This is a genomic window from Kitasatospora sp. NBC_00070, assembly GCF_045041205.1.
Classification (GTDB): domain Bacteria; phylum Actinomycetota; class Actinomycetes; order Streptomycetales; family Streptomycetaceae; genus Kitasatospora.
Genome location: NZ_CP108247.1, coordinates 6,037,114 through 6,091,369 on the forward strand (window position 1 = coordinate 6,037,114; position 54,256 = coordinate 6,091,369).

Annotated in this window: 59 protein-coding genes (2 of these 59 running past the window's edge); 27 read left to right on the top strand and 32 right to left on the bottom strand. The window is 73.2% G+C overall.

Features of this window, described 5'->3' with window-relative positions:
• Positions 1 to 992 carry the 3' portion of an amidase gene (locus OHV05_RS27410; protein ID WP_405020023.1) on the top strand. The gene continues 412 nt to the left of window position 1, outside the view, so only the last 992 of its 1,404 coding nucleotides appear in the window; the start codon falls outside the window, past its left edge; the stop codon is at positions 990 to 992.
• Positions 993 to 1,001: 9 nt separating this feature from the next.
• On the opposite strand, the gene OHV05_RS27415 is transcribed toward OHV05_RS27410, so the two are convergent.
• Positions 1,002 to 1,898 carry an NAD(P)-dependent oxidoreductase gene (locus OHV05_RS27415; protein WP_405020024.1) on the bottom strand — a complete coding sequence of 299 codons (897 nt, stop codon included), beginning with the start codon at positions 1,896 to 1,898 and terminating at the stop codon, positions 1,002 to 1,004.
• Between the two features lie 98 nt (positions 1,899 to 1,996).
• Here OHV05_RS27415 and OHV05_RS27420 point away from each other — a divergent pair, with 98 nt between their 5' ends.
• On the top strand, positions 1,997 to 2,338 hold the full coding sequence (locus OHV05_RS27420; RefSeq protein ID WP_405020025.1) for a winged helix-turn-helix transcriptional regulator: 342 nt from the start codon (positions 1,997 to 1,999) through the stop codon (positions 2,336 to 2,338).
• Between the two features lie 24 nt (positions 2,339 to 2,362).
• Here OHV05_RS27420 and OHV05_RS27425 read toward each other — a convergent pair whose 3' ends face one another.
• The 3 genes from OHV05_RS27425 to OHV05_RS27435 form a co-directional block, all read right to left on the bottom strand.
• The gene (locus OHV05_RS27425; protein WP_405020026.1) at positions 2,363 to 3,139 is read right to left on the bottom strand and encodes an enoyl-CoA hydratase; all 777 of its coding nucleotides are present in this window, start codon (positions 3,137 to 3,139) and stop codon (positions 2,363 to 2,365) included.
• Between the two features lie 94 nt (positions 3,140 to 3,233).
• The gene (locus tag OHV05_RS27430; protein WP_405020027.1) at positions 3,234 to 4,073 is read right to left on the bottom strand and encodes a hypothetical protein; all 840 of its coding nucleotides are present in this window, start codon (positions 4,071 to 4,073) and stop codon (positions 3,234 to 3,236) included.
• A 93-nt stretch (positions 4,074 to 4,166) separates the two neighbouring features.
• Positions 4,167 to 4,736, bottom strand: coding sequence for a TetR/AcrR family transcriptional regulator (locus tag OHV05_RS27435; RefSeq protein ID WP_405020028.1), 570 nt, complete (start codon positions 4,734 to 4,736; stop codon positions 4,167 to 4,169).
• Positions 4,737 to 4,806: 70 nt separating this feature from the next.
• Between OHV05_RS27435 and OHV05_RS27440 the strand changes: the two genes are divergently transcribed.
• Positions 4,807 to 5,298: an FBP domain-containing protein gene (locus OHV05_RS27440; protein WP_405020029.1), complete on the top strand. Its 492-nt coding sequence runs from the start codon at positions 4,807 to 4,809 to the stop codon at positions 5,296 to 5,298.
• 13 nt (positions 5,299 to 5,311) lie between these two features.
• Here the strand turns inward: OHV05_RS27440 and OHV05_RS27445 are convergent, their stop codons facing one another.
• Positions 5,312 to 6,349: an enoyl-CoA hydratase/isomerase family protein gene (locus tag OHV05_RS27445; protein ID WP_405020030.1), complete on the bottom strand. Its 1,038-nt coding sequence runs from the start codon at positions 6,347 to 6,349 to the stop codon at positions 5,312 to 5,314.
• 72 nt (positions 6,350 to 6,421) lie between these two features.
• Complete coding sequence (locus tag OHV05_RS27450) at positions 6,422 to 9,187, bottom strand: discoidin domain-containing protein (RefSeq protein WP_405020031.1); 2,766 nt, start codon at positions 9,185 to 9,187, stop codon at positions 6,422 to 6,424.
• Positions 9,188 to 9,349: 162 nt separating this feature from the next.
• On the opposite strand from OHV05_RS27450, the gene OHV05_RS27455 reads away from it, so the two are divergent.
• Positions 9,350 to 11,080, top strand: coding sequence for a P-loop NTPase fold protein (locus OHV05_RS27455; RefSeq protein WP_405020032.1), 1,731 nt, complete (start codon positions 9,350 to 9,352; stop codon positions 11,078 to 11,080).
• Positions 11,081 to 11,143: 63 nt separating this feature from the next.
• On the opposite strand, the gene fahA is transcribed toward OHV05_RS27455, so the two are convergent.
• The 5 genes from fahA to OHV05_RS27480 all read right to left on the bottom strand — a co-directional run bounded on the left by fahA (position 11,144) and on the right by OHV05_RS27480 (position 16,341).
• A complete protein-coding gene (gene fahA, locus OHV05_RS27460) occupies positions 11,144 to 12,358 on the bottom strand; it encodes a fumarylacetoacetase (protein ID WP_405020033.1) in 1,215 nt (404 codons plus the stop codon).
• On the bottom strand, positions 12,355 to 13,128 hold the full coding sequence (locus OHV05_RS27465; RefSeq protein WP_405020034.1) for a hypothetical protein: 774 nt from the start codon (positions 13,126 to 13,128) through the stop codon (positions 12,355 to 12,357). Before OHV05_RS27465 ends, fahA begins: the two co-directional genes overlap by 4 nt.
• Positions 13,125 to 14,321 carry a homogentisate 1,2-dioxygenase gene (locus OHV05_RS27470; RefSeq protein ID WP_405020035.1) on the bottom strand — a complete coding sequence of 399 codons (1,197 nt, stop codon included), beginning with the start codon at positions 14,319 to 14,321 and terminating at the stop codon, positions 13,125 to 13,127. The genes OHV05_RS27465 and OHV05_RS27470 overlap by 4 nt, the downstream gene beginning before the upstream one ends.
• A 24-nt stretch (positions 14,322 to 14,345) precedes the next feature.
• Positions 14,346 to 15,482, bottom strand: coding sequence for a 4-hydroxyphenylpyruvate dioxygenase (gene hppD / locus OHV05_RS27475; RefSeq protein WP_369824411.1), 1,137 nt, complete (start codon positions 15,480 to 15,482; stop codon positions 14,346 to 14,348).
• 238 nt (positions 15,483 to 15,720) lie between these two features.
• Positions 15,721 to 16,341 (bottom strand): phosphoribosyltransferase, encoded by a 621-nt coding sequence (locus OHV05_RS27480; protein ID WP_405020036.1) that lies wholly within the window; start codon positions 16,339 to 16,341, stop codon positions 15,721 to 15,723.
• A gap of 155 nt (positions 16,342 to 16,496) precedes the next feature.
• Between OHV05_RS27480 and OHV05_RS27485 the strand changes: the two genes are divergently transcribed.
• The 10 genes from OHV05_RS27485 to OHV05_RS27530 all read left to right on the top strand — a co-directional run bounded on the left by OHV05_RS27485 (position 16,497) and on the right by OHV05_RS27530 (position 24,399).
• Entirely contained in the window at positions 16,497 to 17,669 is a 1,173-nt protein-coding gene (locus OHV05_RS27485; RefSeq protein ID WP_405020037.1) for a sedoheptulose 7-phosphate cyclase, read from the top strand.
• Positions 17,654 to 18,370 carry a cupin domain-containing protein gene (locus OHV05_RS27490; RefSeq protein WP_405020038.1) on the top strand — a complete coding sequence of 239 codons (717 nt, stop codon included), beginning with the start codon at positions 17,654 to 17,656 and terminating at the stop codon, positions 18,368 to 18,370. The genes OHV05_RS27485 and OHV05_RS27490 overlap by 16 nt, the downstream gene beginning before the upstream one ends.
• Complete coding sequence (locus OHV05_RS27495) at positions 18,367 to 18,783, top strand: hypothetical protein (protein WP_405020039.1); 417 nt, start codon at positions 18,367 to 18,369, stop codon at positions 18,781 to 18,783. Before OHV05_RS27490 ends, OHV05_RS27495 begins: the two co-directional genes overlap by 4 nt.
• Positions 18,784 to 18,862: 79 nt before the next feature.
• Positions 18,863 to 19,183, top strand: a complete 321-nt coding sequence (locus OHV05_RS27500) for a hypothetical protein (RefSeq protein ID WP_405020040.1) — start codon at positions 18,863 to 18,865, stop codon at positions 19,181 to 19,183.
• Positions 19,180 to 19,572, top strand: a complete 393-nt coding sequence (locus tag OHV05_RS27505; RefSeq protein WP_405020041.1) for a hypothetical protein — start codon at positions 19,180 to 19,182, stop codon at positions 19,570 to 19,572. The genes OHV05_RS27500 and OHV05_RS27505 overlap by 4 nt, the downstream gene beginning before the upstream one ends.
• Before the next feature lie 10 nt (positions 19,573 to 19,582).
• Complete coding sequence (locus OHV05_RS27510) at positions 19,583 to 20,119, top strand: VOC family protein (protein WP_405020042.1); 537 nt, start codon at positions 19,583 to 19,585, stop codon at positions 20,117 to 20,119.
• Between the two features lie 4 nt (positions 20,120 to 20,123).
• Complete coding sequence (locus tag OHV05_RS27515; protein ID WP_405020043.1) at positions 20,124 to 21,236, top strand: NAD(P)-dependent alcohol dehydrogenase; 1,113 nt, start codon at positions 20,124 to 20,126, stop codon at positions 21,234 to 21,236.
• 63 nt (positions 21,237 to 21,299) lie between these two features.
• Positions 21,300 to 21,971 carry a response regulator gene (locus OHV05_RS27520; RefSeq protein ID WP_405020044.1) on the top strand — a complete coding sequence of 224 codons (672 nt, stop codon included), beginning with the start codon at positions 21,300 to 21,302 and terminating at the stop codon, positions 21,969 to 21,971.
• A 130-nt stretch (positions 21,972 to 22,101) separates the two neighbouring features.
• On the top strand, positions 22,102 to 24,117 hold the full coding sequence (locus OHV05_RS27525; RefSeq protein WP_405020045.1) for a histidine kinase: 2,016 nt from the start codon (positions 22,102 to 22,104) through the stop codon (positions 24,115 to 24,117).
• A gap of 108 nt (positions 24,118 to 24,225) precedes the next feature.
• Entirely contained in the window at positions 24,226 to 24,399 is a 174-nt protein-coding gene (locus OHV05_RS27530) for a hypothetical protein (protein WP_405020046.1), read from the top strand.
• 72 nt (positions 24,400 to 24,471) lie between these two features.
• Here the strand turns inward: OHV05_RS27530 and OHV05_RS27535 are convergent, their stop codons facing one another.
• Positions 24,472 to 26,250 carry a multicopper oxidase family protein gene (locus OHV05_RS27535; protein ID WP_405020047.1) on the bottom strand — a complete coding sequence of 593 codons (1,779 nt, stop codon included), beginning with the start codon at positions 26,248 to 26,250 and terminating at the stop codon, positions 24,472 to 24,474.
• Positions 26,251 to 26,528: 278 nt separating this feature from the next.
• On the opposite strand from OHV05_RS27535, the gene OHV05_RS27540 reads away from it, so the two are divergent.
• Complete coding sequence (locus OHV05_RS27540; protein ID WP_405020048.1) at positions 26,529 to 27,842, top strand: M28 family metallopeptidase; 1,314 nt, start codon at positions 26,529 to 26,531, stop codon at positions 27,840 to 27,842.
• Between the two features lie 52 nt (positions 27,843 to 27,894).
• Here OHV05_RS27540 and OHV05_RS27545 read toward each other — a convergent pair whose 3' ends face one another.
• The 4 genes from OHV05_RS27545 to OHV05_RS27560 all read right to left on the bottom strand — a co-directional run bounded on the left by OHV05_RS27545 (position 27,895) and on the right by OHV05_RS27560 (position 32,238).
• On the bottom strand, positions 27,895 to 29,595 hold the full coding sequence (locus OHV05_RS27545) for an acyl-CoA dehydrogenase family protein (protein ID WP_405020049.1): 1,701 nt from the start codon (positions 29,593 to 29,595) through the stop codon (positions 27,895 to 27,897).
• A gap of 23 nt (positions 29,596 to 29,618) precedes the next feature.
• Positions 29,619 to 30,161: a PadR family transcriptional regulator gene (locus OHV05_RS27550; protein ID WP_405020050.1), complete on the bottom strand. Its 543-nt coding sequence runs from the start codon at positions 30,159 to 30,161 to the stop codon at positions 29,619 to 29,621.
• Between the two features lie 64 nt (positions 30,162 to 30,225).
• Positions 30,226 to 30,894, bottom strand: coding sequence for a PQQ-binding-like beta-propeller repeat protein (locus OHV05_RS27555; RefSeq protein WP_405020051.1), 669 nt, complete (start codon positions 30,892 to 30,894; stop codon positions 30,226 to 30,228).
• A gap of 99 nt (positions 30,895 to 30,993) precedes the next feature.
• Complete coding sequence (locus OHV05_RS27560) at positions 30,994 to 32,238, bottom strand: PQQ-binding-like beta-propeller repeat protein (RefSeq protein ID WP_405020052.1); 1,245 nt, start codon at positions 32,236 to 32,238, stop codon at positions 30,994 to 30,996.
• Positions 32,239 to 32,373: 135 nt separating this feature from the next.
• On the opposite strand from OHV05_RS27560, the gene OHV05_RS27565 reads away from it, so the two are divergent.
• Complete coding sequence (locus tag OHV05_RS27565; RefSeq protein WP_405020053.1) at positions 32,374 to 33,300, top strand: winged helix DNA-binding domain-containing protein; 927 nt, start codon at positions 32,374 to 32,376, stop codon at positions 33,298 to 33,300.
• A gap of 104 nt (positions 33,301 to 33,404) precedes the next feature.
• Positions 33,405 to 33,854 carry an SPW repeat protein gene (locus OHV05_RS27570; protein ID WP_405021559.1) on the top strand — a complete coding sequence of 150 codons (450 nt, stop codon included), beginning with the start codon at positions 33,405 to 33,407 and terminating at the stop codon, positions 33,852 to 33,854.
• Positions 33,855 to 33,923: 69 nt separating this feature from the next.
• Here OHV05_RS27570 and OHV05_RS27575 read toward each other — a convergent pair whose 3' ends face one another.
• The 5 genes from OHV05_RS27575 to OHV05_RS27595 form a co-directional block, all read right to left on the bottom strand.
• Positions 33,924 to 35,309, bottom strand: coding sequence for a class II fumarate hydratase (locus OHV05_RS27575; protein WP_405020054.1), 1,386 nt, complete (start codon positions 35,307 to 35,309; stop codon positions 33,924 to 33,926).
• A 59-nt stretch (positions 35,310 to 35,368) separates the two neighbouring features.
• Positions 35,369 to 35,551 carry a hypothetical protein gene (locus OHV05_RS27580; protein ID WP_403039506.1) on the bottom strand — a complete coding sequence of 61 codons (183 nt, stop codon included), beginning with the start codon at positions 35,549 to 35,551 and terminating at the stop codon, positions 35,369 to 35,371.
• A gap of 69 nt (positions 35,552 to 35,620) precedes the next feature.
• Positions 35,621 to 36,121: a SigE family RNA polymerase sigma factor gene (locus OHV05_RS27585; protein ID WP_405020055.1), complete on the bottom strand. Its 501-nt coding sequence runs from the start codon at positions 36,119 to 36,121 to the stop codon at positions 35,621 to 35,623.
• 75 nt (positions 36,122 to 36,196) lie between these two features.
• Positions 36,197 to 37,054, bottom strand: coding sequence for a hypothetical protein (locus tag OHV05_RS27590; RefSeq protein WP_405020056.1), 858 nt, complete (start codon positions 37,052 to 37,054; stop codon positions 36,197 to 36,199).
• A gap of 65 nt (positions 37,055 to 37,119) precedes the next feature.
• Positions 37,120 to 37,536: a DUF2809 domain-containing protein gene (locus OHV05_RS27595; RefSeq protein WP_405020057.1), complete on the bottom strand. Its 417-nt coding sequence runs from the start codon at positions 37,534 to 37,536 to the stop codon at positions 37,120 to 37,122.
• 167 nt (positions 37,537 to 37,703) lie between these two features.
• On the opposite strand from OHV05_RS27595, the gene OHV05_RS27600 reads away from it, so the two are divergent.
• The 4 genes from OHV05_RS27600 to OHV05_RS27615 all read left to right on the top strand — a co-directional run bounded on the left by OHV05_RS27600 (position 37,704) and on the right by OHV05_RS27615 (position 41,275).
• On the top strand, positions 37,704 to 38,879 hold the full coding sequence (locus tag OHV05_RS27600) for an acyl-CoA dehydrogenase family protein (RefSeq protein WP_405020058.1): 1,176 nt from the start codon (positions 37,704 to 37,706) through the stop codon (positions 38,877 to 38,879).
• Positions 38,880 to 38,991: 112 nt separating this feature from the next.
• Positions 38,992 to 39,339 (top strand): hypothetical protein, encoded by a 348-nt coding sequence (locus OHV05_RS27605; protein WP_405020059.1) that lies wholly within the window; start codon positions 38,992 to 38,994, stop codon positions 39,337 to 39,339.
• Positions 39,340 to 39,418: 79 nt separating this feature from the next.
• A complete protein-coding gene (locus OHV05_RS27610; RefSeq protein ID WP_405020060.1) occupies positions 39,419 to 39,916 on the top strand; it encodes a hypothetical protein in 498 nt (165 codons plus the stop codon).
• 75 nt (positions 39,917 to 39,991) lie between these two features.
• On the top strand, positions 39,992 to 41,275 hold the full coding sequence (locus tag OHV05_RS27615; RefSeq protein ID WP_405020061.1) for a multidrug effflux MFS transporter: 1,284 nt from the start codon (positions 39,992 to 39,994) through the stop codon (positions 41,273 to 41,275).
• A 7-nt stretch (positions 41,276 to 41,282) separates the two neighbouring features.
• Here OHV05_RS27615 and yidD read toward each other — a convergent pair whose 3' ends face one another.
• Positions 41,283 to 41,795, bottom strand: a complete 513-nt coding sequence (yidD, locus tag OHV05_RS27620; RefSeq protein WP_405020062.1) for a membrane protein insertion efficiency factor YidD — start codon at positions 41,793 to 41,795, stop codon at positions 41,283 to 41,285.
• A gap of 424 nt (positions 41,796 to 42,219) precedes the next feature.
• Here yidD and OHV05_RS27625 point away from each other — a divergent pair, with 424 nt between their 5' ends.
• On the top strand, positions 42,220 to 42,837 hold the full coding sequence (locus OHV05_RS27625) for a transglycosylase SLT domain-containing protein (RefSeq protein ID WP_405020063.1): 618 nt from the start codon (positions 42,220 to 42,222) through the stop codon (positions 42,835 to 42,837).
• Between the two features lie 87 nt (positions 42,838 to 42,924).
• Here the strand turns inward: OHV05_RS27625 and OHV05_RS27630 are convergent, their stop codons facing one another.
• From OHV05_RS27630 to OHV05_RS27655, 6 genes are all read right to left on the bottom strand, one after another.
• Positions 42,925 to 43,836, bottom strand: a complete 912-nt coding sequence (locus OHV05_RS27630) for an ABC transporter substrate-binding protein (protein WP_405020064.1) — start codon at positions 43,834 to 43,836, stop codon at positions 42,925 to 42,927.
• Between the two features lie 47 nt (positions 43,837 to 43,883).
• Positions 43,884 to 44,561, bottom strand: coding sequence for an ABC transporter permease (locus tag OHV05_RS27635; protein ID WP_405020065.1), 678 nt, complete (start codon positions 44,559 to 44,561; stop codon positions 43,884 to 43,886).
• Complete coding sequence (locus OHV05_RS27640; RefSeq protein ID WP_405020066.1) at positions 44,558 to 45,229, bottom strand: ABC transporter permease; 672 nt, start codon at positions 45,227 to 45,229, stop codon at positions 44,558 to 44,560. The genes OHV05_RS27635 and OHV05_RS27640 overlap by 4 nt, the downstream gene beginning before the upstream one ends.
• Positions 45,222 to 46,289, bottom strand: a complete 1,068-nt coding sequence (locus tag OHV05_RS27645) for an ABC transporter ATP-binding protein (RefSeq protein ID WP_405020067.1) — start codon at positions 46,287 to 46,289, stop codon at positions 45,222 to 45,224. The genes OHV05_RS27640 and OHV05_RS27645 overlap by 8 nt, the downstream gene beginning before the upstream one ends.
• Positions 46,290 to 46,421: 132 nt before the next feature.
• The gene (locus OHV05_RS27650) at positions 46,422 to 46,871 is read right to left on the bottom strand and encodes a rhodanese-like domain-containing protein (protein ID WP_405020068.1); all 450 of its coding nucleotides are present in this window, start codon (positions 46,869 to 46,871) and stop codon (positions 46,422 to 46,424) included.
• On the bottom strand, positions 46,868 to 47,365 hold the full coding sequence (locus OHV05_RS27655) for a cysteine dioxygenase (protein WP_403039549.1): 498 nt from the start codon (positions 47,363 to 47,365) through the stop codon (positions 46,868 to 46,870). Before OHV05_RS27655 ends, OHV05_RS27650 begins: the two co-directional genes overlap by 4 nt.
• A 379-nt stretch (positions 47,366 to 47,744) precedes the next feature.
• Here OHV05_RS27655 and OHV05_RS27660 point away from each other — a divergent pair, with 379 nt between their 5' ends.
• Complete coding sequence (locus OHV05_RS27660) at positions 47,745 to 48,011, top strand: GlsB/YeaQ/YmgE family stress response membrane protein (RefSeq protein WP_405020069.1); 267 nt, start codon at positions 47,745 to 47,747, stop codon at positions 48,009 to 48,011.
• Positions 48,012 to 48,066: 55 nt separating this feature from the next.
• On the opposite strand, the gene OHV05_RS27665 is transcribed toward OHV05_RS27660, so the two are convergent.
• From OHV05_RS27665 to OHV05_RS27680, 4 genes are all read right to left on the bottom strand, one after another.
• Positions 48,067 to 48,657 (bottom strand): TetR family transcriptional regulator, encoded by a 591-nt coding sequence (locus OHV05_RS27665; RefSeq protein ID WP_405020070.1) that lies wholly within the window; start codon positions 48,655 to 48,657, stop codon positions 48,067 to 48,069.
• A gap of 43 nt (positions 48,658 to 48,700) precedes the next feature.
• Positions 48,701 to 49,636, bottom strand: a complete 936-nt coding sequence (locus tag OHV05_RS27670) for an aldo/keto reductase (RefSeq protein WP_405021560.1) — start codon at positions 49,634 to 49,636, stop codon at positions 48,701 to 48,703.
• Positions 49,637 to 49,780: 144 nt separating this feature from the next.
• Positions 49,781 to 50,176: a (4Fe-4S)-binding protein gene (locus OHV05_RS27675; RefSeq protein ID WP_405020071.1), complete on the bottom strand. Its 396-nt coding sequence runs from the start codon at positions 50,174 to 50,176 to the stop codon at positions 49,781 to 49,783.
• The gene (locus tag OHV05_RS27680; RefSeq protein WP_405020072.1) at positions 50,176 to 50,499 is read right to left on the bottom strand and encodes a GNAT family N-acetyltransferase; all 324 of its coding nucleotides are present in this window, start codon (positions 50,497 to 50,499) and stop codon (positions 50,176 to 50,178) included. The genes OHV05_RS27675 and OHV05_RS27680 overlap by 1 nt, the downstream gene beginning before the upstream one ends.
• Before the next feature lie 594 nt (positions 50,500 to 51,093).
• On the opposite strand from OHV05_RS27680, the gene OHV05_RS27685 reads away from it, so the two are divergent.
• The 4 genes from OHV05_RS27685 to paaC all read left to right on the top strand — a co-directional run.
• A complete protein-coding gene (locus tag OHV05_RS27685) occupies positions 51,094 to 52,365 on the top strand; it encodes a M20 family metallopeptidase (protein WP_405020073.1) in 1,272 nt (423 codons plus the stop codon).
• A 148-nt stretch (positions 52,366 to 52,513) separates the two neighbouring features.
• On the top strand, positions 52,514 to 53,461 hold the full coding sequence (paaA, locus tag OHV05_RS27690; protein ID WP_405020074.1) for a 1,2-phenylacetyl-CoA epoxidase subunit PaaA: 948 nt from the start codon (positions 52,514 to 52,516) through the stop codon (positions 53,459 to 53,461).
• Positions 53,458 to 53,745: a 1,2-phenylacetyl-CoA epoxidase subunit PaaB gene (gene paaB, locus OHV05_RS27695; protein ID WP_403039576.1), complete on the top strand. Its 288-nt coding sequence runs from the start codon at positions 53,458 to 53,460 to the stop codon at positions 53,743 to 53,745. The genes paaA and paaB overlap by 4 nt, the downstream gene beginning before the upstream one ends.
• A 16-nt stretch (positions 53,746 to 53,761) precedes the next feature.
• Positions 53,762 to 54,256: the 5' portion of a 1,2-phenylacetyl-CoA epoxidase subunit PaaC gene (paaC, locus tag OHV05_RS27700; RefSeq protein ID WP_405020075.1), read on the top strand. 387 nt of this gene lie beyond the right edge of the window; only the first 495 of its 882 coding nucleotides appear in the window; it begins with the start codon at positions 53,762 to 53,764; its stop codon lies off the right edge, out of view.

A 54,256-nucleotide genomic window follows, 5' to 3' on the forward strand; every position in this document is an offset into this window, starting at 1 on the left:
CCGACGCCGAGCCGGTGCGCAACCCCTGGCGGCCCTCGCACTCACCGGGCGCCTCCTCCGGCGGCGCGGCCGCGCTGGTGGCCGCCGGGGTGGTGCCGATCGCGCACGCCAACGACGGCGGCGGCTCGATCCGGATCCCGGCGGCCTGCTGCGGACTGGTCGGCCTGAAGCCGACCCGGGGGCGGCTGGTGCTCAACGAGCAGGGCCGCCGGCTGCCGATCGACCTGGTCACCGACGGCGTGCTGACCCGGACGGTCCGGGACACCGCCGCCTTCTTCGGGGCGGCCGAGCAGCACTACCGCAACCCGGCGCTGCCGCCGCTCGGCCTGGTGGCCGGCCCCGGCGACCGGCGGCTGCGGATCGGCCTGGTGCTGGACTCGCCGATCGCGGTCACCGACGGGCAGACCCGGCACGCGGTCGAGCGGACCGCCGCCCGGCTGGAGGCGCTCGGGCACCGGGTCGAGCCGACCGTGCTGCCGTTCGGCGAGCAGTTCGCCCATGACTTCACCCTGTACTGGGGCTACATCGCGTTCCTGATCGCCGCCACCGGCAAGCTGCTGCTGGACCGGGGCTTCCAGGCCCGCCGGTTGGACGGCCTGACCCTGGGCCTGCGGCGCGGCTACCGGCGCGAGTTCCTGCGCACCCCGGGGGTGCTGCGCCGGCTGCGGCAGGCGGAGCGGACGTACGCGGGGATGTTCGGGGCGTACGACCTGATCCTCTGTCCGGTGCTGGCCCATGTCGCGCCGCCGATCGGCCACCTGAGCCCGAACGTGCCGTTCGAGGAGCTGATCGAGCGGCTCCGCCGGTACGTCGCGTTCACCCCGGTGAACAACGTGACCGGCGCGCCCGCCCTCGCGCTGCCGACCGGCGAGACCACCGACGGCCGACCGATCGGGGTGCACCTGCTGGCCCCGCACGGCGGCGAGCGGCTGCTGCTCGAGCTGGCCTTCGAGCTGGAGCAGGACCGGCCCTGGCGGCGGATCCAGGACTGAGCGCAGCCCTTACCGGGGCTGCCTGAGCAGGTCGACCAGGCCGGTCAGGTCCTCCGCGCCGCCGCCTTCCGCGAGCCGACGGCCCATCAGCTCGAAGAAGGGCGACAGGAGTTCCGGGCTGACGCCCTGCTCCTCGGCGGTGCGCAGGAAGGTGGGGGTGCCCGCGACCTGCATGGCGAGGTTGGAGACGACGTCCCTGGTGTAGTCGCCGCTCTCCAGCTGCTCGGCGGTGGTCCGCACCGATCCGGTCATCGCGGTGAGCCAGCCGCTGAGCAGCGGGGCGGCCGCGGTCGGCGGCACGGACCCCGCGCGCAGCAACGCGAAGGCGTGCGTGAGCCCGGCGAACATGCCGTACATCGCGCTCAGCAGCGCGACGTCGTGCAGCGCGGCGGAGCCGGCGTCCGCGCCGACGTAGGCGGTGCCGGCCGGGACGGCGAGGGTCTCACGGTGCTCCTCGAAGAGGTCCGCCGAGCCGCTGTAGAAGACGTACCCGCCGGCCGCCGGGACGCCGATCATCGGCGGGACGGCCATGATGCCGCCGTCCAGGTAGCGGGCGCCGCGCTCGCGGGCCCAGGCGGCGCGGGCCCGGGCCTCGCCGGGGGTGCCGGTGACCAGGTTGACGAGGTCCTTGCCGGACAGGTCGAGGCCGGACAGCGCCTGCTGCATGGAGGCGTCGTCGAGCAGGCAGACCACCACCAGCCGGTTGGCGGCGACCGCCTCGGCCGCGGTGGCGGCGACCACGGCGCCCTGGGCGGCGAGCGGTTCGGTACGTGCGGTGGTGCGGTTCCAGACGGTGGTCGGGTGCCCGGCGGCGAGCCAGGTCCGGGCGAGGGCGGCGCCCATCGCGCCGGTGCCGAGCAGGGTGACGGAGGCGGGGACGGTCGGGTCGGTGCTGTGCTGTGCCATGTCGGTCAGCCTCGCCGCCGGCCTGACAGGTGATCAAGTACGCACTTCGAAGTGGGTGGTTACCCTGGGGTCAGCATCCAGGTCGGAGAGGTGGGGGAATGGCGACCGTACCGAGGCCGGGCCCGTACGTGTGCGGGATCGACGCCGCGATGGACGTCATCGGCGGCAAGTGGAAGGTGCTGATCCTCTGGGCGCTGGACGAGCGCGGGAGCTGCCGGTTCGGCGAGCTGCGCCGGCTGGTGCCCGGCATCACCGAGAAGGTGCTCGCCGCCCACCTGCGCGAGCTGGAGGCGGACGGCGTGGTGCACCGCGAGTCGTACCAGGAGGTGCCGCCGCGGGTGGAGTACTCGCTGACGGCGGCCGGGGCGCGGCTCAACGCCGCGCTGGCCCCGCTGGGGGCCTGGGGCCGGGAGAACGTCCTCCCCGGCGCGCCCCGGTAGCACCGGGGCGCGTCCGACGGTGGGTCAGCGGTTCTCGTAGGACGGCTTGCGCTTCTCGGCGAAGGCGGCCATGCCTTCCTTCTGGTCGGCGGTGGCGAAGAGCGCGTGGAACAGCCGCCGCTCGAACCGGACGCCTTCGGCGAGGGTGGTCTCGAAGACCCGGTTGACGCTCTCCTTCATCATCACGGCCGCCGGGGCGGACATCGCCGCCACCGTCTCGGCGGTCGCCAGTGCCTCGGTGAGCAGGTCGGCGGCGGGGACGATGCGGGAGACGAGTCCGGCGCGTTCGGCCTCCTCGGCGCCCATCGTGCGGCCGGTCAGGCAGAGGTCCATGGCCTTGGCCTTGCCGACGGCGCGGGTCAGTCGCTGCGAGCCGCCGATGCCGGGGATCACCCCGAGCTTGATCTCCGGCTGGCCGAACTTCGCGGTGTCGGCGGCGATCAGGATGTCGCAGAGCATCGCCAACTCACAGCCGCCGCCCAGCGCGTAGCCCGCCACCGCGGCCACCACCGGCTTCCGCAACCGCCCCAACTCGTCCCAGGGGCCGAGCCAGTCGTCCAGGTAGACCTGGGGGAAGGCGTTGCCCTGCATCTCCTTGATGTCGGCCCCGGCCGCGAACGCCTTCTCCGAGCCGGTGATCACCAGCGCACCGGTCCCCGGATCGCGGTCGAAGGCGGTCGCCGCCGCCACCACCTCGCGCATCAGCTGGTTGTTCAGCGCGTTCAGCGCCTCCGGCCGGTTGAGCGTGATCAGCCCGACCCGGCCCCGCTGCTCCACCAGGATCGTCTGGTACTCGGTCATCGCCGTTGACTCCCTCGGTACGTGGGTTCCGTGACGAGGGACACCCTTCCCGACCGACCCGCCTCCGCGCCAGTCTCGGGATCCGAGACGACGATCACGTGTCGGCGCGCAGCAGCGCCGCCAGCGGCCTGGCCCGCACCTGCGGGGCGGGCCGGGAGACGTACAGCTCGGCGTGGAACCAGCCCTCGCTCTCCAGGCCGGCCGGGTCGAGGCCCGCGTCGAGCACCGCGCTCAGCGCCCCGGCCCGCTCCTCGATGCCGGTGAAGCGGCGCTGCCGGAAGGTCCGCGGCAGCCGCTCGGTGACCAGCCCGTACTCGGCCAGCGCCTCGGCGATCGGGCCGTACGGGACGGCGCGCAGCACGAAGGCGGCCACCCAGGGCGGGGAGTCGGCGCAGGCCAGCAGGCGGTCGAAGCTGACGGCGGAGACGTAGCCGACGCCGCCGGTGACGGTGACCAGACCGGCGTCGGCGACCGCGGCCCGCAGGGCGGCGGAGGGGGCGGCGCGCTCCAGGTTCTCGGCGAACCCGGCGGTCAGCAGGCCGGCCCGGCGGGCGTGCTCGACCGGGCCGCTCGCCACGTCCACACCGACCACCGGGACCGCCTCGGGGCGGCGCCGGGCGGCGTAGAACTGCCGGTCGCGGAGCGAGAGTTCGGGTGTGGAGAGGTCGTCCAGGGCCCGGTCGGTGTACCGGTGGTAGAGCTCCGTCAGGGTCACCTGGTGGTTGAGCAGTGCCGCGTTGATCCCGTACGAGCAGCACAGGTCCACCACCGTGCGCGGCTCCCGGGCGGCGGTGAGCTGGCGGAACACCCGCTGGGCGTGGTGTGGGGTGACGTACTCGTACGGGCCCAGGGCGCGGAAGTAGCCGCGCGGGTCGGGCTGCTCGTAGGCCTCGGCGAAGCTGGCCTTGCCCGGGACGGAGTGGCCGCTGGTCATGGTGCACACTCCTCGGTGCGAAGCCGGTGCCGGTGCCCGCGCGGACCGGCACCTTCCAGTCAAACGCTCCGGGGCCCGCCGGGCAACGGCTGGTCAGGCGGCCGGCCAGGCGCGCAGCAAGGAGTCGAGGGCGTCCAGGATCCGGGCCCAGCTCGCCTGCGAGTCGCGGGCGGTGTGGCCGAAGGCGCCGGCCTGCTCCAGCGTGACGTAGCCGTGGAAGGTGCTGCCGAGCAGCCGGATCGCGTCGGTCTCGTCCGGCTCGGCCAGGTCGTAGCCGCGCAGGATGGCCCGGGTCAGCGCGGAGTGCTTGCCGGCCGCGCCGGCCAGCGCGGCTTCCGGGTCTAGCGGGAACTGGGCGGCGGCGTACCGGCCGGGGTGCTCGCGGGCGTAGTCACGGTAGGCGTCGGCGAAGGCGGCCAGCGCGTCCTTGCCGGACCGGCCGGCCAGTGCGGCGGCGACCCGGTCGGCGAGTTCGGCCAGCGCGAGCAGGGCGATCCGGGTCTTCAGGTCCTGGGAGTTCCGGACGTGCGAGTAGAGGCTGGCGTCCTTGACCCCGAACCGGCGGGCGATCGCCGACAGGGTCACCTGGTCGAAGCCGACCTCGTCCGCGAGCTCGGCCCCGGCCAGGGCCAGCACTTCCTTGGTCAGCCCGGCTCTCGCCATGTCGTCCCGCTCTTTCCCTGGGTTGATTATCCATTTGCCTAATACTCCTAGGTATTTTAGCGTACGTCCCATGAAGCCGTTGACCGAGCAAGAGATCCGAGCCGCGTTCCTGAACTGCACCAAGGGCGAGGCCAAGCGTCTGAACGTGCCGCGCGGGCTGCCCGAGCTGCCTTGGGAGGACCTGGACTTCCTGGGCTGGCGGGACCCGCAGGCACCCGAACGGGCCTACCTGGTGGCCGAGTTGGACGGTCGGTTGGCCGCGGTCGCGCTGCGCCTGTCGGCCGGTGGGGCCGGCCAGGCCCGCCGCAGCATGTGCTCGCTGTGCCTGACCACGCACAGCGGGGGCGTCTCGCTGATGGTGGCCCCGCTGGCCGGCAAGGCCGGGCAGCAGGGCAACTCGGTGGGCGCCTACATGTGCACCGACCTGGCCTGCTCGCTGTACGTGCGCGGCAAGCGGGAGGCCGGCGCCGGCGGGCGACTGCACGAGTCGCTCACGCTGGCGGAGAAGAGCGAGCGGACGCTGGCCAACCTGGCGGCCTTCGTCGCGAAGGTGACGGCGTGACGCCTGGGGCTCTTCAGCGGGCCAGACCGAGCTCCTGCTCGCCCAGGTCGGCGAAGAAGCCGGCCACCTGGTCCTCCGTCACCTCGGCCAGGGTGGCGGGGGACCAGTGCGGGTCGCGGTCCTTGTCGACCACCTGCGCCCGGACGCCCTCGACCAGGTCGGGGGCGTCCAGGGCGGCGCAGGAGATCCGGAACTCCTGGTCCAGCGTCTCGGCCAGGGTGCGGTGTGTCCGGGCCCGGCGCAGCGCGGCCAGGGTGACCTTGAGCGAGGTCGGGGACTTGGCCCTGATCTGCTCGGCGGCCTCCTTGGCCTCGGTGATCCCGGCCGCGTCCAGCCGGGTCAGGATCTCCTCCACCGTGTCGGCCGCGTAGCAGGCGTCGATCCACTCCCGCTGCCCCGCGAGCGCGGCCTCCGGCGGCTCGGCGGCGTACCGCCCCAGCGCCTCGGCCGGCGTCGCCTCGGCCAGTGCGGCGGTGAAGCCGGCCAGCGCGGCCACCGGGACGAAGTGGTCGGCGAAGCCGCAGAGCAGCGCGTCGCCCGGGCCCATCGAGGCGGCGGTCAGACCCAGGTGGGTGCCGAGCTCGCCCGGGGCCCGCGCCAGCAGCCGGCTGCCGCCGACGTCCGGCACCAGGCCGATCCTGGTCTCCGGCATCGCCACCGTGGACCGCTCGGTGACCACCCGGACGCTGCCGTGCGCCGACAGGCCGACCCCGCCGCCCATGGTGATCCCGTCCATCAGCGCGACGTACGGCTTCGGGTAACGGGAGATCAGGTGGTTCAGCCGGTACTCGTCCCGGAAGAACCGCCGGGCGCCCGCGCCGCCCAGCTTGGCGTCGTCGTGCAGCGCCCTGATGTCGGCCCCGGCGCACAGCCCGCGCTCCCCGGCGCCGGTCAGCAGCACGGCCCCGACGCCGTCGTCCGTCGCCCAGTCGGTGAGCCGCCGCTCGATCGCCAGCAGCATGTCGTGGGTCAGCGCGTTCAGCGCCCGGGGCCGGTCCAGCGTGATCCGGCCCAGCCGGCCGACCTGCTCCAGCGCCACATCCGTCGTCATCGGGGCCCCACTTCGTCCGGGTACGTCTGTCGGGAGAACCCCGTCACCGTACCCGTCCGGGGTGGCTCCGGGTCAGGGGCTCCAGACCTGGAACTCGGAGAGCTGCCCGGCGGGCCAGCCGGTGTTCGCGGTGACCGTGACCCGGAGGAAGCGCTGGGCGGAGGCGGGGAGGCCGATGGAGACGGTGTTGTCGGTGGCGGGGTCCCAGGTGTAGGCGGCGGTGGCCTTCAGGGTGGTGAAGACGGCACCGTCGGTGGAGCCCTGGACGGTCAGGGTCTGGGTCCGGGCCCCCCAGCCGGCGGGGAGCCGGAGGACCACCCGGCCGACGCTCCGGGCCGACCCCAGGTCGACCTGGGCCCACTGCGGGAAGCTGTTGTCGGCGCTCTCCCAGTAGCTGTTCCGGTTGCCGTCGGTGAGGTTCGAGGCCGGGTAGCCGTTGGTGTGGCTGGACTCGCCGGTGGGCCGGCCCGCGGCCAGGTCGGTCGGGGCGGGGTCGCCGCCCGAGGCGGTGAAGGTGAGCTGGTTGAGGTTCCAACCGCCGCTGTCCTGCTGGATCGTCAGCACCTGGCGGCCGGCCGGCAGCGTGACGTTCGCGGTCACCGTGGTCCAGCTCTGCCAGCCGCCGGTGGCGGGGACGTTCACCGCGCCGCTGAGGTTGGCGCCCGAGGCGTCGGAGAGGTGCAGCGCCCCGGTCACGGCGGCGGGGGCGGCCAGCCGCAGGCTGACGGTGTAGCTGCCGGCGGCGGCGACGTTCACGGTGTGGCGGAACCACTGCCCCGCGCCGGTCCAGCCCAGGTTCCAGCCCCCGCCGGTGTCCGAGGTGGCCTCCAGGTCGACGCCGTCGGAGCGGTAGGCGGTGCCGCTGCCGTTGACGGAGCCGACGTGGTACGCGACGCCCTGGCCGCCGGTGTCGTAGTTCTCCGCCTGCACGGTGCCGGGCACGGCGGCGGGCGTGCCGCCGTACGGGCCGGTCGGGGTGGTGCCGCCCTCCCAGCTGTTGCCGCTGAGCGAGGCCGTGAAGCCGGCGGAGTTGTTGGCGTACGCGGTCGCCCCGGACTTCAGCCCGGTCAGGGTGTTGCCGGTGATGGTGGCCGATCCGGTGGGTGCCGGGTAGAAGGGCGGCGCGATCACGACGCCGTTGCGGCCGGGGGTGCTGACGGTGTTGTTCCGCAGCAGGGTGTTGGTCGAGGCGGAGAAGCCGATCGCGTCGTAGAGCGAGTCGCTGACGGTGTTTCCGGTCACCGTCACCTGGTCGACGATCCCGGTGTTCTGCCCGTCACCGCCGTTGCCGACGTGCAGCGCGGGCTGCCCCTGGCTGTAGGCGTTGCCGCCGGAGCGCAGCACGGTGTTGCCCGTGACGGTCGCGGACCGCAGGTCGTCGCCGTTGACGCCGAACCGGCCGGCCCCCAGGCCGATGTAGCGGGCGGTGTCGCTGACGTGGTTGCCGGTGACCTGGTGGCCGCTGCCCCCGTAGACGGCCACGCCCTTGCCGCCCCACGGCGCGATCGAGGTGTTGTCGCTGACCGTGGCGCCGGTCATCGGGTGGTAGTACGTCCGGGAGCCGTCGCCGTTGGTGTTGTAGGCCACCGAGTTGACCGCGATCGCGTCGTCCCCGGTGCCCCGGACGAAGTTGTCGGTGACGGTCAGGTTGTTCCCGGTGTCGGCGCCGAGTGCGACGTTGTTGACGTTGATGCCGTCCGCCCAGATGGACGTCAGCCGGCTGTTGCGCACCGTGCCGCCGGTGCCCGAGGCCCAGAACCCGGACATGGTGTGCTGGCTCCAGATGCCGCTGGCCGACCAGTTGGTGCCGGTGGTGTCCATCGCGCCGCCGTCACCGCCGATGGTGCTGCGGCTGACCGAGTTGGCGTCGATGTGGAAGTCCCGCACGGTGCAGGAGGTCACCGAGAACAGCGCGGCCAGCGGGGTGGAGTTGGGCACCGGTACGTCCCGGTAGACGGTGCTGTACCACTGCCCGGCGCCGGCGATGGTGATGCCCTGGGCGTGCAGGCCGGCGGTGCCCTTCACGTAGAAGGTGCCCGGCGGGATCCAGAGCACCCGGCCCTGCGCCTGGGCCTGGTCGATGCAGTTCTGGATGGCGGGGCCGCTGTCCGGAGCCTGGGTGGAGCCGGAGCCGTTGGTCGGGGTGTTGTCCGGGACCGCCCCGCAGCTGGTGATGGAGATCGAGTCGGCCGGCTGGGCGAGCGGGGCCGGCGGGTTCTCCGCGTCGATCACGTCGAGGTCGTAGAACGAGGCGCTGTTGGCGGCGTCCTTCTGGAGCGAGAAGGAGGCCCCGGCCGGGATCGGGGTGCCGGTGACGAAGGTGTGCGCCTCGTCCCAGAAGACCCGGGGGTTGCCGTCGGCCGGGTTCTGGTTGTCGCTGGTGTTGTAGTTGTTGTTGCCCTCGTACACCCAGCTCTGCTTGGAGTTGAGGTTCAGCGCCTGCCGGAACGTGCCGTCGACGTACAGGTTCAGGGTGGCCGTGAGGCCGCCGCCGGACGGGGCGTCGGGGATGCTGGCGCGGACGTTCAGGAAGCTGATGGGCCGTCCGGTGGTGTTGGTCCACCGGACCGACTGCCCGGTGGAGCCGAGCCGGACGTGGGCGTGGCCGGAGGCCTCCAGCTCGGGGCTGGAGTACGGGGTGGTCGGCGCCGACGTCACCGAGGTGACGGCCGCGCCGCCGCCGAGGGTGCCGGACTCGGCCTCGTAGCTGGTGAAACCGGTGGCGGCGCCCACCGCCGGGCTCGCGGCGGTGGAACTGACCGCCGGGACGACGGCCAGCAGCGCCAGGCTGGTGACGGCAACGGCCGCGCCACGGAGGGACCTTGGGAACTCCGGCATCTGACACTCCTTCAGCGGGACCGGTGGCGCCGGGCTCCGACCGTACAGAGCGCCCCGGGGGCTTGCAAGGTTCAGATCAAAAGGAGCAAAAATTTCACAGATCGGTGAAAGGTGCGCCGAGCACTAGGATGAGACGGCTGATCACCATGGGGGGTGTGCGCGTTGAACTTCTCGCTGCTCAACGACGAACCGGTGCACGGTGCCGCCGTGGACGAGGACGTACTCGGGACGGCCGAGGCGGCCGGGTCGCTGGCGGCGCTGATCCAGGCCTCGCGGGCGGCGACGCCGTTCACCATCGCGATCGACGCGGACTGGGGCATGGGCAAGAGCAGCCTGATGCACCAGATCGAGGCGGCGCTCAGGACGGACCCCGACACCGAGTGCGTCTGGTTCAACGCCTGGACGGCGGACGGTGCCGACGCCCTGGAAGGGGTCATCAAGTCGGTGCTGCAGCGCTTCGACCGCAACCTGCTGCGCCGGGTCTGGTACCGGACCAGTCGGCACGGCTGGCTGGTCTCGGCGCTGCGGATGACGGTCACCCTGCTGGCGGGGGTGTTCCGGGTGGACCGGATCGTCGACGAGCTCTGGGAGCGGATGGCGGCGGACGCGGCGGCGCGGAACGAGATCCGCCGGCTGATCGCCGACGCGGCCACCGAGTGGGCCGCGGTGCCCGGCAGTTGGCACCAACGGCGGCTGCTGGTGGTCTTCGTGGACGACCTGGACCGCTGTTCGGACGAGACCATCCTGGCGGTCTGCGAGGCGGTCAAGGTCTACCTCGACGTGCCCGGTCTGGCCTTCGTGCTGGGCTGCGACCAGAGCCGGATCGCGGACGTGGCGGAGGCTTCCGGGCGGGCCCTCAGCGCGGACTACCTGCAGAAGATCGTGCAGGTCAACTTCCGTATCCCGCCGATCGACCCGGCCCAGGCGCTCCGGCTGGTCCGGGCGTACGCCGCCCGGTCCGGCACGGTGGGGCTGCTGACGCCGCCGTTGCAGACGCTGGTGGCGGAGCGGACCGGCCGCAACCCCCGGCGGATCAAGCGGCTGATCAACAGTTTCGTGATGGCGCATCAGATCGACGCGCACTGGCACCGGTTCGGCGCGGAGGGGCTGCTCAGGTCGGTGCTGCTCCAGCAGCTCTACCCGGACTTCCACCGGGCCCTGGTCCAGCCCGGCGGTCCGGACCGGGTGGCCGAGTTCGTCACCTACTACGAGCTGCGCGGGCTGGTCCGCCGGGGTGGTTCGGAGCTGGGCGACGAGCTGTCGGCGCGGCTGGTGCCGCTGGCGGACCGGCTGGACCTGCGCCCGTCGGACGACTGGCCGCACTTCCTGGAGCAGTTGGAGCGGGCGCTGCCACCGGAGTACCCGCTGCTGGCGGCCGACCGGGGGTTTGTCCGGCTGGTGCTGGAACTGGCCGAACTGCCGGACTCCGCCGCGCTGCTGAGCCGGCTGCGGCGGAGCGTCGCGCTGGAGCCGCCCGCGCCGCAGGGCGCGCCGCAGACGGTGACCTACCAGGGCGCTCCGCCGCTCGACCTGCGCGGGGCCCGGGTGCTCTGGGTGGACGACAACCCGGGGAACAACGCCAACCTGGTGAGACTGCTGCTGAGTTCGGGCGTCGAGGTCCGGCAGGTGGTGGGCACGGCCGAGGCCCTGGCGGGGCTGGTCTGGCAGCCGCACGTGGTGATCACCGACCTGAAGCGCGACGACAACCCGAGGGCCGGGGTCGACGGGATCAGGGACATCAGGGCGCGGGGCTTCACCGGGCGGGTGATCGTCTACGCGCAGAGCCGCAACACGAACCTGCGGGCCGAGGCGGAGGCGCTGAACGCGGTCTCGGTCCGCTCGGAGACGGACCTGGTGGACCTGATCGAGGAGGCGGTGGCGGCCGCCCGCTGACGCGGGACCGCCGCCCCGCTCGGACGGGAGCGGGTCGGCGGTCGGCGGTGCGTCAGGCCAGGGTCAGGGCACGATCCGCCCGGTGACCTCGCCGAACGAGATCAGCGTGCCGTCCGGGCCCGGTGCGGTGGCCGTGATGGTGACGGTGTCGCCGTCCTCCAGGAAGGTCCGGGTGGTGCCGTCCGGGAGCTTGACCGGGTTCTCGCCGTTCCAGGTCAGCTCGATCAGCGCACCCCGGGTCTCCACCTCCGGGCCGCTGACGGTGCCGGAGGCGTACAGGTCGCCGGGGCGCAGCGAGGCGCCGTTGGCGGTCAGGTGGGCGAGCTGCTGGGCGGCCGTCCAGTACATCGAGGCGAACGGCGGCCGGGAGATCGGGTGGCCGTTCAGCCGGACCGTCAGGGTGAGGTCCAGGCCCCAGGGTTCGCCGCCCCGGTCGTCCAGGTAGGGCAGCGGCTCGACGTCGCGCGGCGGCGGGCTGACCCGGGCCTGCTCCAGGGCGTCCAGCGGGACCACCCAGGGCGACAGCGAGGTGGCGAAGGACTTGCCGAGGAACGGGCCGAGCGGCACGTACTCCCAGGCCTGCAGATCGCGGGCGGACCAGTCGTTGAGCAGGCAGACGCCGAACACGTGCTCGCGGAAGTCGGCCAGCGCGACCGGCTTGCCGAGCTCGCTGCCCGCGCCGACCACGAAGGCCACCTCGGCCTCGATGTCCAGTCGGCGGCTCGGGCCGAACGAGGGGACGGCGTCGGTGGGCGCCTTGCGCTGGCCGTGCGGGCGGACGATCTCGGTGCCGGAGGTGACGATCGTCCCGGCCCGGCCGTGGTACCCGATTGGCAGGTGCTTCCAGTTGGGGGTGAGCGGCTCGGTGCCCGGGCGGAACAGCTTGCCCAGGTTGGTGGCGTGGTGCTCGGAGGCGTAGAAGTCGACGTAGTCGGCCACCTCGAACGGCAGGTGCAGGGTGACCTCGCCGACCGGGTACAGGTGCGGGGAGAGCGCGGCGCGGTGCTGCTCCCCGCTCAGCCAGCCGGTCAGCGCGGCGCGGACCTCGGTCCAGGTCGGCCGGCCCGCCGCCAGCAGCGGGTTGAGGGTGTCGGCGTCCAGCAGCACCGAGGGTGCGCCGACCGCACGGGCGGCGGCGCCCGCGTCCAGCACGAAGTCGCCGACGGCGACGCCGATCCGGCGGCGGTCCGGCTGCTCGGCGGTGGAGAAGACGCCGTACGGCAGGTTGTGCAGGCCGAACGGGGAGTCCTGTGCGGACTCGAGCCAGCTGGTGGTCAACGGTTCTCCTGGGACATGAGGTCGAGTGCGGCCAGGTCGGCGAGCGGCTCCGCGATGCTGCAGGTGCCGAAGGCGGTGAACGAGGCCCGCGCGGTCGCCACCTGAGCATCCGTCAGGGCGCGGACGGCGGCGGCGACCACGGGGCCGGAGCGTTCGGCCAGCGCCTCGGCGGCCCGGCTCGGGTCGGCGGCGGCCAGCAGCACGTTGAGGAAGCCGTGGTGCTCGAAGCCGGTCACCGGGTCGGTGTGCCGCAGGGCGTTGTGCAGGCCCGCCGTGCACTTGTACGGCACCCCGCGCTCGGCGCAGGCGGTCAGCAGGGCGGCGAGCTCCGCCTCGGTCGGGAAGGCGTCGGCGGTCAGCCCGCCGGTGCGGAACTTGGCCCGGTGCGGTGTCCCGGCCAGCCGGTCGAGCCGCTTCACCAGCAGTTCGTCGCGCGGGAGTTCGAGCGAGACGGTGACGCCCTCGGGCAGTCCGGCGGGCACCTCCGTCCCGACCAGTTCGACCCCGACCACGTCCAGCCCGTGCAGGGGGACCGGGCCGGGCCGGTCACTGCCCCCCGGCAGTACCAGCCCGACCCGGAGTCCTGGGACGGCCGGTGCGGCCAGTTCACCGGCCCGGCCCGCCCCGCAGAGGAACGGGCCGACCGCGTCGGCGTACCAGGCCGAGCGGTGCCCCAGGTGCGCGGGCACCGCCTCGGCCAGCGGCAGGTCGCCGGGCGGGAACACCGCGGCGTCGTCGAACAGCCCTCGGAACAGCGCCGGTACGGTCATCGCCGACCGCCCGACCAGGTCCAGGCGTAGTTGCCGTCCTCGCTCGCGGCCGCGCCCTCGCCCAGCTCCAGCGGGCGGAAGGTGTCCACCATGACGGCGAGCTCGTCGAAGAACTCGGCGCCGATCGACCGCTCGTACGCGCCCGGCTGCGGGCCGTGGGTGTGGCCGCCCGGGTGCAGTGAGATCGAGCCCTGGGCGATGCCGGAGCCCTTCCGCGCCTCGTAGTTGCCGCCGCAGTAGAACATCACCTCGTCGCTGTCCACGTTCGAGTGGTAGTACGGCACCGGGATGGACAGCGGGTGGTAGTCCACCTTGCGCGGTACGAAGTTGCAGATCACGAAGTTGCCGCCCTCGAAGACCTGGTGGGCCGGCGGCGGCTGGTGGATCCGGCCGGTGAGCGGCTCGAAGTCGGCGATGTTCAGCGCGTACGGGTAGAGGCAGCCGTCCCAGCCGACCACGTCGAACGGGTGGTGCGGCACCGTGTACCTGGTGCCGGCCACGCCGCCCGGGCCCCGGTGCTTGACCAGCACGTCGACCTCGGCCGGGTCCTCGACCAGCAGTGGGCCGACCGGCCCGCGCAGGTCCCGCTCGCAGTACGGCGCGTGCTCCAGCAGCTGGCCGAACCGGGAGAGGTAGCGCTTGGGCGGGGTGATGTGGCTGTTCGCCTCGATGCAGTACGCGCGCAGCGGCGCGTCCGGGCCCGGCACCCAGCGGTGCGTGGTGGCCCGGGGGATGATCACGTAGTCGCCCTCGCCGACCGCCAGCGAGCCGAACACCGTCTCCAGCACGGCGGTGCCGGACTCGACGTACACGCACTCGTCGCCGAGCCCGTTGCGGTAGAGCTCGCTCGGCGCGCCGGCCACCACGTAGGACAGTCGGACGTCACCGTTGCCGAGCAGCAGCCGCCGCCCGGCAACCACGTCGGTGTCCTGCCACTCCTCGCCCTTGAACAGCTCGTGCAGCTTCAGGTGACGGGGGATCAGCGGGTGGTTGGGGGTGGTGCGCTGATCGGGCAGCTCCCACGGCACGGCGGCGGTGATCGCCGACGGGATGCCCCGGTGGTAGAGCAGCGAGGAGTCCGAGGTGAAGCCCTCCTCGCCCATCAACTCCTCGTAGTACAGCCCGCCTTCGGGCGTGCGGTGCTGGGTGTGCCGCTTGGGCGGGATGCTGCCCAGCTGCCGGTAGTGCGCCATGTCCGTGATCCTCCCGAGCCGGTCTCAGAGGTTGCCGCGCTTGTCCTGCTCGCGCTCCAGGGACTCGAACAGGGCCTTGAAGTTGCCCTTTCCGAAGCCCAGCGAACCGTGCCGCTCGATGAACTCGAAGAACACCGTCGGCCGGTCGCCCTGCGGCTTGGTGAAGATCTGCAGCAGGTAGCCGTCCTCATCACGATCGACCAGGATGCCGCGCTTCTTGAGCTCCTCGACCGGGACCCGGACCTTGCCGATCCGCTCCCGCAGCAGCGGGTCGTCGTAGTACGAGTCCGGGGTGTTCAGGAACTCCACGCCGTTGGAGCGCAGGATGTCCACCGTGGTCAGGATGTCGTTGGTGGCCAGCGCCAGGTGCTGGCAGCCCGGGCCGCCGTAGAACTCCAGGTACTCGTCGATCTGCGACTTCTTCTTGGCGATCGCGGGCTCGTTCAGCGGGAACTTCACCCGGTGGTTGCCGCTGGCGACCACCTTGCTCATCAGCGCCGAGTACTCGGTGGCGATGTCGTCGCCGACGAACTCGGCCATGTTCTCGAAGCCCATGACCCGGTTGTAGAAGCCGACCCACTCGTCCATCTTGCCGAGTTCGACGTTGCCGACCGCGTGGTCCAGGGCCTGGAACAGCCGCTTGGGGTGGCCCTCGGGGCGCTGCACCCGGGTCTGCGCGGTGACGAAGCCGGGCAGGTAGGGGCCGTGGTAGCGGGACCGGTCGACCAGGGTGTGCCGGGTCTCGCCGTAGGTGGCGATCGCGGCCCGGCGGACGGTGCCGTGCTCGTCGGTGACGTCGTTCGGCTCCTCCAGCACGGTGGCGCCGGTGGCGCGGGCGTGCGCGATGCACTTGTCCACGTCCGGGACCTCCAGCGCCAGGTCGACCACGCCGTCGCCGTGGCGGCGGTGGTGGTCCAGCAGCGGGCTGTCCGGGGAGACCCCGCCCTTGATCACGAAGCGGCAGGAGCCGGAGCGCAGCACGAACGCCTTGCGGTCCCGGCGGCCGGTCTCGGGGCCGGAGTAGGCGACCAGCTCCATGCCGAAGACGGCCTGGTAGAACTGGGCCGCCTGGGTGGCGTTGCCCACCACGAAGACGATGGCGTCCTGGGCGATGACCGGGAACGGGTCACCGGCGGCGTCGTGCTCGACCAGGCCCACCAGGCGGCGCAGCTGCTCCGCGTCGAGGCCGGCCTCGAGCTCCTCGGGGGTCAGTTCAACGGCGTTGGCGGTCATGGGTTCCTCCACGTTGAGGCTTGCGGTGCGCTGAGCTTGCTCCCGCCCGGTTGATTGGGCAACAGATCCATGATCCGCTGCTCAATGTGTACAAGCTGAGCAGCACGGGGCCGCCGGGGCTGGTCAGATTGTCCAGGGTCGGCCCGGGCTCTTGTGGCCCGCCCGGTCAGCCGAGTAGGGCGTCGAGCACCTCCGCGTCGGTGGTCTGGCCGAAGTCCGCGTAGAACGAGCCGATCGCCAGGAAGTCGGCCGGCTCGGCGACGCAGACCAGCTCGTCGGCCTCGCCGCGCAGCCGGTCCCGCCAACCGGCCGGGGCGACCGGGACGGCCAGCACCACCCGGGCGGCGCCGCGCTGTCTGACGATCCGGCAGGCGGCCTTCGCGGTGGACCCGGTGGCGATCCCGTCGTCCACCACCACCACGGTCCGCCCGCTCAGCTCCACCGGCGGCCGTCCGCCCCGGTAGCGCGCGGAGCGGCGGGCCAGCTCGGCCCGCTCGACCCGCTCCACCTCGGCCAGCTGAGCGTTCGTCACCCGGGCGGCCAGGCGGATGCGTTCGTCCAGCACCCGGGCCCCGCCCTCGCCGATCGCGCCCATCCCCAGCTCGGGCTGGACCGGCACGCCGAGCTTGCGCACCACGCAGATGTCCAGCGGCGCTCCGAGCGCCCGGGCCACCTCGGCGGCCACCGGTACGCCGCCGCGCGGCAGGCCCACCACCACCGCGTCGGGGACCGCACCGAGCCGGGCGGCCAGCTGCCGCCCCGCGTCCCTCCGGTCGGTGAACCACATCCCACGGCCTCCGCCTCCCACCGTACGTCCCGGCCGGTGGCCCCGGATGTCCCGCGCGGCGGGTCGGGACCCGGTGCGGGCGGTGCCCCCGTGTGTCCGGGACCTCGGGATCGCCAGGGTGGAGGTCCGAACCGCGAACGACAGAGGAGGCCACCGTGGCCGGCAAGACCAACAGCCCCGCCCACGGCCTGTTCACCACCGGCGAGCCGGTCAGCGCCTGGACGGTCAGTACCGCCCTCCCCGTCACCTACCAGGTCGGCTTCACCCCGCAGCTGCTCCACCCGGGCAACCCGGCGCTGGCCTCCGCCGGGGCCCTCCCCGGACGGCGCCTGGTGGTGGTGGAGGAGACCGTGCACGCGCTCTACGGGGAACGGATCGCGGCCTACTTCGGGGCCCGTGACCTGGACGCCGAGCTCTTCGTGCTGGCGGCGCACGAGCAGGTCAAGACGATGGAGTCGGTGTTCGAGGTCGCCGACCGGATGGACCGCTTCGGGGTCTCCCGGCGGGCCGAGCCGGTGATCGCGATGGGCGGCGGCGTCCTGACGGACGTGGTCGGCCTGGCCTGCAGCCTCTACCGCCGCTCGACCCCGTTCGTCCGGGTGCCCACCACGCTGATCGGGCTGGTGGACGCGGGCGTCGGGGCCAAGACCGGGGTCAACTTCGGCCGGCACAAGAACCGGCTCGGCACCTACCACCCGGCGGTGGCCACCCTGCTGGACCCGGCCTTCCTGGCCACCCTGGACCAGCGGCACCTGAGCAACGGCCTGGCCGAGATCCTCAAGGTCGCCCTGATCAAGGACCGGCGGCTGTTCGAGCTGCTGGACCGGACCGGCGAGGCGCTGATCGACCAGCGCTTCCAGGGCCCCACCCCCGGCGGCGAGGTGCTGGTCCGGGCGGTGCACGGGATGCTCCAGGAGCTCCAGCCCAACCTCTGGGAGCACCGGCTGGAGCGCTCGATGGACTACGGCCACTCGTTCAGCCCGACCGTGGAGATGCGGGCGCTGCCCGAGCTGCTGCACGGCGAGGCGGTCTGCCTCGACATGGCGCTGACCACGGTGCTCGCCCAGCGGAGGGGACTGGTCGAGGCCGCCGAACGGGACCGCATCCTCGGCCTGATGCGCCGGCTCCGGCTCCCGGTCCGGCACCCGCTGCTGGAGCCGGGGACGCTGGCCGACGCGCTCACCGACACCGTCCGGCACCGGGACGGCCGGCAGCGCTTCCCGCTCCCGGTCGGTATCGGCGACGGCTGCTTCGCCGACGACCTGACCGCCGCCGAGATCGGCCGGGCGGCCACCGAACTGGAGGAACTGGCATGCGTGGCACCGTGATCGTGTCCGACACCCGGGGCCCGGCCGACGTGCACGGCGTGCACGGCACCCGGGGCCTGACCCGATGGGCCTGTCTGGCCCGCAGACCGGGACTGCTGGGCGGCTGGGAGGCGGTCGAATGGGCCAGCATCCCGCCCGGCGGCGTCAGCGGGGAGCACCTGCACACCCGCACCGAGGAGTGCTACGTGCTCCTCACCGGCCGGGGGGTCGTCACCCTCGACGGCCGACCCCACCCCGTCGAGGCCGGGGACGTCGTGCTCACCGGCCTCGGCACCACCCACGGTCTCCGCAACGCGGGCACCGAGGCGCTGGACTGGCTGGTGATCGAGATGCCCGCCGTACCCCTTCCCCGGCCACGGATGCCGATCCTGCGGCACGCCGTGGTGACCAACCTCCGCCGGGTCGGCCCGATCGACCCCGGTGTGGTGCTCACCGGGCCGCTGCGCCACCTGGAACTGGTCCGGCTGCGGCCCGGCGAGCGGGTCGAACTGTCCGCCGACGCGACCGAGCACACCGTCTTCGTGACGGCCGGCCGCGGCCGGGCCGCCGCGGCGGACGTCCGGGTGCCGCTGGAGCCCGGACGGTCCGTCACCCTCCCGCTCGGCAGCTCGGCGGCGCTCACCGCCGGGAACGACGGGCTGGAGTACGTCCACGCGGTGCTCACCGTGCCGCCCGCCGAACGTCCTGGAGACCTCCGATGATCGTCACCGACGCGGCCCACGCCGCCGTCCACCTGGGCCCCGGCACCCAACGGGTCCGCACCCGCTGCCTGGCCCGCCGGGGCATGCTGCACAGCGAGACCGAGGCGGTCGACCACGTCCGGCTCAGCCCCGGCGCCTGCTACGACCTGAGCGGCCGGGCCGGCACCGAGGCGGCCTGGTACGTGCTGCGCGGCCCGGTCGCGCTGCTGGACTGCCCCGAGCAGCCGCAGCACCTGCTGGCCGAGGGCGACCTGCTGCTCGCCCCCGAGGGCGGCCGGGTGCACCTGCACGGCGGCCCGCTCGGCGCCGAGCTGCTCTGCCTGACCGTGCTGCCGGACGCGGTCAGTCGTGAACTCCCGGAGCGGAAGCCGAAGTTGGGACGCGTCTCGCAGTCGGCGCGGGCCGGGACCTGATCGGGACACCGCGCCCTCCCGCCCGGGACCACGGGCAGGACACCTTCGAAGCAGCAGGACCGAGCAAGGAGCGTCCGAGATGACCAGCACCGTGATCACCGCCCTCCACCGGGGCCGCGCCGTGGACCCGGGCCGGGTGCTCACCGGTCCGCTGCGCGGGGTCGGCCTCAGCTGGCTGGAGCCGCAGCAGAGCGTCGAGCTGACCGCCGACGGCGTCGAGCACACGCTCTACGTCACCGCCGGAGCCGGCCGGGCGAGCACCGGCGAGACCGATGTGCCGCTCGCCGAAGGCACCGCCGTCACGCTGCCGCTGGGCGGCGAACTCGTCCTCACCGCCGGGGCATCGGGCCTGGAGTACTTCCACGCCGTCCTGGCCGTACCGGGAGAAGGCCCCCGATGATCGTCACCACCGCCTCCGCCGCCGCCATGACCGTGGTCGGCCCCGGCAGCGAGCGCACCCGGGTGAGCTGCCTGGCCCGCCGCGACCTGGTCGCCGCCGACTGCGAGTCCTTCGAACACCTCCGGCTCAGCCCCGGCGGCGGCCACCACCGCGCTGGCCGCCGGGCGACCGAGGCCGCCTGGTACGTGCTGCGCGGCCCGGTGGTCGCCGAGCAGCACCCCGACCGGGCCCAGCACCTGGCCGACGCCGGCGACCTGCTGCTGGTCCCGGCCGGCCAGGACCTGGATCTCAAGGCCGGGCCGCTCGGCGCCGAGCTGCTCTGCCTGACCCTCGGCGCCGGGCCCGCCCCGCGCCGGCGTCCGCTGCCGCGCCGCCGTACCCACCCGTGAGGACTGAATCATGAGCGCCATCCCCGGTGCCCTCGCCGTGCACCACGTCGCGTACACCGTGCCCGACCTCGACCAGGCGGTCACCTTCTTCACCGAGGTGATCGGCGCCGAACTGCTCTACCGGACCGGTCCCGTGCACGACCCGGACGGCGACTGGATGACCCGTCAGCTCGGCGTCCACCACCGGGCCGCCGCGTACGTGGCGATGCTCCGGCTGGGACCGGTGACCAACCTGGAGCTGTTCGAGTACAGCTCGCCGGACCAGCGCCGCGAGCTGCCCAGGAACAGCGACTGGGGCGGCCACCATCTGGCCATCGCGGTCACCGACGTGGACGCCGCCGCCGCGTACCTGCGGGAGCAGCCCGGCGTGCAGGTGCTCGGTCGGCCGGAGACGGTGGCCGACGGCGGCCCGATCGACGGCGACCGCTGGGTGTACTTCCGGGCGCCGTGGGGCCTGCAACTGGAGCTGATCGACCTGCCGCCCGGGCTCCCGTACGAGCAGGGCACCGAGGCCCGGCTCTACCGGCCGACGCAGAGCTGGAGGTGAGGTCGTGCCGAGCGCCACCGCCGCCGTGGTGCGGGGCCCCGGGCAGCCGTTCACCCTGGAGCCGGTCCGGCTGGACGACCCGCGCCCCGACGAGGTGCTGGTCCGGATCGCCGCCGCCGGGATCTGCCACACCGACCTGAGCGTCCGGGCCGGGCACACCCCGGGCCCGCTGCCCGCCGTGCTCGGCCACGAAGGCGTCGGGACGGTCGAGGCGGTGGGCGGCGCGGTGACCCGGCTGACGGTCGGTCAGACCGTGCTGCTCACCTTCGCCTCCTGCGGGCGGTGCCCGGAGTGCCGGGCCGGGCGGCCGGTGCGGTGCGCCCACTGGCCCCGGCTCAACCTGTTCGGTGGCAGCCGCGCGGACGGCAGCGCCACCCTCGCCGGCGCCGACGGCTCGCCGCTGCACGGGCACTTCTTCGGCCAGTCCTCGTTCGCCACCCTGGCGCTGGCCACCGAACGCAACGCGATCCCGGTGCCGGCCGGGCTGCCGGCCGAGCTGCTGGCCCCGTTCGGCTGCGGCGTCCAGACCGGCGCGGGGGCGGTGCTGAACGTGCTGCGGCCCGAACCGGGCGACACCCTGGTGGTGTTCGGTGCCGGGGCGGTCGGGCTGTCGGCCCTGCTGGCCGCCCGGCTCACCCCGGCCACCCGGCTGGTCGCGGTGGACGTCCGGCCGGAACGGCTGCTGCTGGCCCGCGAGCTGGGCGCCACCGAGGTGGTGGACGCCCGCACCGAGGACCCGGTCGCGGCGGTGGCGGAGCTGACCGGGGGCCGGGGGGCCGAGCACACCCTGGAGACCAGCGGACAGCTCGGTGCGCTCGACGCGGCGGTCCGGGCGCTGGCGGTCGGCGGCACCTGCGCGGTGGTCGGGGCGCCGCCGACGGGCAGCCGGCTCGCCCTGGACGTACCGGCGCTGCTCGACCGGGTGCCGAGGATCGTCGGCGTCAACCAGGGGGCCAGCCGGCCCGGGCGGTTCCTGCCCGCGCTGGTGGACCTGTACCTGGCGGGCCGGCTGCCGGTGGACCGGCTGGTGCGGACCTTCCCGTTCGCCGAGGTGGAGCGGGCCGCGACGGCCGCGGCGGCGGGGGAGGTGGTCAAGCCCGTCCTGGTGATGCCCTGACCGGGGACGACCCACCAGCATGTCACAGTCGGTCATCGAAGCGTCACTGGTAGCGTCGGCCAGGTGGACGAGCAGCAGAGGGACAGCGGTCCGGTGCGGGTACTGATCGTGGACGACCATCCACTCTTCCGGGAAGGTCTGAAGGCCGCCCTGCAGAGCGCCGAGGGGATCGAGGTGGTCGGCGAGGCGGAGACCGTCGCGGCCGTCCCGGGCGCGGTGGCCGAGTGCCTCCCCGACGTGGTGGTGCTGGACCTCTCGCTGCCCGACGGCTCCGGCCTGGAGGCGGCCCGCAGACTGGCCGAGCAGACCCCGACCGCGCCCGTCCTGATGCTCACCATGGCCGACGACGACGGGAGCCTGCTGGCCGCCCTGCAGGCCGGCGCGCGCGGCTACCTGGTCAAGGGCGCAGGACGGGACGAGGTGCTGCACGCGGTGCGCACGGTGGCGGCCGGCGGTGCGGTGTTCGGCTCCGAGATCGCGGTCCGGATCACCGCGCTGCTGGCGGGCACCAAGCTCCGCGAGGCGGGCCAGCTGTTCCCCACCCTCACCGCCCGGGAGGCCGAGGTGCTCAACCTGGTGGCCCGGGGGCTGGACAACCGGCGGATCGCCCGCGAGCTGGTGGTGGCCGAGAAGACCGTCCGCAACCACGTCACGCACATCTTCGAGAAGCTGCACGTCGTCACCCGGGCCGAGGCGGTGGCCCGGGCCAGGGACATGGGCCTGGGCGGCGACTGAGGACCGGGTCGGGACCGTGGCCCCTCGCGCTCGGGACCGCGGGCCGACCAGCATGGGCCAACCAGGGCACCCGGCTGCTGGGGCCGATCGGGACACGCGAGGTGGCCGCGCGGGGTAAGGAGCGTCGTCGATGAGCGAGCAGGAGAGCACCACCACGGCCAGGGCGTTCGCGGCCGCCGCCCTGGCCCTGCTGTGCACCGTGGTCTGGGTGGTCCTCGCACTCGCCAACGGCGGCCTCGAAGGCATCAGCGACCACTACTTCTTCGACGGGGTCTGGGTCGCGCTCGGCCTGACCTTCACGCTCTCCGGCCTGGTCCTGGTGATCAACCGGCGAGGTCCGGGGCTCGGCGTCCTGCTGCTGGTCACCGGGGTGCTCCAGTCGCTCCGGATGGTGGTGCTGCTGGCCGCCGCGCTGGCCGAGGCGGGCCCGGGCGCGATGCGACTGATCGTGGTGCTGGTGCTGGCCGCCGACATCGCCAACGCCTTCATGGTGATCGGCTTCCCGCTCTGGCTCCCCGACGTCCGGCTCCCCGGCGGGATCTGGCGGGGCGTCACCGCGCTGGTCGCGGCCTGGAGCGTGCTGCTGGCCTTCTCCAACACCGCCCGGGTCACCGACTGGTACGAGCTGCCGAACCCGCTGCACGGCACCGCGCTCTTCAAGTGGCTGGACGGTTGGCTCGCCCCGTACGCCTTCGACCTGTTCACCGCGAGCCTGGCGCTGACCCTGACCATCGCGCTGGTCCGCTGGTGGCGCTCGCCCGGCCGGCACCCGCACCTGACCGTGCTGGTCACGGCCTACCTGGTGTGGGCCGCCCTGGTCACCGTCCCGCACTACCTCGGCGACTACCCGGACTGGCTGCCGTACGCGGTGGTGGTCGCGGGCGAGGCGGCCTGGATGCTGGTCCCGATCGCCACCTTCCGCCGGGACCGCTCGCTCTCGCTGGACCGGGCCGCCCGGCGCTACCTGGCCGGCTACGCGTTCTGCACCCTGCTCTTCATCGGCATGCTGGCCACCGCCTACCTGAGCCACCGGCTGCTGCCCGAGGGCGAACCGGCCACCCGCTGGTGGCTGATCCTGGTCGCCGCCGGGCTCGGTGCGCTGCTGCGGCCCGCCGCCCGGTTCGTGGTGCGTGCGGTGGACCGGTACTACTACGGCGAGCGGGCCCACCCGTACCAGGTGGTGCGCAGGCTCGCCGAGCGGATGAGCCGGACCGTCGACCCGGCCGAGGCGCCGTCGCTGCTCTGCCAGACCGTGGTGATCGCGCTCGGCCTGCCCGCCGCGCACGTCCGGGTCGGCACCCGGGGCGGGCCGCGGGAGCTGGCCGGGCTGGGCGACGCCGGCCTGCCCGCCGAGAGCTTCCCGCTCAGCTACGAGGGCGCGGTGATCGGCGAGCTGTCCGTGCCGCCGCGCTCCGGGCAGCGCGAACTGGACCGGCAGGACCGCGAGGTGCTGCGGCTGCTCGCCGACCAGGCCGCGCCCGCGATCGCCTCGCTCCGGCTGTACGAGGACCTGCAGGTCAGCCGGAAGCGGATCGTGCTGGCCCGGGAGGAGGAGCGGCGGCGGCTCCGGCACGACCTGCACGACGGGCTCGGGCCCGCGCTCTCCGGCCTCCGGCTGCAGATCGACGCGGCCCGCACCGGCATCGCGCCGGACTCGGCGGTCGCCGCCTCGCTCGGCACCGCCTCGGCCGGGATCGGCCAGGCGATCACCGAGCTGCGCCGGATCACCGACGGTCTGGCGCCCGCCGCGCTCGGCAGCGAGGGTCTGGCCGGGGCGCTGCGCCGGCTCGCCGACGGCCTGGGCAACCACGCCCTCCGGGTCACCCTCGACCTGGACCCGGACCCGCTGCCCACCCTGCCCGCCGCCGTCGAGGTGGCCATCTACCGGATCAGCGGCGAGGCGCTCAACAACGTGGTCCGGCACTCCGGCGCCGCCGCCGCCCGGCTCACCCTCCGGGTCCGCCCGGACGAGGTCACGGTCGAGGCCACCGACGACGGCGCGGGCTTCCCGGCGCACACCGGCGGCGCCGGGGTGGGCCTGCGCTCGATGGCGGAGCGGGCCGAGGAGCTGGGCGGCACCTTCACCGCCGCCAACGACTCCGAGGGCGCGGTGGTCCGGGCGGTGTTCCCCCGGGTGCACGGCTGACCCGGGCCGGGTGTCCTGGACCGAGTGGGGACCAGGAGCTCATGTGGGTGGGACCGGCCCGGGGGGACAGTGGTGGAACAGCCCCGCAGAGCGGAAGTGAGACACCTGATGGCAACGCACATCCAGCCGAAGCAGTACGGCAAGGGCGGCAGCCCCTGCGGTGGACCGGGACAGCCGCCTTGCCCGAAGAAGAAGTCCGAGGACGAGCCCGAGGAGGAGCAGGCCGGCCTGCTCGACCCGGCGGGCCCGGGCGGCGGCCCGGGGCAACCGGACTGCCCGTGAGCCCCGACCCCACTGTGATCCGGATGCCCGGTCAGGAAGTTCCTGACCGGGCATCCGACCGTCCGGCGGTGTTCAGTGGCCGTGGTGCGGCCCGCCGTGGCCCATCCCCGGGTCGAGGGCCATCACGGCGGCCGGGGAGACGGTGAACGGCCGCATCATGCCGTCGTCCTCGTGGTCGAGGATGTGGCAGTGGTACATGAACCTGCCGGTCGCCCCGGTGAACTGCCCGGCCACCCGGACGAGTTCGCGCGGCGCGACGGTGACGGTGTCCTTCCAGCCCTGTTCGGCCGGGTCGATCGGGTTCTGGGCGCCCCAGCGGACCGGCTTGCCGATCGGGGTCCCGCCGCCGGCCGGGTCGAAGCCGGTGACGTCGACGGTGGCCCGGGTGAGGATCTGGAACCGGATCAGGTGGATGTGCACCGGGTGCAGCGCCAGCTGCGCCAGGTTGACGATGGTCCACTGCTCCCAGGCGTCCTCGTCGATCCGCCAGTTGAGGCGGTCGTTGAAGTCGGCCGAGACCCGTCGGTAGGTCTGCACGGCCTGGCCGTCCGGCTGGATCTGGACGATCCCGTCCCGGACCGTGCCGGCCGGTGGCAGCTCCGCCTCCGGGACCTCCTCCATCTCCCAGAAGTGGAACATCGCGCCGCTGTCCTGAGTGATCATCAGCATCCGGTGGCTGTGGTGCGGGATGTCGTCGTGGGTCAGCCGCCGGAAGCTCGGCGAGAGCACGGCGGGCAGCGCGAACGGCTCCGGTTCGGTGGTGGCGGCGACCCGGAACTCCAGCACCTCGGGATCGGGCAGCCGGTTGGCCGGGTCGGCGATGCCGACCGCGTCGTGCTCGCCGATCGGGCTGCCCTCGGCGGGTGCCGGGGCGGAGTTGACCAGCCGCAGGGTGCGGCCGGCCAGGGCGGTGAAGTCGACCAGCAGATCGGCCCGTTCGGCCGGGGCCAGGCTGAGACCGCGTCCGGGCAGCGGGATCGGGGTGCCGAACAGGCCGGCGTCGCTGCCGATCTGCCAGGCCGCGCCGTTCACCCGCTGCCCGTCCTGGTCGACCAGGTGCAGCCGGTACGGCCGGGAGTTGGAGGCGTTCAGCACCCGGAACCGGTACCAGCGCGGCCGGACCGGGTGGTACGGCCAGATCACGCCGTTCACCAGGGTGTACCGCCCGCAGTACGGCAGCGGGCCGACCGTCTTGTGCAGCAGCTGCCCGGTCGGCGCACCGTCCGGGCCGGTGGCCAGATTCCGGTCGCAGAGCACCAGCGGGACCTCGAACTCCCCGGCGGGCAGCCGCAGTCGGTCCTCCTCCTCGTCCCGGACCAGGTACGTGCCGACCAGCCCGGCCAGTACGTTCAGCCGGGTCACGCCCATCGCGTGGTCGTGGTACCAGAGCGGCATCGCGGCCTGGTCGTTCGGGTACTCGGAGAGCTGGGAGTGGCCGGCGTGGACCGCGTTGTCGGTCCAGCCGTCGTTGCCGCCGTCGGTGACCGCGCCGTGCAGGTGCACCACCAGCCAGGGCGGCAGGGCCGGGCCCCTGGGGTCGACCAGGGCGGGGTCGATGCCCGGCACGTTCTCGGCCGGGGGCATGGTGATCTCGGGGAGGTGGCCGATCTGGGCCGGGTACGGGGTGCTGATCCGGTTCTGCCAGTCGATCCGCAGCCGCTGCCCGCGCCGGACCTCGATGGTCGGGCCGGGGAAGCTGCCCTCGTACGTCCACATCGGGGTGGGCGGCAGCTCGGAGTGCAGCCGCACGTCGGCGGAGAGTTGACGGATCGTCAAGTCGCCTTCGGGGCGGAGCAGCTGGGGGATACGCAGCGGATCCGCGAACTTGGTCAGGTCGGTGGGCTCGGGCACGGTGGCCTCCGGGTGGTCGGTTTGGTCCCACGGTGGGCCACCCGCCGTCCCGGTTTCATGAGGCGGTGGTCCCGGTCCGTCCCTGGCCGGATGCCGACTCCGCTGCGAGATCCCGGGGTTGAACCCCTTGACGGGATCTCGGTATTCACCCAATCATCATGGTCGCGTCAATCATCACGGCCGACCGGACTCCGGAACCGGCTGACTTCGCACGTTCCGTTCTGCCCCACCAGAATCTGGAGCTCCCCTTGTCTCAGCGTGCCTCGCGGCGATCCCGCGTGCTCCGCTCCGCCGTCGCGACCGGCGCAGCCGCCACCCTGGCCGCCGGATTCCTCGCCACCGCCGCCTCCGCCCAGGTGACCCAGGCCCGCCCGGCCGCCGTCACGGTGCAGGCCGCCCCGGACATCCCGGTCGCCAACGTCAAGGCGCACCTGGCCCAGTTCCAGTCGATAGCCAACGCCAACGGCGGCACCCGGGCGCACGGCCGGCCCGGTTACAAGGCCTCGGTCGACTACGTGAAGGGCAAGCTGGACGCCGCCGGGTTCACCACCACCCTGCAGACCTTCACCACCAGCGGCGCCACCGGCTACAACCTGATCGCGGACTGGCCGGGCGGTGACGCCAACCACGTGATCATGACGGGCGCGCACCTGGACTCGGTGACGGCGGGCCCCGGCATCAACGACAACGGCTCCGGCTCGGCCGGCGTCCTGGAGACCGCGCTGGCCGTCTCCCGGGCCGGCCTGCAGCCCACCAAGCACCTGCGGTTCGGCTGGTGGGGGGCGGAGGAGCTGGGCATGATCGGCTCCAAGTACTACGTCAACAACCTGCCCACCGCCGAGCGGGCCAAGATCGACGCGTACATGAACTTCGACATGATCGGCTCGCCCAACCCGGGCTACTTCGTCTACGACGACGACCCCAAGCTCGAAGGCGTGCTGAAGAACTACTTCGCCAGTGTGAGCGTGCCGACCGAGATCGAGACCAACGGCGACGGCCGGTCCGACCACGCCCCGTTCAAGTCCGCAGGCATCAAGGTCGGCGGTCTGTACACCGGCGGCGACGAGATCAAGACGGCCGCCCAGGCCACCAAGTGGGGCGGCACCTCGGGCCGGGAGTTCGACGCCTGCTACCACGCCTCCTGCGACACCAGCGCGAACATCAGCGACACCTCGCTGGACCGGGGCGCCGACTCGATCGCGTACGCGGTCTGGGCCCTGGGCACCGAGGCGCCCCCGCTGCCCGGCACGGTCTTCGAGAACACCGCCGACGTGCAGATCCCGGACAACGGCGCGGCGGTCACCTCCTCGGTCACCGTCAGCGGTGTCACCGGCAACGCGCCGGCCGCGCTCCAGGTCGGCGTGGACATCAAGCACACCTACCGCGGTGACCTGGTGATCGACCTGGTCGCCCCGGACGGCAGCACCTACCGGCTTAAGAACTCCAGCAGCAGCGACTCGGCCGACAACGTGATCACCACCTACACGGTGAACGCCTCCAGCGAGGTCGCCAACGGCGTCTGGAAGCTCAAGGTCCAGGACATCGCCGCGCAGGACACCGGCTACGTCAACAGCTGGAAGCTCACCTTCTGACCGACCGTCGGCGCCGGGCCCCTGCTGCCCAGGGGCCCGGCACCGACGTGTCTCACGGCCGCATCTCGTACGCGCCGGAGAGCGCCTCGACCCGGGCCCACAGCTTCGCGGTGCGCTCGGCGTCCGCCACCGGGCGGCGGACCTGGGAGAGCGCCCAGGCGGCCTGCGGCTCGCTGGTGGAGGTCTTGCCGTGCAGCTCGGTGGCGTGCGCGGAGAAGTCCCGGACCAGGAAGTCGAAGATGCCGTCCAGCAGGTCGGGCTCGGTGCCGGTCAACTCGGCCTGCTCCAGCACCAGGTGGCCGTAGACCACCAGCGCGAACAGCTGGCCGATCTCCAGCAGGAAGTCCAGGTCCTGCTGCTGCTCGGCGGTCGGCGCGTGCTCCAGCAGCAGCGCGCACAGGCCGTCGGCCTGCTCGCGGAACCGGGCCACGTTCGGCAGGTGCGCGTGCGCGTCGTACGCCGTCCGCCAGTCGTGGAAGCGGATCGCGCCCAGGCCCCGGGCCGGGCCCTGCCGGAACAGGAACTCGTCGTCCGAGGCGTCCAGCCGGGTCGGCACCGGTGCGTACTCGGTGGGCGCGAACAGGTAGTTGGCCATGAACTTGAGGATCAGGGCCAGGTTGACGTGCACCGTGCCCTCCAGCTTCGGCAGGCCCCGGATGTCCTTGGCGGCCTTGTCGAAGTAGGTGTCCGCCTCGAAGCCCTTGGCCGCGATGACGTCCCACATCAGGTCGATGACCTTCTCGCCCTCGGTGGTGACCTTCATCTTGGTCATCGGGTTGAAGAGCAGGTAGCGGCGGTCCTCCGGGGAGGCGCTGCGGAAGTAGTCCACCGCCCGGTCGCTGAACAGCTTCATCGCCACCAGGCGGGTGTACGCATCGGTCAACTCCCGTCGCACGTGCGGGAAGTCGGTCACCTTGCGGCCGTACAGCACCCGGTTGTGGGCGTGCGTGACGGCCTCGTACATCGCGTGCTCGCAGATGCCGACCGAGGCGGTGCAGAGGTTGAACTTGCCGACGTTCACGGTGTTCAGCGCGGCGTCGAAGGCGGCCTTGCCGGTGTGCAGCACGTCCTCGGCCCGGACGGGGTAGTCCTCCAGCCGGAACTCGCTGACGTACATCTGCGCGTTCACCACGTTCTTGACCAGGTGGTACGCCTCGTGGCGGCTGTCCACCGCGAAGAAGACGTAGCCCTCCGGGCCCTCGACGTCGGAGCGGCGGCCGAAGACCGAGACCAGGCCGGCCACGTTGCCGTTGCCGATGTAGTACTTCGGGCCGGTGGCGGTGAAGCCTCCGTCGGCGGTCGGGGTGAGGATCATGTCGGTGGAGTAGATGTCCGCGCCGTGGCTGCGCTCGGACAGCCCGAAGGCCATCACGTGACCCTCCGTCAGCAGCTTGGCGGCGCGGGCCCGGACGGCCTCGTTCTCGCTCTGCCAGACCGGGCCCAGGCCCAGGATGGTGACCTGCCAGGTGTACCAGTAGCCGAGGCCGTAGAAGCCGAGGATCTCGTTCAGCTCGGCGATCCGGGCGGTGTCCCAGCGCTTGTCGCCGTCGGCGGAGGACGGCGTCAGGAACTCGGCGAACAGCCCCTCCTTCGCGGCGAACTCGAGGAAGTCCCCGTACCAGGCGCGGTCGATGTAGCTGTCGATCAGCGCCTGCTTGCCGCGCGACTCGAACCAGTCCACGGTGGCGCGGAGCAGCCGGCGGGTGGTGTCGTCGAACTGCTTCGGGTCGTAGGTGCTCGGGTTGAAGAGCATGTGGCTTCCTGAGGGGGTGAGGGTCAGTGGGCGAGGCGGTGCAGGGTGGCGAGTACGTCGTCGAGCCAGGCGATGGTCATCCGCTCGTACTCGATGCCGCCGCGCAGCACCACGTGCTGGAGCTGCTGCTGCGGGTCGAGCTCGGTGCCGGGCGGGAAGTCGCGCAGTTCGCCGGTGCGGTAGCGCTCCAGCAGGGCGGCGTGACTGTCCCGGTGGCGGGTCACCTCGGAGATCAGGGCGGCGGGGTCGTCGAAGGCGGCGGCCCGGATCTTGACGGCCAGCTCGTGCCGGACGGTCTCCGGCTCGACCGGCTCGCGCAGCCAGTCGGAGAGCACCGAGCGCCCGTCCCCGGCCACCGCGTACACCTTCTTGTCCGGCCGGCCGTCCTGGGCGACCTCCTGGGCGGCGATCCAGCCGTCCGCCTCCATCCGCCGCAGCACCCGGTAGATCTGCTGGTGGGTGGCGGTCCAGAACCGTCCGATCGAACGGTCGAACCGCCGCGCCAGCTCGTACCCGGAGCCGGGCTGCTCCAGCAGTGAGACGAGGATCGCGTGCTCCAGTGCCATGCTCGCCATCCTGCTATGCAACGAGTTTCATAGGCAACGCCGGCGCACCGGGTTGAGACGCGGATCACCCCTCGACGGCGGCTCCGGTGTCGCCGTCGACCAGCAGCAGCCGGTCGTGCTGCCCGTCGCCCTCGATCAGCAGCACCTGGTCGCCGGTCGGCACCGGGCGGATCACGGAGGGGCGGGGCCGTCGCCAGAGCAGGGTGCCGTGCCGGACCGAGGCGATCGCCCGACCGGCCACCAGTTGCATGGTCCCGACCGACCCGAAGGCGTGCTCCCAGAGCCGGCGACCGGTGCCGAGGTCGAAGCCGGTCAGCCGGATCGGCCGACCGCCCTCCCGGCCGTGCCAGACCACCAGCGTCTCCCGGTCGGCGCGGTACTCGGCCAGTTCACCCGGGTCGAACTCCCAGAGCAGCGAGCCGGATTCGGCCGCCAGCACGCTCAGGGTGGCCCGCCCGGGGCTGAACCGGTCGGTCCATGCGGTCGGCGCCACCAGGTGGCCGCCGGTCGCGGTCAGCCCGGCCTGCCAGGGCTCCTGCTCGCCGATGACCCGGTGCGGGCTCTGCCAGACCACCGTGCCGTCGGCCCGGTCACAGGCGACCGGCCGTCCGTCCACCAGGACGAACACCCGATTCCCCCGGACCACCGGCCGGGACAGCGTGCCGGGCGGCGCGGTGAGCGTCCAGAGACCGCCCTCCCGCCGCACCCGCACCGGTATGGCGTCCGTGACCACCGGTTCCTCCTGCTGCCTGGCTGTCGAGCGGTAACCGCGTGCTCCCGCGCCCTGCCTGCCGTCCTGTTGTGCAACGAGTTTCCCGGGTGGAGACGCGGATCACGCGTCCGCGAAGGCTCCGGTCTCGGCGTCGACCATCCGGAGGCGATCGTGCTCCGGGGGGCTGTCGACCAGGAGGACCCCGGCTCCGGCCGGGACGGGCGGGGCCAAGGAGAATTTGTACGGCAGCCGCCACCGCACACGGCCCTCGCGCACCGCCACCACCGCGCGATCTGCCGAGGAGCGGGCAAAGGGTGTCTCCAGGTAGACCTGGCCGGGGCCGACGGTCAGGACGCCGGGGTAGTTCGTCCGCCGGGCGCTCGGGGGTACGGACTTCGGCCAGCGGAGCCGGGGCAGCGGCCGTCGGCCACCGGGGCCGATCGGGGCGGCGAGCAGGCGGCGGGCGCGGTCGACGCCGTAGAGCCAGCCGTCCCCCGGGACGGCGACCTCGCGGTAGCGCTTGAGCCCATGCCGCAGCGGGTGGAAGGAGTGTGACGGCCCGTCCGCCGGGGTGGAAGCGTCGAAACGGTGCACACGGCGCCCGTTGGAGCTGAGCCAGACGCTTCGGCCGCCGTCGACGACCTGTGCGGCGTAGATCCGGGGGGCGACCTGGAAGTGCCCCGTCTCGTCACCGGTCTCCACGGAGAGCCAGCTCATCCGGCCGCCGAACCTGCTCCAGACGAAGAGCGGCGACGGGTCGTGTGCCGTGCCGTGCCAGGACAGCGAAAGCCCGCCGCCGTGGTTCGTGTTGCGCCAGAGTTCGGTGCCGGAGCGGAGGTCGAGAGCGACGACTCCGTAGCCCGTGTCGTCCTGCCCGTAGGTGATCAGCCGACCGTCCGCGATGACAGCGCTGCCCAGTGAATCGACGTCGCGCTGCCAGAGCCGGGAGCCGGTGGCGAGGTCCAGGGCGGTGATCCGGCACGGCAGGATTCCGGTGCTGTGCACGGTCACCAGGGTGTGCCGGTCGGTGTGGTACTCGTCCAACGGGCCGGCGTCGGACTGCCAGAGCAGGGCGCCGGATCCCGCGTCCAACACGCTCAGGCCCGCCTTTCCGGTTCTCCCGGCCAGTTGGCCGTTGGGCACCACGAGGTGGTCGCCGGTCGCGGTGCAGTCGATCTGCCAGCTCTCCAGCTCACCGGTGACCCGGTCCGGGCTCCGCCAGAGCACCGATCCGTTGGTCCGGTCGAGCGCGGTGGCGGCTCCGTCGACCAGCACGTACACCCGGTCGCCCTCGACCACCGGTCGGGAGAGCGTCTCGCGCGGCGCGGTCAGTGTCCACTGTCCGCCGTCCCGATACACGTCCACCTGTGCGGCATCCGCGAACACGGCTCCCCCTCCGGTCCGACCAGCGATCGTCCGGAGCAGAATACGAGGGTGACCGACGAGGACGGGCTGCTTCGGTGGCGAATGCACAGTCAGTTTGCCCACCGGAAAGCCACGGTGGCCGAGATCGCCGCCCGGGCCCCCGGCATCCAGGCGCAGGACGCCGGGGCGGCCCGGCTCGGCCTGCGGGCGCGCGGGCCGGCCGAGGCGGCGGCGGTGCAGCGGGCGTACCAGGCCGGCGAGGTGGTGAGCAGCTGGCTGATGCGTGGCACGCTGCACCTGGTGCCGACCGGTCAACTCCGGCCGTTGCTGGCCGTGTTCGGGGCGCGGAACATCGCGGCGGGGGCCCGGCGCCGTCGTGAGCTCGGGCTGACCGAGGCGGTGCTCGGTCGGGCGCTGGCCGTGCTGCCGGAGGTGCTCAGCGAGCCGCTGTCCCGGGCCGAGCTGGTGGCCCGGCTGAACGAGCGGGGCGTGGGCGTCGAGCCGACCGGGCAGGCCCCGGCGCACCTGACGGCGTACGCGGCCGGGCTCGGGCTGCTCTGCCGGGGTGCGGAGCTGGCGCCGCGCGAGCCCGGGTACCAGCTGTTGCCGCCGGGGGCGGAGGCCGACCCGGAGCAGGCGGCGGCCGAGCTGGCCGCCCGCTACGTGGCCGCCTTCGGGCCGGTCGGACCGGCGGACTTCGCGGCCTGGTCCGGGCTGACCCAGGCGGTCGGCCGCCGGGCCTTCGCCGGGCTGCCCGAGGTCGGGGACGGCCTGTTCGCGGTCGGCGGGCCGCCGGGGGAGGGGGAGCCGCTGGTGCGACTGCTCGGTGGTTTCGACAACTACCTGCTCGGCTACCGCGACCGGGGGCTGATGCTGGATCAGCGGTACGCGAAGCGGATCAACGCGGGCGGCGGGCTGGTCCGGCCCGCGCTGGTGGTGGACGGGCGGGTGCTCGGCAGCTGGCGCCGGGACGGCGGCCGGGTGGTGGTCGAGCCGTTCGAGGCGGTGCCCGAGGAGCTGTGGGCGGCGGAGGTGGCCGCCGTCGAGTCCTTCTGGGGGTAAATCCGGACAAACTGTTATTTCTGCCGCAGACTGGGTAGTGAGCATGCGCGTGCCAAGTGCCGACTGAGGAGGTGGTCCTGGTGTCAACCCAGCTTCCGATGAGCATGGAGCACCATCCGGACATCCTGGAGATGCGTGAGCAGTACGAGCGGGTGGTGTCGACTCCCCGGGCGCAGGCGGTCGAGGCACTGGCCATGCTGTCGGGTCTGTTCCTGGCGGTCTCGCCCTGGGTGGTCGGGTTCTCCGGCTTCTCCGGGCTGACGGTCAGCAACCTGATCCTCGGCCTGGCCTTCACGGTCCTGATGGCGGGCTACGGATCGGCGTACGAGCGCACCCACGCGCGCGCCTGGGCCGCCACGCTGATCGGTGCCTGGACGATCCTGGCGCCCTGGGTGGTCGCCGGTACGGACGCGATCCGGCGGACCATCCTCACCAATGTGATCACCGGCGGGCTGATGGTCTGCCTGGGCATGGCGGCCGTCGGGATGGCGGCTGGTCTGGCCGGGCGGGGCCTGCGCCGGGGCGGATCCGGCGGCATGGCCGCCGGGGGCTGAGTATCTGCGCGGGTGGCGCGGACCGGGAGGTCCGCGCCACCGGTGCGTCCGGCTCCCCTCTCGGGGGGTTCAGGGGTGCGTCATCCGCAGTACGTCCAGCGCCTCGTCGAGCTGCGCCGCCGTCAGCTTCCCGGCCGCGACGTAGCCGCGCTCCTCGACCACCTGACGGATTGTCTTGCGTTCGGCGACCGCCTGCTTGGCCACCTTGGCGGCCTCCTCGTAGCCGATGTACCGGTTGAGCGGGGTGACCACCGAGGGGGAGGACTCGGCGAACTCGCGGGCCCGCTCGACGTTGGCGGTCAGGCCGTCCACCGTCCGGTCGGCCAGCAGCCGGGCGCTGTTGCCGAGCAGTCGCACCGACTCCAGCACGTTGCGGGCGATCACCGGCAGCATCACGTTCAGCTCGAAGTTGCCGCCCGCCCCGGCCACCGTGACGGTGGTGTCGTTGCCGATCACCTGGGCGGCCACCATCAGCACCACCTCGGGCAGCACCGGGTTCACCTTGCCGGGCATGATCGAGGAACCGGGCTGCAGGTCGGGCAGGTTGAGCTCGCCCAGGCCGGTGCGCGGTCCCGAGCCCATCCAGCGCAGATCGTTCGCGATCTTGGTGAAGCCGACCGCGACGGTGCGCAGCTGCCCGCTCAGCTCGACCAGGCCGTCCCGGGCGCCCTGCGCCTCGAAGTGGTCCCTGGCCTCGGTCAGCGGCAGCCCGGTGGTCCTGGCCACCTCGGCGATCACGGCGGCCGAGAAGCCGGGCGGGGTGTTGATCCCGGTGCCCACCGCCGTACCGCCGAGCGGCAGTTCGGCCACCCGGGGCAGGGTGGCGCGCAGCCGCTCGACCCCGTACCTGACCTGCGCCGCGTAGCCGCCGAACTCCTGGCCGAGGGTGACCGGGGTGGCGTCCATCAGGTGCGTCCGCCCGGATTTCACCACCTCGGCGAACTCGGCCGACTTCCGCTCCAGCGCCGCCGCCAGGTGCTCCAGTGCGGGGATCAGCTCACCCGTCACGGCGGCGGTGGCCGCGATGTGGATCGAGGACGGGAAGACGTCGTTGGAGGACTGGCTCGCGTTCACCTGGTCGTTCGGGTGCACCGGCCGGCCCAGCCGCTCGGCGGCCAGGGTGGCGATCACCTCGTTGGCGTTCATGTTGGACGAGGTGCCAGAACCGGTCTGGAACACGTCCACCGGGAACTGCTCGTCCCACCGCCCCTCGGCCACCTCCTCGGCGGCCGCCGCGATCGCCGCCGCGGTCTCCGCGTCCAGCACGCCCAGCTCGGCGTTCACCCGGGCCGCCGCCGCCTTGATCCGGGCCAGCGCCGCGATGTGCGCCCGCTCCAGCCGCTGGCCCGACACCGGGAAGTTCTGCACCGCCCGCTGGGTCTGCGCCTGCCACTTGGCGGCTGCGGGCACCCGCACCTCGCCCATCGAGTCGTGCTCGATCCGGTACTCCTGCATGACCTTGCACCTCCTGCCTCTGCCAGCCGCGCGGACGCCCCGGGTATTTCCGGTACCGCCTACCGGCCGAGCAGGGTGGCGAAGTCGTAGCCCACGTCCGCGAGGGTCAGCACACTGCCCAGGTCGCTGATGGCGCCCACGGGGATGCTGTGCCCGTCGGCGGACGGGACGGCCTGGGCGGGAGCGACGGCGGCCACCAGCAGCAGGGCGGCGGTGGCGGCGGTTCGGAGCACGGTACGCATGACCGGCCCAACACCCGGGGCAGGTCCGGGGTCACGGCTGTGGAGGCAACGTCACACGTGCTGCCCAGCTCAGCCGAACAGCGCCTCGCGGTCCGAGCCCAGGTGCGTGCGCAGCACGGCCAGTGCGCGCATGCTCTGCGACTTCACCACGGCGGTGCTCACCCCGAGGATCTCGGCGGTCTGCTCCACGCTCTGGTCGTCCCAGTAGCGCAGCAGCACGATGGCCCGGTCGCGCTTGGGCAGCAGCGCCAGCGCGTTCAGCAGGGTGAGCCGCTCGGCCGTCGGGTCGCTCGGGTCCGGCCGGTCCGGCAGCTGGTCGACCGTCAGCTCGCCGCTGCTGCGCAGCCGCTTGTGGTCGAGCAGGGTGTTGAGCAGCACCTTGCGGGCGTAGCTGAACGGGTCGGCGCTCTGGCGGGCGAGCCGGTTCCAGACCACGTACATCTTCGTGAGGGTGCCCTGGGTCAGATCCTGGGCGAGGTGCCAGTCCCGGCACATCAGGTAGGCGGTCTGCCGCAGGCGGGTGACGTTGGCCTCGGCAAAGGCTATGAACTCGGCTTCGGTGCGCACCATCGGGCTCCGGGTCTCGGTGGGGGTCAAGGGGAGAGCCGCGGCCCCGAGAACGGGGCCGCGGCGGTCGGTGGTGGGTTACTGCGCTTCGGGCAGGGCCGGGTACTTCGCGTTGGCGGCCGCGACGAAGGCGGACGGCATGGAGGTGCTGATCAGCGGGCTGCTGGCCAGCGCGACCGCCTGCTCCTGCGTCAGGGCCGGGACCGCGGGCGGGTTCTGACCGTTGGTCCAGTTCAGGCAACTGGAGATGTCGATCGCGACCCCCAGGTTCTGGGGGCGGTGCACGACGATCTGGGTGGTCTGGATGCAGTTGGTCGGGTTGGTCATGACCTCGACCACGTCACCCGCGGGTGAAGTGGAGCAGACGGTGGTGATGCGGTTCTGGGTGCCGGCCACGCAGGCGGGCTGCTCGGGATCGGACTGGAAGGCCATGACGCCGATCCGGCCGACGCCGGCCGACGTGTTCACATAGGCGAAGACCATGGGGTAGCCGAGGCCGTCGACGATCGGGTACTTCGCCTGATTGGCCCGGAAGTTGTCGGCGGTCAGCCCGGCCGGCAGTGACTTCACCACGGCGTCGAGCAGGCTCGCCGCCGTGACCGGGACCAGCGGGTCGGCCGGCGTCGTCGGGGTCGCCGAGGCGGACGGTGATGCGGCGACCGAGGCCGGTGCGGCGGCGGGCCCGAGACCGATGGCCGGGCCGGCCACGGTCGACTGCGCCGGGCCGGCGCCCAGCGACCCGACCAGCACCGCCAGGGCGGCCACGGCGGTCACCGACCCGAAGGCCGCACCGGCGGCGCGCAGACGCCGCTTCCGCCGGCCGCCCTTGGCGGCCTGGCCGACCAGGTCACCCAGGGCCGGGGCGGTGAGGGCGGCCAGTTCGGTGTCGAGCGTGTGGTGGAACTCGTTGGGTCGGAACCCGTCTTCTTCGTTCATTTCGGTTGCTGTCCCTTGTTGGTGCCAACCGCACGCCGGCCATGCGGGCCCGCGCTGCGCGGGCTCTACCCACCAGACGGGTCGGCCCCGGGTTTTGGTCGCAGCCTCCGACGAGCAATTGACGCCGCTTCACCCCGCCCGGTTCCCGGCCGTCGGAACCGACGGTGGATCAGCAGGCAGGCCGCCGCCCCGGCGGCGTACCAGAGCAGGTCGGGCGGGTTGAAGGTGGAGCCGAGCACGATCCGCAGCGCCGGGGGGATCCGGGTGAGCTGGAGGAACTCGACCGCCCAGCTCACCCCGAGCGCGATCCCGGCCACGGCGACGGGCCTGGCCCGGGGAGCGGCGAGCAGCACCAGCAGGTACACCACGGCGGTGTAGAGCGCGTCCCGGAGGACGTCGCCCACCGGCCCGCCGACCACGGCGAATACGCCGAGCCCGGCGGTGACGGTACCCGCGACGAGCAGCAGAATCCGGAAACGCAAAGCCCCACCCCCCGTGCGGCCAGAGCTTCTGAGCGCGTTCAAAAGACTAGCAACCCTGATCCGCCGTCCCGTCGGATGTGGTCGGCGTCTCGCACCTTGCCATGTCCCTGTTGCCTGGATGGTGCGCGATACTCGTGCCACTCTCACCCCGCCCCGAGGAGCGCGACATGGCACGCACCAGCCCCGACCCGGCCGACCTGCTCGCGGTGGGCGAGCTGCTCACCGACGAGGAGCGCCTGATCCGGGACACCGTACGGAAGTTCGCGGACGAGACGATCCGCCCGTACGTGGGGGACTGGTTCGACCGGGGGGTCTTCCCGGCGAAGGAGCTGGCGCCCGAGCTGGGGAAGCTCGGGGTGCTGGGGATGCACCTGGAGGGCTACGGGTGCGCCGGGTCGACCGCCGTCGAGTACGGGGTCGCGTGCATGGAGCTGGAGGCGGCCGACTCCGGGCTGCGCAGCTTCGTCTCGGTGCAGGGCTCGCTCGCCATGCGGTCGATCCACGCCTTCGGCTCGGAGGAGCAGAAGCTGCGCTGGCTCCCGGAGTTGGCGGCCGGCCGGGCGATCGGCTGCTTCGGGCTGACCGAGCCGGACTTCGGCTCCGACCCCGCCAACATGCGCACCCGGGCCCGCCGCCGGGGCACCGACTGGGTGCTGTCCGGCACCAAGATGTGGATCACCAACGGGTCGATCTCGGACGTCGCGGTGATCTGGGCGCAGACCGACGAGGGCCTCCGCGGCTTCCTGGTCGAGCGCGGCACCCCCGGCTTCTCCGCCACCGACGTGCACGGCAAGCTCTCGCTGCGCGCCTCGGTCACCAGCGAGCTGGTGCTGGACGAGGTGGTGCTGCCCGCCGACGCGGTGCTGCCCGGGGTGCGCGGCCTGCGCGGCCCGCTCTCCTCGCTGGGCGAGGCCAGGTACGGCATCCTCTGGGGCACCGTCGGCGCGGCCCGGGACTGCTACACCACCGCGCTGGAGTACGCGAAGACCCGGATCCAGTTCGAACGCCCCATCGCCGCCTTCCAGCTGACGCAGCAGAAGCTGGTGGAGATGATGCTGGAGGTGGAGAAGGCGTACCTGGTCGCCCACCGGATCGGCCGCCTCAAGGACGCCGGGCAGTGCGGCCCGGCCCACATCAGCTTCGGCAAGCTCAACAACGTCCGCGCCGCGATCGAGGTGGCCCGCAGCGCCCGCACCGTCCTGGGCGCCAACGGCATCACGGTCGAGTACCCGGTGCTCCGGCACGCCAACAACCTGGAATCGGTGCTCACCTACGAGGGCACCTCCGAGATCCACACCCTGGTGCTCGGCGAGGCCATCACCGGCGAGTCCGCCTACCGCTGACCGGCGGAAATCCCGTTGGGCGGCCGGGGGACCGGCCACTACGGTGGGCCCTTCGCCGAGCGGCGGCCACCGGCTGCCGACCGCCGGCCTCCGACCGGAGAGGAGCAGGACCATGACCGCGACCACCACGCTGTGGCGCCCCACCGGCCCCGAGGAGCTCGCGCTGGTCGAGGCCGCCGACTGGCGCGCCTGGCCGCCCCGGCTGCCGGACCAGCCGATCTTCTACCCCGTGCTGAACGAGGACTACGCGGTCCGGATCGCCCGGGACTGGAACGTGCCCGCCTCCGGCGTCGGCTACGTGACCCGGTTCGAGGTGGAGACCGACTTCCTGACCCGGTACCCCGTCCGGCAGGCCGGTGGCCGGACCATCCTGGAGCTCTGGGTCCCGGCCGAGGAGCTGGCCGAGTTCAACCGGCACATCGTGGGCCTGATCGAGGTGGTCCGGGAGTTCCGTCCGTAGCGGCCGCCGTCAGACCAGGGGTGGAGGCCGAAGCGGTACTTCGTGCCGACTACGGCTGCCGCACCGTCCGGAAGGATGGATGGGGCGGGTCGGAGTCGAGGACGAGGGGTGCGGCATGGGTGTCGCGGGCAAGGTGGCGGTCGGTGCGCTGACGGGGGCGGCGGTGGTGGCGGCCGGTGCGCTGGTGGTGCTGCCGAAGGCGCAGGACTGGTTCGAGGACCGGCACCAGCAGAGGTCGCACTACGCCTCGGGGGCGGCCGCCAAGCAGGACCGGAGCTCGGTGCCGCGCTGGCTGCCGGACGGGGCGACCAAGGTCGCGTACCTGATGTCGACCACCGGCGGGGACCGGCTGATCAGCGCCACCCTGCCGGACGGCAAGCTGCCGGCGGAGTGCCGGAAGGCGAGCCCGGAGGGCACGGTGCGGCTCCGCGCGGCCTGGTTCCCGGACGACGCGGTGGCCCGGGCGGACGCCCGCTGCGGGCTGTACAACGTGGCGGTGATCGGGGACCGGCTGTACGGGTGGCAGGACGACGTGGTGGTGATCGCGGCCCGCAAGGCCGGTACGACCACGGAGTAGCGGTGGGGGCCGGGTTCCTCGGACGGGGGCGGCTGCGGTAGGACTGGGGCACCCGACCAGCACCCGAGGAGCCCCATGACAGGCCCGACCGCCGAGACCGCCGGCTCGACACCCGCCCGGATCACCACCGAGCAGCCGGCCGGGCAGGCGGGTGAGGAGGCGGCCGACGGTCCCGGGCCGGGGCGGGCCGCCGTGGTGGTGCTGGGCAGCCTGGTCGCGCTCGGACCGCTCACCACCGACCTCTACCTGCCGGCCATCCCGGCGCTCACCGGTGACCTCGGCTCGACCGCGCCCGCCGCCCAGCTGACCCTGACCGGCTCGCTGCTCGGGCTGGCGATCGGTCAGCTGGTGTTCGGTCCGATGAGCGACCGGCTCGGCCGCCGCCGGCCGCTGCTGGCCGGGCTGGTGCTCTACACGCTGTCCACGCTGATCTGCGCGTTCGCCGGGTCGATGCCGGTACTGGTGGGTGGGCGGTTCCTGCAGGGCCTCTCGGGCGCGGCCGGGCTGGTGATCGCCCGGGCGATCGCCCGGGACCGGTTCGGCGGCGTGGCGATGGTCCGCTTCATGGCCTCGCTCGGGCTGATCAGCGGGCTGGCCCCGATCTTCGCCCCGGCGGTCGGCGCCCAGCTGCTCAGGTTCACCGACTGGCGGGGCTCGTTCCTGGCCCTGGTGCTGTTCGGCGCGGTGCTCACCGCCTGGGTGCTGCTCGGGCTGGGCGAGTCGCTGCCGCCGGAGCGGCGGCACGGGGGCGGCTTCAACACCACGCTGCGGGCGATCGGCGGGCTGCTCCGGGACCGGCGGTTCACCGGCTACGTGCTGACCAGCGCGTTCAGCTTCGGGGCGCTGTTCGCGTACGTGGGCGGGTCCTCGGTGGTGCTGCAGAGCGAGTACCAGATCACCCCGCAGACCTACAGCCTGATCTTCGCGGTCAACTCCCTTGCCGTGGTGGGGTTCAGCCAGCTGAACGGGCGGGTGCTGGTGCAGCGGCTGCCGATGAACCGGCTGATGCCGATCGGGCTGGCCGCCGCGCTGCTGGCCGGCCTGGCGCTGATCCTGTTCAGCACGGTCTGGCACCCCGGCCTGGCCGGGGTGTGGCCCGCGCTCTTCCTGCTGATGGCCGGGATGGGCCTGGTGCTGCCGAACTCCTCGGCCCAGGCGCTGACCATGGCCCCGCACGCGGCGGGGTCCGCCTCGGCGCTGATCGGTGTCAGCACCTTCGCCTGCGGCGCGCTGGTGGCTCCGCTCAGCAGCCTCGGCGGCCGGCCCTCGGTCCTGCTGCTCGGCATCGTGGTCGCGGTCTGCGGGGCGGTCGCGCTGCTCACCTTCGCACTGCTCTGCCGCCCCTGGGCGAAGAACTGACGACCGGTCAGCGCTCCGGCACCGGGTCGGTGCCACCTCGGGTGCCCGGGCGGCAGCGCAGCAGCCGGCCTGCGGTGAGCCGGGCGCCGCGGACCGCGCCGTGCCGGTGCAGCGCCTGCACGGCGTAGGTGGAGCAGGACGGGGTGTAGGGGCAGCAGGCCCGCCGGGTCGGGCTGATCCGGGCGCGGTAGTGGTGGACGGCGCCGTACAGCGCGGCCGCCGTCCGCCCGGCGGGGACCGGTGCGGCCGGGTCCGCCCCGGCCCGCCGCCCGCCCACGGCGAACCGCACGGCCGAGGTCAGCACCACCGGGATCAGCGCGATCAGACAGGGGTCGCCGCAGCCGTCGCCCAGGCAGTCGCAGAAGTCGCAGTCGTTCTTCGACCGCTGCGCCTTCCAGCGGCTGTACGCCCGGCGGCGCTCCCGCCTGGCCCGGCGCTCCTGCTCGGGCAGCCACCACCAGGAGCGGCGCCACTCGCGCGGCGGCGGCGGGTCCACGGGACGGCTGAGGTGCGGTTGCACGGTGTCTCCCCCCGAAGGCAGCCGACCCGGACGTCGGCAGCGGTAGCGTACCGGTGGCGGAGCGTGCCGGTGGAGGTGAGCCCGGCCACAGTGGTTTCGAAGGTGCGGGGCGGCGGTGTGGGCGGGTTCCTCGGTGTTCAGGCGGCTGGGGGTCGAAGGTGAAGGCGGGACTACGATCCGGCGTCGTAGCCGGCGCCCTTGTGGGCCGGTAGGGGACGCGTCAACACTGGTGGAGTCGCAAGGCGCTCCCGCCTGTCGCACCGGCCACCACGCGGTCGGACCGGTCCGGGGGAGCGCGCCGCCAGGCGCCCGCAGCAGCAGGGGCGCTCACGGCCGGTGGTGCGGCTGTCCCTGGTCACGGCGCTCAGCCGACCGGGCAGCGGTGCGCCCCGAGCCGGTCCACACGATTGAGGTCGTCCTCTTCATGCGTAGTTCCCTCCTTGCCGTGATGCGCCGCCGCACCACCCTCGTGGTGGCCTCCGCCGGTCTGGCGACCGCCTGCGCCGCCTCGGCGGTCGCGGTGGCGCTGCCCGAGGAGAACGCCGTCGCCGCCCCGGTCGCGGTCGCCGCGAGCAACCCGGCCCCGGCCGTCGAGCAGCCCCAGCCCGAGGCGGCCCAGGCCCCGGCCGCCGCGCAGCCCGAGGCGGCCCCGGCCCAGGCCCCGGCCGAGCAGCCGAAGCCGCAGGAGAACCCGGCCGCGGCCTCCCGCTCCGAGCAGCGCTCCGAGCTTTCCGCCGCCACCGTCGGCACCAGCCCGAGCGCGGTCAAGGAGCTGGCCCGGAGCATCGTCCCGGCCGGTCAGTACGCCGCGTTCAGCAACATCATCAGCCACGAGAGCGGCTGGAACATCAAGGCCACCAACGCCTCCTCCGGCGCGTACGGGCTGGCCCAGGCGCTGCCCGGCGGCAAGATGGCCTCGGCTGGTGCCGACTGGCGCACCAACCCGGCCACCCAGATCAGCTGGGCGCTCGGCTACATGAACGAGCGCTACGGCAGCCCGAACGCCGCCTGGTCGTTCTGGCAGACCCACCACTGGTACTGAGCAGCACCCCAGGACCACAGCACGGCCGCGGCCCGCACCCGGAGAACCGGATGCGGGCCGCGGCCGTGCCGAAGACCGGACGGTGCGTCAGATCAGGCCGTTGGCCTTCAGCCACTCCTTGGCGACCGCCGACGGGTCGGTCTTGTCGACCGCCACCTTCTTCATCAGCTCGGCCAGGCCGGCCGTGTCCAGCTTGGCGGAGACCTTGTTCAGGACCTCGGTGCCGGTGGCGTCCACGCCCGCCTTGTTCACCAGCGGGGTGACGTTCTGGGTGCTGAAGACGTTCTTCGGGTCGGTCAGCGGGACCAGCTTGAGCGTGACGATCTTCGGGTCGGTGGTGAAGACGTTGCCGACCTGGATGCTGCCGTCCTTGATGGCGTTCGCGGTGGTCTCGCCGGTCGGCTTCCACTCCTTGAAGGTCAGGCCGTAGGCGTCCTTCAGCAGCGGCTCGCTGCGGTTCTTGAACTCCGGCGGGCCACCGATCACCAGCTCGGCGGACTTGCCGGCCAGGTCGGCGATGCTCTTCAGGTTGTACTTGGCGGCGGTCTCCGGAGTGACCGTCAGCGAGTCGTTGTCCTGGGCGGCGGAGGAGTCCAGCAGTGCCAGCTCGGTCGGGAGCTTGGTGACGAGCGCGGCGTTGACCGCCTCGGTGCCGCCGGTCAGCGCCGGGTTCTTGGCGTCGAGGTAGGTCAGCAGCGCGCCGTTGTACTCCGGCAGCACGGTCAGCGCACCGCTCTTGAGCTGCCCGTAGAGCACCTCGCGGCTGCCGATGTTGAACTTCTCCTCGACCTTGACGCCCTTGGCCTTGAGGGCCTGCGAGTAGATCGAGGCGAGCAGCTCGTTCTCGGGGAAGTTGGCCGAGCCGATCACCACGGTCTTGCCGGAGCCCGCGGCGGCGGAGGGGGCCGCCAGCGGGTCGCCGCCGCCGGAGGAGCTGCACGCCGCGGCACCCAGCAGGAGGGCGGCGGCCGTGGCGGTTCTGAGCAGACGGGTGGTCATGAAGGTTCCTTAGTGGTCGGTGTGGAGCGGTCGGGGACGTGCAGTGGTCAGTGGGCGGTGCGTCCTGGCCGGACGCCGGGTGGCAGCGCGTACCGGATCAGCCCCGCGAACAGCAGCTGGGTGAGCAGCGCGAGCAGCACCACGAGCACCGCCCCGCCGGCCACCGACGGGAAGTCGCGCAGGGCCAGGCCGTCGATCACGTAGCGGCCGAGGCCGCCGAGACCGACGTACGCGGCCACCGTGGCGGTGGCGATCACCTGGATGGTGGCGCTGCGCAGCCCGGCCAGCAGGGTGGGCAGTGCGGCGGGCAGGCAGACCTGGAACAGCACCCGAGGATGGGTCAGGCCGATGCCCCGGGCGGCGTCCCGCAGGTCGGGGTCGGTACCCCGGACCCCCTCCACCGCGCCCGCCAGCAGCGGCGGGATCGCCAGCACCACCAGCGGGACCAGGACGGCGCTCTCGCCGACGCCGGCCAGCAGCACCACCAGGGTGACCAGCCCGAGCGTGGGCAGCGCCCGCGCGGTGCCGGTCAGGACGGTGACCACGGCGGCACCCCGGCCGGTGTAGCCGAGCAGCAGCCCGGCCGGTACGGCCAGCAGGCCCGCGTACAGCAGGGCCTCGCCGGTGAAGGCGAGGTGCTCGGCCAGGCGGTGCGCGATCGCGTCCGGCCCGGTCTGCCGGGCGGGGGCGGTGAAGAAGGTGTGCAGCCAGTCGATCCAGTTCACCGGACGCCCCCCTGCTCCCGGACCGCCCACGGCGCGAGCACCCGGCGGGCGGCCACCAGGCTCAGGTCGACCAGCAGCGCGAGCGTCACGATCAGCACGATCCCGGCCAGGATCGGCGTGGTGTAGGTGAGTTGGAACCCGTTGATGAACAGGTACCCGAGCGCGCCCCGGCCGATCAGCGCGCCGACCGCCGCCATCGAGATGCTGGAGACCGCGGCCACCCGCAGCCCGGCCACCAGGTAGGGCACCGCGGCCGGGAGTTCGACGGCGGCCAGCCGGCGCCAGGGGCCGTAGCCGAGTGCGACGGCGGCCTGCCGGACCGGCTCCGGGGTGGACCGGATGCCCTCCACCACGGTGGGCAGCAGCAGCGCCAGCGCGTAGAAGGTGAGCGGGATCATCACGGTGCCCAGGCTGCCCAGCCCGGTGTAGGGCACCAGCAGCATGAACAGCGCCAGCGCGGGCATCGCGTACAGCGTGTTGAAGACCACCGCGAGGGGTTGGTACAGGCGCGGGAAACGCGCGCCGACCAGCCCGAGCGGCAGCGCCAGCAGCAGGCCGATCAGCACCGGGACCAGGGACAGCACCGCGTGGTCCCGGGCGAGTCCGCCCAGGTAGCCGAGGTGGTCGTGGATCCAGTCCCAGCGGACCAGCGGTTCGTCGTCAGGCACCTTCGGCCACCCGGTGCTGCTCGATCGGGGCCGGGTGCGGCTCGGTCAGCGCCGCCAGCACGGTGGCCCGGTCGGCGGTGCCGACGGCCAGGCCCTGGGCGTCCAGCACCACGGCCGCGCCCGCCGGGGAGAGCACGGCGGCGTCCAGCGCGGTCCGCAGGGTGTCCTGCTCCGGCCTGAACCCCGGTGCGGGGCGGGCGGGTCGGTCCGGGTGCCGCCACTCGGCCGGGCGGCCCGCCGGGTCGAGCGCCAGCTGCCAGCCGTGGTACCCGGTGCCCTCGGCCAGCGGCCGGACCGCGATGCCGACGGCCGGGCGCAGGCCCAGACCGCGCAGGCCGCGGTCCCGGCCCAGGAAGCCGGCCACGCCCTCGTCCGCCGGTGCGGTCAGCAGGGTGTGCGGGTCGGCGTGCTGGGCGATCCGGCCGTGCTCGCGGAGCACCACCACCTGGTCGCCGAGCCGGACCGCCTCCTCGATGTCGTGCGTGACGAACAGCACGGTCTTGTTCAACTCGCCCTGGAGTCTGAGCAGTTCCTCCTGGAGGCCGCCGCGGACCACCGGGTCGACCGCGCTGAACGGCTCGTCCATCAGCAGCACCGGCGGGTCCGCCGCCAGCGCCCGGGCGACCCCGACCCGCTGCTGCTGTCCGCCGGACAGCTGGAACGGGTAGCGCTTCGCGGTCTCCGGTCCGAGGCCGACCAGTTCCAGCAGCTCGGCGGCCCTGGCCCGGGCCCGCTTCTTGTCCCAACCGAGCAGGTACGGCACGGTGGCGATGTTGTCGATCACCCGTCGGTGCGGGAAGAGCCCGGCCTGCTGGATCACGTAGCCGATGCCCCGGCGGAGCTTGGCCGCGTCCAGCTCGGCGACGTCGGTGCCGTCCAGCAGCACCCGCCCGCCGGTCGGCTCGACCATCCGGTTGACCATCCGCAGCAGGGTGGTCTTGCCGCATCCGGACGGGCCGACCAGCACGGTTATTCGACCGGCGGGCACCTCCAGGTCCAGCCCTTCGACGGCAACGGTGCCGTCGGGGTGGCGCTTGGCTGCGCCGTCGAATCTGATCACGTCAGGGTCCTCGGTCGGGTGGTGCTCCGGGCGCCGGTGGCGTCCGGTGCCGCTGGGTCGGGCGGTCGGTCGGTCGGTCGGTGCGGATCTTGGCGACGTTATGGCCTGCCCGGGTCAGGATGGCGGCAAACGTCAATGATCTGTCGGATCTTCACCGATCCTGTCACTTCGGGTCAGTTCCACCTCGTCGTAGGACGGTTGGCCGCCCGGCCGGGTGGGCAGGCCGGCCGCCGCCCAGGCCACGAAGCCGCCGTCCAGGTCGGTGGCGAGCGGCAGCCCGATCTCGCGCAGGGCGGCCGCCGCCAGGCTGGAGGCGTAGCCGCCGGAGCAGACCACGATCACCGCCAGGTCGGGACCGGTGGCCTGCGGGATGCGGTGACTGCCCGTCGGGTCCAGCCGCCACTCCAGCACGTTCCGCTCGATCAGCAGCGCACCGGGGATCTCGCCCTCCCTGGCCCGCTGCCCGACCGGCCGGATGTCCACCAGCAGCGCGCCCTCGGCCGCCGCGTCGTACGCCTCCGCCGGGCCCGGCCGGTGCACGCCCTCGCGGGACCGCTCCACCAGTGCGTCGATGCCGCTCATGCCCACTGCTCCGCTCGCTCCGAGGCGGTCTGCACCAGACCGCCGGCCCGCAGTTCGTACCTGGCCATCTCGCTCAGCGGCGGCGAGTACGCATGGATGGTGACCGCCGGTCCGGTGGTGGTGTTCCGCACGTCGTGCAGGTACTCGGGGCCGAAGGAGCGTACCGCTCCCGGTGCCAACCGCCGTACCAGCAGCCCGTGTTCGGGCCCGCCGAGGGAGAGCTCCTCCAACTCGCCGAGGACCACCGTGAAGGCGCCCCTGGAGTCGCCGTGGTCGTGGAACCCGGTCGACTGGTCGGGCAGCCAGCTGATCAGCCAGACCTCGTGATCCTCGGTCAGGCTCAGCCGCTCGTACCAGCGTTCGTCGGCGGAGAGCCGGACCCGGGGCAGCCAGTCCCCGGGGCGGGCGGCCACCTCCTGGACGATCTCCCGCAGCGCGGCGGGGGAGAGCGGGGCGGGTGCGGTGGACAGGCGGATGTCCAGATCAAGGCTCATGACGGGTCCTCGGGGTGTCCGAAGCGGACCGGCAGCCGTGCGGCAGCACGGTGACGGTCGAGCGGGAGGGAAGCCAGACGGGTGGAGCGGAGCCGGTGCGGCGGCTCAGGCCCTGGCAGACGTCACAGGGAACGAGGTGGAACCGTCAGCAGGCACACATGTCGCTCGCCTGGCGTCGCAGATCGACGTGCAGGCGGCAGACGAGGGTGGTGCCGGTGTCCATGGGGTGATCCTGACGCCGTGGGGCGGCTGCGTCAAGCTCGTCCCAGCAGGTGGTCGCCCACCCGGCGGAGTGCAACCGGGTGGGCGGGGTGCCGCGTCCTGCTCCGCAGAGACCGTTCACGCATGGGCGGGCGAGGGGAAGGGCAGGAACAGCACCATGGGTATCCTCAGCTGGATCATCCTCGGCCTGGTCGCCGGGGGAATCGCCAAGTTCATCCTGCCGGGCCGCGACCCGGGCGGCCTGATCGTCACCACCCTGATCGGCATCGCGGGCTCCTTCGTCGGCGGCTGGCTCTCCTCGTCACTCCTCGACCGCCCGGTGACCACCAGCTTCTACGACCCCGCCACCTGGATCGCCTCGATCGCGGGCGCCTTCGTCCTGCTGGTCGGCTACCGCATCGTCTTCGGCAACTCCCGGGACTGATCCGGCAGTTCCTCCACCGCCCGCCACCACCCGGCCGGCGCCCGGGCCGTCCGGGTCAGGCCGTGGTGCCGAGGCCGGTCAGCAGGAGGGTCCAGAGGGCCTCGAAGTCGGCCTGGCTGCGCGGGTCGGACCACTCGGCGGCGTGGGCCGGGTCGTGGAAGTGGGCGGTGGCCTGGAAGACGGCGCGGGCGGTGGTCGCGGTGTCGGTGGTGCGGAACTCGCCCTGGCGGACGCCGTCGTCGAGGATGGCGGCGATCTGGGTGGTGAGGGTGGCGACGTGGGCCTCGACGGTGCTGGAGAGTTCGCCGACCAGGGTGAGGTAGGTGGCGAACAGCTCCGGGTCGTCCAGGGCCTTCCGGCGCTTGGCCGCGAACAGGGTGGCCAGCCAGCGGTGCAGCCGCTCGGGGGCCGGGCCCGGCCGGCTGCTGATCGCGGCCAGTTCGTGGTGCGCCTGGTCCAGCCAGCGCTGGGTGACGGCCTCGCGGAGCGCCGCCTTGCTGGGGAAGTGCCGGTAGACGCTGCCGTGGCTGACGCCGAGGGCGCGGGCGATGTCCACCACCGTGGCCTTGGCGGGCCCGAACCGCCGCAGCACGTCCTCGGCGGCGCTGAGGATCTGCTCGGAGGTCAGGGCACTCTCGCTGGTCACGGTCTTTCCTCCGGTTCGGGCCGACCGCCGGGCCGACGGCGGGTCAGTGCTCGCTGTCGAGGTGGGCCATCTGAGCCGCAGCGTACCTGTCCCCGGCGGCCGCCCCGGCCGGGACGGCGGCCTCGATCGCGGCCAGCTCGCCCTCGGTGAGCTGCACGTCCAGGGCGCCGAGCGCCTCGGCCAGCCGCTCCCGGCGGCGGGCGCCGACCAGCGGCACGATGTCCGAGCCGCGCGAGGCGACCCAGGCGATGGCGACCTGGGCGACACTGGCGCCCCGGCCCTCGGCGATCGCCCGCAGGGCCTCCACCAGGCTCAGGTTGTGGGTGAGGTTCTCGCCCTGGAAGCGCGGGCTGAAGCCCCGGAAGTCGGTGGCCGCGATCTCCCGGTCGCGCTGCCAGTGGCCGCTCAGCAGACCGCGCGAGAGCACCCCGTACGCGGTCACGCCGATTCCCAACTCGCGCGCGGTGGGCAGGATTTCGGCCTCGATGCCACGGGAGATCAGCGAGTACTCGATCTGCAGGTCGCTGATCGGGTGCACGGCGGCGGCCCGGCGCAGGGTGTCGGCGCCGACCTCGGAGAGGCCGATGTGCCGGACGTACCCGGCCTTGACCAGGTCGGCGATCGCGCCGACGGTCTCCTCGACCGGCACGTTCGGGTCGAGCCGGGCCGGGCGGTAGACGTCGATGTGGTCGGTGCGCAGCCGGCGCAGCGTGTACGCGAGGGCGGTCTTGGTGGCGGCCGGGCTGGTGTCGTAGCCGAGCCAGCTGCCGTCCGGGCCGCGCTGGGCACCGAACTTGACGCTGATCTGCACCGACTCGCGGTCGCGACCACGCAGCGCGTCGTGCAGCAGCAGCTCGTTGTGGCCCATTCCGTAGAAGTCGCCGGTGTCCAGCAGGGTGACGCCGGCGTCCAGCGCCGCATGGACGGTGGCGATCGACTCGGCCTCGTCGGCCGGGCCGTACAGGTCGGACATGCCCATCAGGCCGAGGCCGAGCGCGGAGGTCTCCGGGCCGGTGCTGCCGAGGCGGGTGCGGGCGGGGGTGGTGTTCACGGGGAGGCTCCTGAGGGAAGGGTGGGGCGGTGCCTCAACTATGGCATGTGTGATGACAGATTTCAATATCTGTCATTCGTGACCGCCGCAGGCCCCGCTCCGGTCGCAGTACGGCTGCTCCGCGCTGCTCCCGCAGCCGCACAGCATCGCCCTGGTGCTCTCCCGCCCCTCGATCGACAGCTCGCCCCGGACCAGCAGCCGCCCGTCCGCCGTCCGCCGCACCGTGGTCGGCCGCTCCGGCTGCTCCGGCCCGCCCACCGCCAGCCGGTAAGTCAGCGCCCCGGTCGGGCAGCGCCGGATCACCTCGGCGACCAGCTCGGGCGCGGCCGCCCCCGGGTGCACCCAGGGCCGCCGCCCGGTGTCGAACACCTCGGGCAGTCCGCGCACGCACTCCGCGGCGTGCCGGCAGACCGTCGCGTCGAAGCCGACCGTCACGCCGTCGGCCGGGTACTCCCGGACGCCGCCCATCAGTCGCTCACCCGGCTCTGGTTCTCGTACGCCAGATCCGCGTACTCGGGGTGCCGGATCATCCACGCCTTGATGAACGGGCAGGTGGCCAGCACCGGCAGCCCGCGCTTCCGGGCGTCGTCCAGGGCCGCCCTGGCCAGCGCGCCGCCGATGCCCCGGCCCTCGAAGGCCGGGTCCACCACGGTGTGCGGGTAGACCACCAGCTTCCCGCTCCGGATGTACTCGGCGAAGCCCGCGAGCGCCCCGTCGATCCGGGCCTCGAAGCGGTCGGCCGCCTCGACGTCCTCGACCTCGACGCTCTCGGTCCCGATCGTTCCTGACATTGTCGACTCCTTGCCGCCGGACGGATCCGGGCCGGACGAACCGGTGGACAAACGCGGACGAACCCACCGTACGTCCGCCCGGGCCGATCGAGCGGGCGCCGGCCGCGGAACTGGTACCAAAGGCTGACCGGCCGTCACCCATCAGGCGTGCTTCCGGGTGGTGGCACGCGATTCGGAGCGCATGGAAGCGTCCGGAGGTCCATCGTGGAGGTGAGCGCGGCCCGGGAGACCCGAGCCGGGAGCGCCCAGAGCGGCGGCTGCCTCCCGCCGGTCACCGATGCTTGGATCACCGGGCCACCTCGCAGGGGAACGAGCGAATCTTCTAGGCTCACCTCGCGGCTTCCCCCGTGCCGGTGCCCGTCCGCACCGGCGCGCGGGAGTCGCCGTCCCAGGTGCCCCGGGCCGAGCCGGGGTCACCGGACCGAGCGAGGAGGACGCAGTGTTGCCCAGCCCGAGGTCGCTCCACCAGCCGTTGCCCGACGACGTACGCCGTCGCACCGACGATGCCGTCGCGCCGCCGTCCCGCCCGGCCGGGCCGCCGGCCCCGCTCGCGCTGGCCGCGCTGAATACCGGCAGCGGCCGGGGAGGCGCCCGATGAGTCCCCAGTCGGCCGCCGCACCCGCCGGTCATACCGAGGCCGTCGGCCGCACCCCCGCCGCCCGCCCGCCCGCTGTCGGGATCGCGTTCGCGGACACCGACGCGCTGCCGGGGCTGCCGGCCACCCTGCGCTCCAAGGCCCGTACCCTGCGCGACGCCGTCCGCAGCCGCTGCGCCGACCTGGCCCGGATCGAGTCGCCGACCGGTGAAAGTGCCCGACTCAACGCGCTGGCCGAGGAGTTGGGCGCGGGCTACGCCGCCACCGGCGCCCGGGTCCGCCGGGTGCCGAACGAGGCCGGTGACCACCTGGTGCTGGACTGGCCGGGGCGGGACGAGAGCCTGGCGCCGCTGCTGGTGGTCGGTCACCACGACACGGTCTGGCCGGTCGGCACCCTGGCGGACTGGCCGGTGGAGGAGCGCGACGGTGCGCTGAGCGGCCCCGGCGTGCTGGACATGAAGGCCGGTCTCGCGCTGGTCGAGGGCGCGTTCGCGCTGCTCGCCGACCTCGGGCAGCGGCCGCACCGGCCGGTCCGGCTGGTGGTGGTGGCGGACGAGGAGCTGGGCAGCCCCGACGGCCGCAAGCTGGTGGAGCGTCAGCTGGCCGGGGCGGCCGCCGTGCTCGGCCTGGAGCCGCCGCACCCCGACGGCAGCCTGAAGACCGCCCGGCGGGGCAGCAGCCGGGTCCGGCTCACCGTCACCGGCCGGGAGGCGCACGCGGGCAACGACGCCGCGCTGGGCATCTCGGCGGTGGACGAACTGGTCGACCAGCTGCTGCTGGTGCGCGGTCTGGTGAACCAGCCCGGCACCGAGCTGAACGCCGGCCGGATCACCGGCGGCACCCGGGCCAATGTGGTCGCGGGCCGGGCCGAGGCCGAGCTCGGTCTCCGGTTCTCCACCCCCGAGGCGCAGCGCCGCACGCTGGACAACCTGGCCCACCTGACCGCGCTGCGGCCCGGCGCCAAGGTCCGGGCCGAGGTGCTCTCCAGCCGCCCCACCTGGCCGGTGCGCCCGGCCAACCCGCTGCTCCGGCACGTCCGCTCGCTGGCGGCCGCCCTCGGCCAGAACCTCGACGGCGCCCCGGCCGGCGGTGCGGGCGACACCAACATCGCCGGCGCCCGGGGCCTCCCCACCCTGGACGGCCTCGGCGCGGTCGGCGCCGGACCGCACGCCCGTCACGAGCACATCCGCACCGACCAACTGGCACCCCGGATAGCCCTGTTGGCCGCCCTGCTGGCCGTCCCGCTGCCGCGCCTGCGCGAGCGGACGTAGTTCCACCACCCCGAGGGCCGGCGCCGGTGCACCCACCGGACCCGGCCCTCCGGTGCGTCCGGGGCCGGTCACAGGTCCGCTCTTGTCAGGGGTGAGGTACCGGCTACACAATGGTACCGACCGAACGGTCAGTCGGGAGGCGAGTACGGTGACGGTGTCCGAAGCGGTGGAGGCCCTGGAGGGTCGGTTCGACGCGGTGGTGGCGGCCGAGCAGCGGGTGGAGCCGCGGGACTGGATGCCCGAGGCGTACCGGGCCACGCTGGTGCGGCAGATCGCCCAGCACGCGCACTCCGAGATCATCGGGATGCAGCCGGAGGGGGCCTGGCTGACCAGGGCGCCCTCGCTGCGGCGGAAGGCGATCCTGCTGGCCAAGGCGCAGGACGAGGCGGGCCACGGGCTGTACCTGTACGCGGCCGCCGAGACCCTCGGGGTGGACCGGGCCGAGCTGACCGAGAAGCTGATCTCGGGGCGGCAGAAGTACTCCTCGATCTTCAACTACCCGACGCTGAGCTTCGCCGACGTCGGTGTGATCGGCTGGCTGGTGGACGGCGCGGCGATCTGCAACCAGGTGCCGCTCTGCCGCTGCTCGTACGGGCCGTACGCGCGGGCGATGGTGCGGGTCTGCAAGGAGGAGTCGTTCCACCAGCGGCAGGGCTTCGAGCTGCTGATGACGATGATGCGCGGCACCGAGGCCCAGCGTGCGATGGTGCAGGACGCGGTGGACCGCTGGTGGTGGCCGTCGCTGATGATGTTCGGTCCGCCGGACGGCGACTCGCCGAACACGGCGCAGTCGATGGCCTGGCGGATCAAGCGGCACACCAACGACGAGCTGCGACAGCGATTTGTCGACATGACGGTCCCGCAGGCGCAGCACCTCGGCGTCACCCTCCCCGACCCGGCGCTGGCCTGGGACGAGCAGCGCGGCAGCTGGACCTTCGGCGAGCCGGACTGGTCCGAGCTCCAGCAGGTGATCAAGGGTCAGGGCCCGTGCAACGCCGAGCGGATCGAGCGCCGCCGGGCCGCGCACGAGGACGGCGCCTGGGTGCGTGAGGCCGCCCTGGCCCATGCGGAGAAGCAGAAGGAGCGCAACCGATGAGCAAGGCCGACTGGCCGCTGTACGAGGTCTTCGTCCGCCCCCGGCGCGGGCTGAACCACGTGCACGTGGGCTCGCTGCACGCCGCCGACGACCGGATGGCGCTGCTCGCCGCCCGCGACCTCTACACCCGGCGGAACGAGGGCGTCAGCCTCTGGGTGGTCCCGTCCGCCGCGATCACCGCCTCCACCCCCGACGAGCAGGACCCGTTCTTCGCCCCCAGCGGGGACAAGGTCTACCGGCACCCGACCTTCTACGACATCCCCGAGGATGTCCCGCACATCTGACGGGGGAGCACCTCTCATGAGCGACGACCACGTGTACCTGTCCCTCGCCGAGGCCGACCACGGCCCGGAGGGCGAGGCCCGCTGGGCGTACGGCACCGGGTTCGCCGACCCGCTGCTCGGCGTGGACCGGGCGGTCCCGGACGGGGTGGACGCGGCCGACCTGGCGGCGTACTGCCTGATGCTCGGCGACGACGCGCTGATCCTGGCGCAGCGGCTGATCGAGTGGTGCACCCGGGCCCCCGAGCTGGAGGAGGAGGTGGCACTCGCCAACCTCGGCCTCGACCTGCTCGGCCAGGCCCGGCAGCTGCTCACCCGCTCCGGTCAGCTGGACGGCACCGAGCGCACCGAGGACGACCTGGCGTACTGGCGCGAGGCGCACGAGTTCCGCAACGTCCGGCTGGCCGAGGTGCCGAACGGCGACTTCGGGCACACGGTGGCCCGGCTGCTGCTGTTCGCCACCGCCCGGCACGCGCTGTACCGGCGGCTGAGCACGCACGCCGACCCGGTGCTG

Coding starts and splice junctions, on each gene's coding strand:
- OHV05_RS27415 (WP_405020024.1), bottom strand. CDS start 1,898: ATGGCACAGCACAGCACCGACCCGACCGTCCCCGCCTCCGTCACCCTG.
- OHV05_RS27420 (WP_405020025.1), top strand. CDS start 1,997: ATGGCGACCGTACCGAGGCCGGGCCCGTACGTGTGCGGGATCGACGCC.
- OHV05_RS27425 (WP_405020026.1), bottom strand. CDS start 3,139: ATGACCGAGTACCAGACGATCCTGGTGGAGCAGCGGGGCCGGGTCGGG.
- OHV05_RS27430 (WP_405020027.1), bottom strand. CDS start 4,073: ATGACCAGCGGCCACTCCGTCCCGGGCAAGGCCAGCTTCGCCGAGGCC.
- OHV05_RS27435 (WP_405020028.1), bottom strand. CDS start 4,736: ATGGCGAGAGCCGGGCTGACCAAGGAAGTGCTGGCCCTGGCCGGGGCC.
- OHV05_RS27440 (WP_405020029.1), top strand. CDS start 4,807: ATGAAGCCGTTGACCGAGCAAGAGATCCGAGCCGCGTTCCTGAACTGC.
- OHV05_RS27445 (WP_405020030.1), bottom strand. CDS start 6,349: ATGACGACGGATGTGGCGCTGGAGCAGGTCGGCCGGCTGGGCCGGATC.
- OHV05_RS27450 (WP_405020031.1), bottom strand. CDS start 9,187: ATGCCGGAGTTCCCAAGGTCCCTCCGTGGCGCGGCCGTTGCCGTCACC.
- OHV05_RS27465 (WP_405020034.1), bottom strand. CDS start 13,128: ATGACCGTACCGGCGCTGTTCCGAGGGCTGTTCGACGACGCCGCGGTG.
- OHV05_RS27470 (WP_405020035.1), bottom strand. CDS start 14,321: ATGGCGCACTACCGGCAGCTGGGCAGCATCCCGCCCAAGCGGCACACC.
- OHV05_RS27480 (WP_405020036.1), bottom strand. CDS start 16,341: ATGTGGTTCACCGACCGGAGGGACGCGGGGCGGCAGCTGGCCGCCCGG.
- OHV05_RS27490 (WP_405020038.1), top strand. CDS start 17,654: ATGCGTGGCACCGTGATCGTGTCCGACACCCGGGGCCCGGCCGACGTG.
- OHV05_RS27495 (WP_405020039.1), top strand. CDS start 18,367: ATGATCGTCACCGACGCGGCCCACGCCGCCGTCCACCTGGGCCCCGGC.
- OHV05_RS27500 (WP_405020040.1), top strand. CDS start 18,863: ATGACCAGCACCGTGATCACCGCCCTCCACCGGGGCCGCGCCGTGGAC.
- OHV05_RS27505 (WP_405020041.1), top strand. CDS start 19,180: ATGATCGTCACCACCGCCTCCGCCGCCGCCATGACCGTGGTCGGCCCC.
- OHV05_RS27510 (WP_405020042.1), top strand. CDS start 19,583: ATGAGCGCCATCCCCGGTGCCCTCGCCGTGCACCACGTCGCGTACACC.
- OHV05_RS27525 (WP_405020045.1), top strand. CDS start 22,102: ATGAGCGAGCAGGAGAGCACCACCACGGCCAGGGCGTTCGCGGCCGCC.
- OHV05_RS27530 (WP_405020046.1), top strand. CDS start 24,226: ATGGCAACGCACATCCAGCCGAAGCAGTACGGCAAGGGCGGCAGCCCC.
- OHV05_RS27545 (WP_405020049.1), bottom strand. CDS start 29,595: ATGCTCTTCAACCCGAGCACCTACGACCCGAAGCAGTTCGACGACACC.
- OHV05_RS27550 (WP_405020050.1), bottom strand. CDS start 30,161: ATGGCACTGGAGCACGCGATCCTCGTCTCACTGCTGGAGCAGCCCGGC.
- OHV05_RS27570 (WP_405021559.1), top strand. CDS start 33,405: ATGGAGCACCATCCGGACATCCTGGAGATGCGTGAGCAGTACGAGCGG.
- OHV05_RS27575 (WP_405020054.1), bottom strand. CDS start 35,309: ATGCAGGAGTACCGGATCGAGCACGACTCGATGGGCGAGGTGCGGGTG.
- OHV05_RS27580 (WP_403039506.1), bottom strand. CDS start 35,551: ATGCGTACCGTGCTCCGAACCGCCGCCACCGCCGCCCTGCTGCTGGTG.
- OHV05_RS27585 (WP_405020055.1), bottom strand. CDS start 36,121: ATGGTGCGCACCGAAGCCGAGTTCATAGCCTTTGCCGAGGCCAACGTC.
- OHV05_RS27590 (WP_405020056.1), bottom strand. CDS start 37,054: ATGAACGAAGAAGACGGGTTCCGACCCAACGAGTTCCACCACACGCTC.
- OHV05_RS27600 (WP_405020058.1), top strand. CDS start 37,704: ATGGCACGCACCAGCCCCGACCCGGCCGACCTGCTCGCGGTGGGCGAG.
- OHV05_RS27605 (WP_405020059.1), top strand. CDS start 38,992: ATGACCGCGACCACCACGCTGTGGCGCCCCACCGGCCCCGAGGAGCTC.
- OHV05_RS27610 (WP_405020060.1), top strand. CDS start 39,419: ATGGGGCGGGTCGGAGTCGAGGACGAGGGGTGCGGCATGGGTGTCGCG.
- OHV05_RS27615 (WP_405020061.1), top strand. CDS start 39,992: ATGACAGGCCCGACCGCCGAGACCGCCGGCTCGACACCCGCCCGGATC.
- OHV05_RS27625 (WP_405020063.1), top strand. CDS start 42,220: ATGCGTAGTTCCCTCCTTGCCGTGATGCGCCGCCGCACCACCCTCGTG.
- OHV05_RS27630 (WP_405020064.1), bottom strand. CDS start 43,836: ATGACCACCCGTCTGCTCAGAACCGCCACGGCCGCCGCCCTCCTGCTG.
- OHV05_RS27650 (WP_405020068.1), bottom strand. CDS start 46,871: ATGAGCGGCATCGACGCACTGGTGGAGCGGTCCCGCGAGGGCGTGCAC.
- OHV05_RS27655 (WP_403039549.1), bottom strand. CDS start 47,365: ATGAGCCTTGATCTGGACATCCGCCTGTCCACCGCACCCGCCCCGCTC.
- OHV05_RS27660 (WP_405020069.1), top strand. CDS start 47,745: ATGGGTATCCTCAGCTGGATCATCCTCGGCCTGGTCGCCGGGGGAATC.
- OHV05_RS27670 (WP_405021560.1), bottom strand. CDS start 49,636: ATGGGCATGTCCGACCTGTACGGCCCGGCCGACGAGGCCGAGTCGATC.
- OHV05_RS27675 (WP_405020071.1), bottom strand. CDS start 50,176: ATGGGCGGCGTCCGGGAGTACCCGGCCGACGGCGTGACGGTCGGCTTC.
- OHV05_RS27680 (WP_405020072.1), bottom strand. CDS start 50,499: ATGTCAGGAACGATCGGGACCGAGAGCGTCGAGGTCGAGGACGTCGAG.
- OHV05_RS27685 (WP_405020073.1), top strand. CDS start 51,094: ATGAGTCCCCAGTCGGCCGCCGCACCCGCCGGTCATACCGAGGCCGTC.
- paaB (WP_403039576.1), top strand. CDS start 53,458: ATGAGCAAGGCCGACTGGCCGCTGTACGAGGTCTTCGTCCGCCCCCGG.